At 64.5% G+C, this 49,918-nt stretch carries 38 protein-coding genes; 29 read left to right on the top strand and 9 right to left on the bottom strand.

The window, feature by feature from the left end:
• Positions 1 to 672, top strand: a 672-nt coding sequence (locus tag AC1P6P_RS12810) for a GNAT family N-acetyltransferase (RefSeq protein ID WP_481402832.1), incomplete at its 5' end; no start/stop codon positions are given.
• Here AC1P6P_RS12810 and AC1P6P_RS12815 read toward each other — a convergent pair.
• Positions 626 to 1,594 (bottom strand): glycosyltransferase family 2 protein, encoded by a 969-nt coding sequence (locus AC1P6P_RS12815; protein ID WP_481402833.1) that lies wholly within the window; start codon positions 1,592 to 1,594, stop codon positions 626 to 628. The two genes, AC1P6P_RS12810 and AC1P6P_RS12815, sit on opposite strands and share 47 nt — an antisense overlap.
• Before the next feature lies 1 nt (position 1,595).
• A complete protein-coding gene (locus tag AC1P6P_RS12820) occupies positions 1,596 to 2,567 on the bottom strand; it encodes a glycosyltransferase family 2 protein (protein WP_481402834.1) in 972 nt (323 codons plus the stop codon).
• 208 nt (positions 2,568 to 2,775) lie between these two features.
• Between AC1P6P_RS12820 and AC1P6P_RS12825 the strand changes: the two genes are divergently transcribed.
• The 4 genes from AC1P6P_RS12825 to AC1P6P_RS12840 are packed head-to-tail and all read left to right on the top strand — an operon-like array spanning position 2,776 to position 6,628.
• Positions 2,776 to 3,651: a glycosyltransferase family 2 protein gene (locus tag AC1P6P_RS12825; RefSeq protein ID WP_481402835.1), complete on the top strand. Its 876-nt coding sequence runs from the start codon at positions 2,776 to 2,778 to the stop codon at positions 3,649 to 3,651.
• A gap of 9 nt (positions 3,652 to 3,660) precedes the next feature.
• Positions 3,661 to 4,944 (top strand): putative O-glycosylation ligase, exosortase A system-associated, encoded by a 1,284-nt coding sequence (locus AC1P6P_RS12830; protein ID WP_481402836.1) that lies wholly within the window; start codon positions 3,661 to 3,663, stop codon positions 4,942 to 4,944.
• Positions 4,945 to 4,949: 5 nt separating this feature from the next.
• Positions 4,950 to 6,017: a GNAT family N-acetyltransferase gene (locus AC1P6P_RS12835; protein ID WP_481402837.1), complete on the top strand. Its 1,068-nt coding sequence runs from the start codon at positions 4,950 to 4,952 to the stop codon at positions 6,015 to 6,017.
• On the top strand, positions 6,017 to 6,628 hold the full coding sequence (locus AC1P6P_RS12840; RefSeq protein ID WP_481402838.1) for a hypothetical protein: 612 nt from the start codon (positions 6,017 to 6,019) through the stop codon (positions 6,626 to 6,628). Before AC1P6P_RS12835 ends, AC1P6P_RS12840 begins: the two co-directional genes overlap by 1 nt.
• Here the strand turns inward: AC1P6P_RS12840 and prsT are convergent.
• The 4 genes from prsT to AC1P6P_RS12860 all read right to left on the bottom strand — a co-directional run bounded on the left by prsT (position 6,625) and on the right by AC1P6P_RS12860 (position 14,186).
• Positions 6,625 to 9,423: an XrtA/PEP-CTERM system TPR-repeat protein PrsT gene (prsT, locus tag AC1P6P_RS12845; RefSeq protein ID WP_481402839.1), complete on the bottom strand. Its 2,799-nt coding sequence runs from the start codon at positions 9,421 to 9,423 to the stop codon at positions 6,625 to 6,627. The genes AC1P6P_RS12840 and prsT overlap by 4 nt on opposite strands.
• A gap of 15 nt (positions 9,424 to 9,438) precedes the next feature.
• Positions 9,439 to 10,812 carry a PEP-CTERM-box response regulator transcription factor gene (prsR, locus tag AC1P6P_RS12850; RefSeq protein WP_481402840.1) on the bottom strand — a complete coding sequence of 458 codons (1,374 nt, stop codon included), beginning with the start codon at positions 10,810 to 10,812 and terminating at the stop codon, positions 9,439 to 9,441.
• Complete coding sequence (gene prsK, locus AC1P6P_RS12855; protein WP_481402841.1) at positions 10,809 to 12,836, bottom strand: XrtA/PEP-CTERM system histidine kinase PrsK; 2,028 nt, start codon at positions 12,834 to 12,836, stop codon at positions 10,809 to 10,811. The genes prsR and prsK overlap by 4 nt, the downstream gene beginning before the upstream one ends.
• 120 nt (positions 12,837 to 12,956) lie before the next feature.
• Entirely contained in the window at positions 12,957 to 14,186 is a 1,230-nt protein-coding gene (locus tag AC1P6P_RS12860; RefSeq protein WP_481402842.1) for a glycosyltransferase family 4 protein, read from the bottom strand.
• A gap of 117 nt (positions 14,187 to 14,303) precedes the next feature.
• On the opposite strand from AC1P6P_RS12860, the gene AC1P6P_RS12865 reads away from it, so the two are divergent.
• Together AC1P6P_RS12865 and AC1P6P_RS12870 are read left to right on the top strand one after the other, a co-directional pair.
• Entirely contained in the window at positions 14,304 to 15,614 is a 1,311-nt protein-coding gene (locus tag AC1P6P_RS12865) for a nucleotide sugar dehydrogenase (RefSeq protein WP_481402843.1), read from the top strand.
• Positions 15,611 to 16,840, top strand: coding sequence for a glycosyltransferase (locus AC1P6P_RS12870; RefSeq protein ID WP_481402844.1), 1,230 nt, complete (start codon positions 15,611 to 15,613; stop codon positions 16,838 to 16,840). The genes AC1P6P_RS12865 and AC1P6P_RS12870 overlap by 4 nt, the downstream gene beginning before the upstream one ends.
• On the opposite strand, the gene AC1P6P_RS12875 is transcribed toward AC1P6P_RS12870, so the two are convergent.
• Positions 16,791 to 18,203, bottom strand: a complete 1,413-nt coding sequence (locus tag AC1P6P_RS12875; protein ID WP_481402845.1) for a TIGR03013 family XrtA/PEP-CTERM system glycosyltransferase — start codon at positions 18,201 to 18,203, stop codon at positions 16,791 to 16,793. The genes AC1P6P_RS12870 and AC1P6P_RS12875 overlap by 50 nt on opposite strands.
• A gap of 484 nt (positions 18,204 to 18,687) precedes the next feature.
• Here AC1P6P_RS12875 and AC1P6P_RS12880 point away from each other — a divergent pair, with 484 nt between their 5' ends.
• From AC1P6P_RS12880 to AC1P6P_RS12890, 3 genes are read left to right on the top strand one after another with little or no spacing between them, the layout of a single operon-like run.
• Positions 18,688 to 19,314 carry an XrtA/PEP-CTERM system exopolysaccharide export protein gene (locus tag AC1P6P_RS12880; protein ID WP_481402846.1) on the top strand — a complete coding sequence of 209 codons (627 nt, stop codon included), beginning with the start codon at positions 18,688 to 18,690 and terminating at the stop codon, positions 19,312 to 19,314.
• Positions 19,315 to 19,339: 25 nt separating this feature from the next.
• A complete protein-coding gene (locus AC1P6P_RS12885) occupies positions 19,340 to 20,950 on the top strand; it encodes a porin family protein (protein ID WP_481402847.1) in 1,611 nt (536 codons plus the stop codon).
• A gap of 7 nt (positions 20,951 to 20,957) precedes the next feature.
• Complete coding sequence (locus tag AC1P6P_RS12890; RefSeq protein ID WP_481402848.1) at positions 20,958 to 22,028, top strand: FemAB family XrtA/PEP-CTERM system-associated protein; 1,071 nt, start codon at positions 20,958 to 20,960, stop codon at positions 22,026 to 22,028.
• On the opposite strand, the gene AC1P6P_RS12895 is transcribed toward AC1P6P_RS12890, so the two are convergent.
• A complete protein-coding gene (locus AC1P6P_RS12895; RefSeq protein WP_481402849.1) occupies positions 22,008 to 23,531 on the bottom strand; it encodes a lipopolysaccharide biosynthesis protein in 1,524 nt (507 codons plus the stop codon). The two genes, AC1P6P_RS12890 and AC1P6P_RS12895, sit on opposite strands and share 21 nt — an antisense overlap.
• A 369-nt stretch (positions 23,532 to 23,900) precedes the next feature.
• Here AC1P6P_RS12895 and AC1P6P_RS12900 point away from each other — a divergent pair, with 369 nt between their 5' ends.
• From AC1P6P_RS12900 to AC1P6P_RS12990, 19 genes are all read left to right on the top strand, one after another.
• Positions 23,901 to 25,451, top strand: a complete 1,551-nt coding sequence (locus tag AC1P6P_RS12900) for an XrtA system polysaccharide chain length determinant (RefSeq protein WP_481402850.1) — start codon at positions 23,901 to 23,903, stop codon at positions 25,449 to 25,451.
• Positions 25,448 to 26,431, top strand: coding sequence for a P-loop NTPase family protein (locus AC1P6P_RS12905; RefSeq protein WP_481402851.1), 984 nt, complete (start codon positions 25,448 to 25,450; stop codon positions 26,429 to 26,431). The genes AC1P6P_RS12900 and AC1P6P_RS12905 overlap by 4 nt, the downstream gene beginning before the upstream one ends.
• Positions 26,432 to 26,436: 5 nt before the next feature.
• Entirely contained in the window at positions 26,437 to 27,438 is a 1,002-nt protein-coding gene (locus AC1P6P_RS12910; RefSeq protein WP_481402852.1) for an XrtA/PEP-CTERM system-associated ATPase, read from the top strand.
• Between the two features lie 4 nt (positions 27,439 to 27,442).
• Positions 27,443 to 28,360: an XrtA system polysaccharide deacetylase gene (locus AC1P6P_RS12915; RefSeq protein ID WP_481402853.1), complete on the top strand. Its 918-nt coding sequence runs from the start codon at positions 27,443 to 27,445 to the stop codon at positions 28,358 to 28,360.
• The gene (locus AC1P6P_RS12920; protein WP_481402854.1) at positions 28,357 to 29,577 is read left to right on the top strand and encodes a TIGR03087 family PEP-CTERM/XrtA system glycosyltransferase; all 1,221 of its coding nucleotides are present in this window, start codon (positions 28,357 to 28,359) and stop codon (positions 29,575 to 29,577) included. The genes AC1P6P_RS12915 and AC1P6P_RS12920 overlap by 4 nt, the downstream gene beginning before the upstream one ends.
• Positions 29,574 to 31,082 (top strand): exosortase A, encoded by a 1,509-nt coding sequence (gene xrtA, locus AC1P6P_RS12925; protein ID WP_481402855.1) that lies wholly within the window; start codon positions 29,574 to 29,576, stop codon positions 31,080 to 31,082. Before AC1P6P_RS12920 ends, xrtA begins: the two co-directional genes overlap by 4 nt.
• A 3-nt stretch (positions 31,083 to 31,085) precedes the next feature.
• Complete coding sequence (locus AC1P6P_RS12930) at positions 31,086 to 32,999, top strand: XrtA/PEP-CTERM system amidotransferase (protein ID WP_481402856.1); 1,914 nt, start codon at positions 31,086 to 31,088, stop codon at positions 32,997 to 32,999.
• Between the two features lie 223 nt (positions 33,000 to 33,222).
• Entirely contained in the window at positions 33,223 to 36,606 is a 3,384-nt protein-coding gene (locus AC1P6P_RS12935; protein WP_481402857.1) for an autotransporter domain-containing protein, read from the top strand.
• A 219-nt stretch (positions 36,607 to 36,825) separates the two neighbouring features.
• Positions 36,826 to 37,437 carry a ribonuclease D gene (locus tag AC1P6P_RS12940; protein WP_481402858.1) on the top strand — a complete coding sequence of 204 codons (612 nt, stop codon included), beginning with the start codon at positions 36,826 to 36,828 and terminating at the stop codon, positions 37,435 to 37,437.
• 171 nt (positions 37,438 to 37,608) lie between these two features.
• A complete protein-coding gene (locus AC1P6P_RS12945; protein ID WP_481402859.1) occupies positions 37,609 to 38,607 on the top strand; it encodes a KpsF/GutQ family sugar-phosphate isomerase in 999 nt (332 codons plus the stop codon).
• A complete protein-coding gene (lptC, locus tag AC1P6P_RS12950; RefSeq protein ID WP_481402860.1) occupies positions 38,604 to 39,305 on the top strand; it encodes an LPS export ABC transporter periplasmic protein LptC in 702 nt (233 codons plus the stop codon). The genes AC1P6P_RS12945 and lptC overlap by 4 nt, the downstream gene beginning before the upstream one ends.
• A complete protein-coding gene (gene lptA, locus AC1P6P_RS12955) occupies positions 39,302 to 39,811 on the top strand; it encodes a lipopolysaccharide transport periplasmic protein LptA (RefSeq protein WP_481402861.1) in 510 nt (169 codons plus the stop codon). Before lptC ends, lptA begins: the two co-directional genes overlap by 4 nt.
• Positions 39,812 to 39,851: 40 nt before the next feature.
• Complete coding sequence (lptB, locus tag AC1P6P_RS12960; RefSeq protein ID WP_481402862.1) at positions 39,852 to 40,631, top strand: LPS export ABC transporter ATP-binding protein; 780 nt, start codon at positions 39,852 to 39,854, stop codon at positions 40,629 to 40,631.
• A gap of 38 nt (positions 40,632 to 40,669) precedes the next feature.
• Entirely contained in the window at positions 40,670 to 42,187 is a 1,518-nt protein-coding gene (rpoN, locus tag AC1P6P_RS12965; protein WP_481402863.1) for an RNA polymerase factor sigma-54, read from the top strand.
• A 196-nt stretch (positions 42,188 to 42,383) separates the two neighbouring features.
• Positions 42,384 to 42,857 (top strand): PTS IIA-like nitrogen regulatory protein PtsN, encoded by a 474-nt coding sequence (gene ptsN / locus AC1P6P_RS12970; RefSeq protein ID WP_481402864.1) that lies wholly within the window; start codon positions 42,384 to 42,386, stop codon positions 42,855 to 42,857.
• Positions 42,858 to 43,037: 180 nt separating this feature from the next.
• Positions 43,038 to 44,219, top strand: coding sequence for a hypothetical protein (locus tag AC1P6P_RS12975; RefSeq protein ID WP_481402865.1), 1,182 nt, complete (start codon positions 43,038 to 43,040; stop codon positions 44,217 to 44,219).
• 80 nt (positions 44,220 to 44,299) lie between these two features.
• Positions 44,300 to 47,077 (top strand): UPF0182 family membrane protein, encoded by a 2,778-nt coding sequence (locus tag AC1P6P_RS12980; protein ID WP_481402866.1) that lies wholly within the window; start codon positions 44,300 to 44,302, stop codon positions 47,075 to 47,077.
• 66 nt (positions 47,078 to 47,143) lie between these two features.
• The gene (locus tag AC1P6P_RS12985) at positions 47,144 to 48,004 is read left to right on the top strand and encodes a tetratricopeptide repeat protein (protein ID WP_481402867.1); all 861 of its coding nucleotides are present in this window, start codon (positions 47,144 to 47,146) and stop codon (positions 48,002 to 48,004) included.
• A 5-nt stretch (positions 48,005 to 48,009) separates the two neighbouring features.
• A complete protein-coding gene (locus AC1P6P_RS12990) occupies positions 48,010 to 48,924 on the top strand; it encodes an aspartyl protease family protein (protein ID WP_481402868.1) in 915 nt (304 codons plus the stop codon).
• Here the strand turns inward: AC1P6P_RS12990 and AC1P6P_RS12995 are convergent.
• The gene (locus AC1P6P_RS12995; RefSeq protein WP_481402869.1) at positions 48,921 to 49,673 is read right to left on the bottom strand and encodes an acyl-[acyl-carrier-protein] thioesterase; all 753 of its coding nucleotides are present in this window, start codon (positions 49,671 to 49,673) and stop codon (positions 48,921 to 48,923) included. The genes AC1P6P_RS12990 and AC1P6P_RS12995 overlap by 4 nt on opposite strands.
• Between the last annotated feature and the right edge of the window lie 245 nt (positions 49,674 to 49,918).

Consider the following 49,918-nt stretch of genomic DNA (forward strand, 5'->3'; position numbering starts at 1 on the left):
GAATTGATCGTTCCGGGGATCGCGGCGCGCCGCGTGGCGGCGGACAACATCATCGTGGTGGAAGATTGCCGCCCGGCCTTCCGCACGCCGCTGGTCGGATTGGGGGCGGAGGGCATCGCGCCGAAACTGTCGCGCAACGCGCGCCAGCAGCTGCGCCGGTCATTGCGCGACTTCGGCGGCGAAGTGCGCATCGATGTGGCGGCGGACAATGCCACGGCGCAGGACTGGTTTTGCGGTCTCAAGGCGCTGCACATCCGCTCGTGGACGCGGCGGAGGCGGGCGCATGCCTTCGACAATCGCGCGTTCGAGCCGTTTCATCGTGCCCTGATCGAGACCGGCGTGCCCGGCGGTACCGTCGATCTGATGCGCGTCACCGCGGACGACCGCGTGCTCGGCTATATCTACAACTTCAAACGCAACGGCGTCGTGCATACCTATCAGAGCGGATTTTCCGACGACGATCAGGCGCTGAGGCCGGGTTATGTCTGCCACGCGCTGGCGATCGGTCATTACGCGCGCCAGGGCATGGCGGTGTATGATTTTCTCGCCGGCACCAACCGGCTGAAGCAATCGTTCGGGCTCGAAACCTATGAGATGTGCTGGCGCCGTTATCGTCGTCCGACGCTCACGTTCCGGCTGGAGCGCTATTTGCGCGACCGTTTCGCGCGCTAGAGAACAGCAGGCGAAGCGCACTCCAGGTCGGATGCAGCAGCAGCGATTGCAGCGCGAATTCGCGCGCCTGCCGCCGCCGCCCGCCATCGAGCGCGGCGCGGGTGAGGTCGAGCAAATCCCAGGCGCGATTGGCGCGCGCCAAGCGCCGCAATTTGGGATGACGCACCGCCAGCTCGCTGTGCAGCGTCGCGAGATAGGCGAACAGCGCCTTCTCCTCGTGGGCGTAGGTGCGATAAAGACTGGCGTGCTGCGACACATCGAGCTCGCCGACGATGTCGGGGCGGAACAGAATCTTCTTGGCTCTATCGGCGAGGCGGAAGGACAAATCGCGATCCTCGGCGAGGCTGGTCTTCTCCCAATAAAGGCCGGCATCGTGCAGCAGTGCGCGGCTGGCGACGATGGTGTCGGTGTGCAGCGTGCGATGGCGAATGAGGCCGATCATGCCGTCGACATCGACCTGATATAGGCCGGGCTCGATCGCGTGGCGTTGCAACGCGGTTCGCGCCGGAGCATAGAGATCGGTGTCCTTGACCTCGCCTTGCGCTGCGGTCTGCATCGCCGCGAAAAACAAATCGGCGTTGTGCGCTTCCAGCGCGCGCACGGCAGTGGAAAGGTGATCGCGGCGGACCCAGCGGTCGTCGTCATCGCAAAACGCCACGTATTTGCCGCGCGCCAATGCAATACCGCGGTTGCGCATCGATGACGGGCCGCCGGACTGTCGGTCGACGCGCGGGTGCAGCGAGAAGCGGGCATCGAGCACACGCCAAATCGCGTCGTAAGCGGACCAGGTATCTGTGGTGGAGGCATCATCGAGCACAATGCATTCGAAATCGGCGAAATCCTGCTCACGCACGCAGGCGAGCAGGCGCTGAAGCGCAGTCGCGCGGTTCCTGGTCGCGATGACGACCGACACCATCGGCATTTTATCGCGTCTCCGTGATTTCCGTCAGTGCTCCGCCCGTCCGCGCTGAAAGCAGAAGGCGTCCAGCGGCGAGGGTCGGCCGCAGCAGCAGCGATTGCCACGCCAGTTCGCGCGCCTCTCGCAGGCGTCCCTCGTTGCGCGCGCTTTCGGCGAGCTCGTACAGCATCCAGGCGCGATAGCCGCGGGCGACGCGGCGAAGGGCGTGGGTGCGCAGCCGCGTTTCCGCATGCAGCATGGCGACGATGACGAACTGGCGGATTTCATCCTCGGTGTGCGATTTGCAGATACCTGTGTGCGCGGTGCGATCGTAGTCGGCCACCACCACGTCGCGATAAAGGACGCGGCTTGCGCGGTCGAGCAGGCGCAAGGCAAGATCGCGATCCTCGGCCATCGACAGTTTTTCCCAGAACAGGCCCGCGTCATCGAGCAGCGCCTTCGACGCCACCAGGCTGTCGCAGTGCAAAAACATGTGTTGCATCGCCCGGGCACGTTCGGCCGGTGCAACGTCGTAGAGGTCGCTCGCCACTGCGCGGCGCATCAGGATCGGGCGGATGGCGCCGTAGAAATCGCCGCCGAGGACGGCGCCGCCGCGCGAGGTCTGCATGTTGGCGAAATAGAGATCGGCGCCGTGCTGGCGCATCGCTTCCACCGCCACCGCAAGATGATCGTCGCGCACCCAGCGATCGTCATCGTCGCAGAACGCGATCAACGGCGCCGCCGCCGCCGCGATACCGCGATTGCGAGCATGCGAGGGCCCTTGCGCTAACGGTCCGGTCGCGGTCAGCAGTCGGAAACGGCTGTCGAGCCCGCGCCAGAGTGGTTCGTAGGCGGCGAGCGTTGCATCGTCGGAGGCGTCGTCGACGACGATGCATTCGAAAGCGGAATGGGCCTGCGATTTGACGCAATCGAGCAGGCGCGCCAGGCTGGAGGGGCGGTCACGGGTGGCGATCACGACGGATACGTCTGGGGTCATGCGTCTTCCGGCCGAAGCGTTTGCACCGCCATCTGTACAGGTGCGCCGTTCGAGTAGCACGGGTGTGCGGCGGCGGTCACGGCTTTTCCATGATTGTGATGCGCGTACACATGCCCCAGGCGTAGCGTCACTGCCTTGAAGGTCTGCGGTCTATACAAAACGGCGCGCGTTTGTATTGTGCGGATCGGGAAGGGGAGCGAGAATGCACATGGCGTCAACAACCGTCAGCGTCGTCGTACCCGCGCGCAACGCAGCGGCAACCTTGAAGCGCGCGCTGGAGTCGGTTGCGGCGCAGACGTGGCCGGCCGATGAAATCATCGTCGTCGACGACGCCAGCAACGACGCAACGGCGGTTGTCGCCTTGTCATGCCCCAATGTGCGGCTGGTGCGCCTTTGCGAGCATCGTGGTGCGGCGGCGGCGCGCAATGCGGCCATTGCGGCGGCGAAAGGCGCGTGGATGGCGTTTCTCGATGCTGACGATGTCTGGCGACCGGAGAAGCTGGAGCGCCAGCTTGTCCGCATTCGCGACGACGTCAGCCTGATCAGCTGCGGCTCGGAGGAATTCGCGCCCGATGGCCGCTCGCTCGGCGATACCTTCCGCGGACGCCCCGCTACGGACGGTACGGGAGCGTGGAAAGCCCTGCTGCGGCGCAATTTCATCGCCACACCGACCGTGCTGGCGCCGCGGGCGCTGTTGGCGCGTCTTGGCGGGTTCGACGAAGACCTTGCGGTGGGCGAAGATCAGGACATGTGGATCCGGCTGGCGCTGAAGGGTACGCTGGTTTTCGTACCGGAAACGCTGGTGGAAATTCATCTGCAGCCGGCCTCACTGTCGCGCTATCGCGCCGGCGATCAAAGCCGCCACGTCCTGCCGATGGTGCGCCGGCATGTGGAGGCGTTGCGTCATCGCCTGTCGCGACGCGAAGCGCGAGCGATCCTGGCGGAGCGCTACGCCAACGCCGGTCATATCGCGCTCGCCAACGGCGATGCACTGCGTGCGGGCGCCTTCCTGTCGCGCGCCTTGATCGCCGGCTACCGGCCGTCATCATGGCCGCTGCTTCGTCCGGCGCGGCAAGCCAGCTAGGGGGACTCTTTGCGCGAAATCCTGCTCCTCATCGCGATTTTCGCCGGCCTTGGCATGACGTTGCGCTGGCCGTTCGCGGGGGTGCTGATCTGGGAATGGTTCACGCTGCAGAACCCGCACCGCGAGACCTACGGCTTCGTCAGTTCCGCCAATCTGGTGATCGCGGCGGTGACGCTGCTCGCCTGGGTGATGTCGAAGGAACGGCGCGCGCCGGCCAACGGTTTCATTCTTTGGGCGATCGTGATCTTCCTCGCCTGGACAACGATCGGCACCTTCTTCGCTTACGATCCCGCGTGGTCGTTCGGCTATTGGGACCGCACCTGGAAGACCTTTGCGCTCGGCATTCTGCTGGCGGCGACGGTGACCAATCGCGTGCGCGTGCAGGCCGTGGTGTGGGTGGCGGTGGTGTCGCTGTTCTATTACGGCGTCAAGGGCGGGCTGTTCACCATCGCCACCGGCGGCCATAACCATGTGCTCGGGCCGGCGGGCACGATGATCAACGACAACAACCAGCTGGCGGTGGCGATGTTGATGACGCTGCCGCTGGCGCATTATCTGCGCGGCCAGACGGTCGACAAATGGATGCGGCTGGCGCTGCTCGGCGGCATGATCCTGACGGTGATCGCGGTGATCGGCACCTATTCGCGCGGCGCCTTGATCGGATTGGCGGCACTTGGGTTCCTTGGATTGCTCCGCATGAAGCGTCGGCTCACCTACATCGCGGTTGCAGTGGTGCTGATCGCCTTCACCGTGCACTTCATGCCGGAACAGTATTTCGATCGCATGAGCACGATGAATTCGGTGGAGTCGGTGCAGCAGGATGAATCCATGCACGGGCGGTTGGTGGCGTGGAAGGTAGCGGTTTATGCGGCGCGTGACCGCTTTCCGTTCGGCGCCGGCTTTTATGGTCCGCAGTTGGGGCCGTTCTTTCATGCCTATTTCCCCACCGAAAAGAACCACGCCGCGCATTCGATCTATTTCCAGGTGCTGGGCGAGCACGGGTTTATCGGGCTTTTCATTTATCTCACGCTGATTGCCGGCGCGTTCCTGCGCGCCTCGCGCATCATTCGCGTCGCGCGACGGCAGGCGGAAAAGCGCTGGATTGCGGAATTGGGCGTGGCGCTGCAAGCCAGCCTGGTGGTGTTCTGCGTTTCCGGCGCGGCACTCAGCCTGGCGTATTACGACCTGTTCGTGATCGCGATCTGTCTGATGTTGCCGTTGTGGGAAATGGCGCGGCCGTTGGCATTGCGCCCCGCGTTCCGGCCGACGGTGATCACCGCCAAAGTGGCGTAGTTCGCATGGTTGAGCTGGTTCCCTGGTTACAACGCGCTGAGGTGGAACCGCTGTTCGCCGCCGCCAGCCACAGCGAAGGCTTGCCGGGGTGGTTCGATGCGGTGGCGGCGACCACGTTGGCTGAGGGCGAATCCGCGATGATGGCCGTGCATGGTCGCGCGGCATTGCCGGTCGCGATCGGGCGGGGCGGGTTGCGAGCGCTGACGGCGCCATATACGACCTGCTACGTACCGGCGCTGCAGGATGTATCGGACGCATACGACCTTGGGCGAGGGTTGCGCGCGGTGGCGGGCGGAGCCGTTCGGCTCGATGCCATGGATGCGGCCGAGCCCGGCATGACGGCGCTGTTGCAAGGTCTCGGTACGGGCATGACAGTCGCCCCCTATCAGCACTTCGCCAATTGGTCGGAGCCGGTCGGCAGCTTCGAACGCTATTGGCAGGCGCGCCCGTCGCGGCTGAAGGCCACCGTGCGGCGCAAAGCGGCGACCGCTCATGCTGAATTTGAATACATCCGCAGCGGTTTCGGTGCCGCTTTGGCGGCCTATGACACCATTCAGCGAGCGTCGTGGAAAGCCGCCGAGCCGCATCCCGAATTTCTCGCAGCGCTGGTGCAGCGCCTGCCGCACGCGGCGCGGATGGGGGTGTTGACGGTCGATGGCACGGCCGTCGCAGCGCAGATATGGCTTGTCTGGTCGGCGCGCGCGACCATCTTCAAGCTGGTGCATCGCGAGACGGCGACGGCATTGTCGCCCGGCACGCTGCTGACGCATCGGATGATCGAAACCTGCCTCAGCGAGGAGGCGGTGTCGGTGCTCGATTTCGGCCGCGGCGACGATGCTTATAAGCGCGACTGGATGGGCACGCGCGCGATGCGGCAGGGCGCGATTGCCGCCGATTGGCGTTGCGGCAACGGCCTTCGCACCATGGCGGCGGCGGTGCTGCCGACTCTGGCGGGGCATGCATGGCGGCGACACCTGCTCGACAATCGTTCGCGTGACGTAGCGATACCCGCGCGCGTGGCGTTGGCGTCGGAAGCGGAACGGAGCAGAGTGATCGCGGCTGAGGCGTCCTGATGATCGTGTCGCAACAAGTGCCCGTATCCGGGTTTGAATTCATCGTGTTCACCGTCATTCCGGTGGCGTTCCGCGAACTGCTGCATTGGCTCTACGACTGGCAGATCTTGATTTGCGGTGTGCTGGCGCTGGCGGCGGCGCGTTATTGGGGGCAGTCGGTGGTCCGTGCCGCCCGCATCAGTGCGCGCAACAAAGCCGTCGCCGGAACGCGCCGCCCTGCCGCGGAGCCGGTGGTGGTGCCGACACCACTCGCCGCCACGCCGGAACCTGTTGCCAAGGTGCCGGTGCGGGCGGCGGAGTTGACCGAGCGGCTGTTTACCCTGCGCGAGCATATCCGCAACACGCTGGGTCGGATGCCGTGTACGGACGATGTTCTCTCCGACGAACGGCTTGCCGATTGCCGCGCCATCGCCGACTTCCCACTCGGAGAACCGCCCGCCGGGGCGCTGCACGCCCGTTTCGAGGCGCTGAAGAGCAAACTTCAGGCGCTGCAAGGCGTGCGCGAAACCGACACTTGCCGTAACGCCTGGGAGGCGCTGGTATCGATCAGCATGGACGCCCGCGACGTGATGGGCGACGAGCCCGCCAAGCCGACCAGCAAAGCGAGTTAGCGCAACGCTCCGCTGAGCGCCATCGCCTCGCGCCGTTCGGAGAAATCCTGGTTCGACGCGATCACGGCGGCCAGCGTTTTCTTGGCTTCGGCGCGCTGGCCGGTGCCGTTGAGCACGGCGGCGAGGTGATAAGCGATTTCAGCATTGTCGGGTGCGGCGGCGTGCGCGCGCTGCAACAGCGGCAGAGCCCCCTTCGCATCCTTGGCGCGCCACTTCACCCACCCGAGTGTGTCGAGCACGGCTGGCGAATTCGGCGCCAGCTTGGCGGCCAGTTCGGCAAAGCCGAGCGCCTCCTTGGTGTTGGTCTTCTGCAACAGCCACGACAGGTTGTTCAGCGCGATCATGCTCTGCGGCTGAATTTTCAGCACCGCGCGGAATTCGCGTTCGGCGACGTCGGGCTTTGCCTGCATCTGCTGCTGCGCCAATTCGAGCCGCGCCCCGATATCGTTCGGATGCTTGGCCGACCAGTCCGTCAGCACCACGTCGGCCTGCTTGGCCTTTTTGCCTTGGCGCAAGAGCTGGCTCATCATGATGGCGCCGTTCTCGCTCGGATGCTGCGCTTGAGCCTGCCGCAGCACCGCGATCGCTTGATCGGAACGCTTCAGAGTCGTCAGCGTGGAAGCGTACAGCATGTCGGAAGCGGCACCGGGGTCAGCTTTCACGCCTTCCTGGGCCGCGGCGAGTGCGATGTCGGGTTTGTTGAGCGCCAGGGCATAGCGCACCAGCGCGGTGCGGGCGAGGGTGAATGTCGGCGCCAATTTCAGCGTTTTCTTGTACGCGTCGAGGGCACCTGCGGCGTCCTTTTTCGCCACCAGCGCGCTCGCCAGCATCAGTTGGATCTGCGGCGAGTCCGGGCGTTGCGTCGCCAGTCGGCGGAAAGTCGCCAGCGCCGGATCGGGCTGGTTGGTGGCAAGCTGGATTTCGCCCAGCATCAACTGCGCGTTGAGATCGCCCGGCACGGCCTTCAAGTAAGTGTCGAGCACGCCGCCGGCCTCCTTCATCTTGTCGTGACCGAGATAGAAGCTCGCCAGCGCCAGATTGGGCGTCGCGTTCTTGGGATCGGTGGCGACGGCGCGCTGCAACAGTGCTTGCGCCTTGTCGGTTTGGCCCATGCGGATCTGCAATTCGGCGCTGCGGATCATTGCCGTGACGTTTTTCGGATCGGCCGCGATCAGCGCATTGAGATCGCCGTTGGCACCATTGAGGTCGCCGCGTGCGGCTTTGGCGACGGCACGGTTATAAAGCCCGAGCGCGAATTTCGGATCGATCGCCAGCGAGCGCCCGAACGCCGCGATGGCACCGTCGAAATTCTGCCGCGCCAGCAGGATCTGGCCCTGGTACAGCGGTCCGAACGGGTTCTTCGGCGCGGCGGAGGCGAACTTGTCGGCGACGGAGGAGGCGCCAGCGACATCGCCGGCGCGCATCATGGCCGCGATCAGCATGCCGGCAGTGACGGGATCGTTCGGCTGCTTGGCGGCGAGTTCTCGCAACTCGCGAATGGCTTCGTCGAAATTGCCTTTCTGCATTGCCGAGGCCGCCAGACGCCGGCGCAGCAGATCGCCGCCGAAACCGCCGGAATTGGCGCGTTCGAGATATTCGGTCGCCTTGGCGGTGTCCTTGCGCATCGCATAGGTCTGGCCGAGAACCGCCATCACCCGCGGCTCGCCGGAATCCTTCAGCGGCAGCAGAATGTCGAGCGCGCGTTGGGTGTTGTTCATCTTGAGATAGAGCGTCGCCAGCACCAAGCGCGGCTCGACCGCGTCGGGACTGCGCGACACCGTGCCGGAGAGAATGGTGATGGCCACATCGTTGTGACTGTCGGCCGCCGCCATCTGCGCCACCATGACGCCGATTTCCGGGCGCGAATTGACGAATTCCGGCGGCAACGCCTGCGCCACCGCCCACGCCGCTTTCGAATCCTTGGCGCGTTCGAGCAGCAGGGCGCGGAAATAGGCCGCCTGCGGAAGGTTTTTCCAGCGATTCAACACCGCATCCACGTCGCCCTTGGCGCGGCCATCCTGTTTTAGCTGCAGCAAAACGCCGGCACGCGCGAGATAGGAGGCGGGCATGTCGGGGAAGCGTTTCACCATCATATCGGCGACGCCCAGCGCCTGATCGGCATGTCCGGTGGTCTGCAGCAGCGTGATGCGCAGCAACAGCACGCTCTGATCGCCCGGGGCCTTGGCGTAGGCTTCATCGCTGAGCTTGAGCGCCGCCGCGGTGTCGTTCTTCTCGCGCGCGAGGCGGGCGCGTACGACGAGACTGGGCGCATCGCGATTGATGGCGAGCGCGGCGTCGATGCTGGCGATAGCGTCGTCGGCATGACCGGTCGCGACCTGCGCGAGGCTGCGGGCACGCAAGGTGATGGCGGCCAATTGCGAGCGATCGCCGGCAGCGGGCGCAGGGAACTGGTCGAGCAGCGCCTGGCCTTCGCCGCGCGCCAGCATGGCGTCAAACAGGAGCGGCAGCACGCGGCCATCGGGCGCTCCGGCTTGACGTGCGGCACGCAGCTCGCGCACCGCTGAGGCGGCATCGCCGGCGCGAAGATAGGCATAACCGAGCTCCATCCTGACGTCGTTGTTGCCCGGCGCCAGCGCCGCCGCGTTTTTCAGGTAGAGCACGGCGACGTTGGGATGGCCCTGGCTCATCGCCTGTCGCGCCTGCCTCAGCAGATCGCCGAGGCCCGACGGGTTCTGCGTGTTAGAAGGCGCGCCGGTATTGATCGCGGCATCAGCGGCCTGGCCGGCCAGCGCGGCGACGGCGGCGGCAATCATCAGCGTACGGCGGAAAGTCATGATGGTCCTCCCGGATCAGGCGCGCCGTCTATGGGCGCTCAAAAGGTTGTAGACTTGCGGCCGGCTGATCCCCATCAGCTTGGCGGCCTTGGAGACATTGCCGTCGGACACCGCCAGCGCTTCGCGCAGCAGGGCGCCCTCGAGTTCGCGCATGTGATCGCGCAGATTGAGATTGCGCGGCTTGCCTTCGGAAATCAGTTCGAGATCGTCGGGCGTGATCAGCGGCCCGTCCGACATGATGACGGCGCGTTTGACGCGGTTTTCCAGCTCGCGCACATTGCCCGGCCATTTGTGCGACTGCAGCGCGACCAGCGCTTCTTTGGTGAAGCCGCGCAAATTGCGGGAATGTTCGCGGTTGTAGAGGTTGCGGAAATGCTGCGCCAGCACCACCGCATCGCCATCGCGATCGCGCAGCGGCGGCAGCTCGATGCGTATTTCGTTGAGGCGATAATAGAGGTCTTCGCGGAAACGGCCGTCCTTGACCAGCGAGGCGAGCGGCTGGTTGGTTGCCGAAATCACGCGCACATTCACCGACAGCGTCTGCCGTCCGCCGACACGTTCGAACTGGCGCGATTGCAGGAAACGCAACAATTTGGCCTGCAGCGGCGTCGGCATGTCGCCGATTTCGTCGAGGAACAGCGTGCCCTTGTCGGCAATCTCGAACTTGCCCAGCGTCTGCTTGACCGCGCCGGTGAAGGCGCCGCGTTCGTGTCCGAACAATTCGCTTTCGAGCAGGTTTTCCGGGATCGACGCGCAGTTGATGGCGACGAGCTTGGCGTTGGCGCGCGGCGATGCCTCGTGCAATGCCCGCGCGATCAGCTCCTTGCCGGTGCCGCTTTCGCCGAGCACGAGCACGCTGGCATCGGTGCGCGCCACCCGCTCGATGGTCTGCGCGATCTGCTGCATCTGCGACGAACCGAACACGAATCCGGGCAGTCGCTTGTCGGTGGTGGCCTTGAGGGCGCGATTTTCCTCCTCCAATTCGAACACGCGCACCGCGCGTTGCACGATCAACTTCAACACCTCGCCGTCGATCGGCTGGGCGATGAAATCGAAGGCCCCGCGGCCGACCGCATTGACCGCTATTTCGCGATCGGCATTGCCCGACAGGATGATGACCTTGGTCTGCGGCGCGTTGGAGAGAATGGTATCGAGCACTTTCAGTCCCTCGGTGGCGCCGTCTGGATCGGGCGGCAGGCCGAGGTCGAGGATCACGATGCGGATGTCGCCGGCATCCTCGAAGGCGCGCAATGCCTCGGCCCGCGTGCCGGCGGCGGTCACCGGATGGGGATCGAGCGTCCATTGCATCTGGCGCTGCAGCCCGACGTCGTCTTCGACCAGCAGGATGTGCTTCACTGCGCTTTCTTTCTTGTCTGCCGCTCGGGTCATGAGGCTTCCTTGAGTTGCATGTCGGCGGCGGCGAGGACCAGCGTCACCGTCGTGCCGCCGCCGACCACGCTCTCCACTTCGATATCGCCGCCGAGGTCGCGCATCATCGCGCGCGCCTGATAGGCGCCGATGCCGAGACCCTTCGCTTTGGTCGTGCGCAAGGGGCGGAACAGGTCGCGGGCGATGAAATCCGCACTCATGCCGGGGCCGCGATCGCGCACCACGACGCGAATGCGCCCGCCGGCGCCCTCGACGCGCAAGTGCACGCTGCCCGGTTCCGGGCTGGCCTCGATCGCGTTGGTGACGATATGTTCCAGCGCGCTTTCGAACGCCGCCGGCTGCGCGATTTCAGCGAACAGATGCGCGTGCGACGGATCGCGCCCGAGCACGACGCCGGCCGCGGCTTTCTTCAGCGCGCAACGGGCGACGATATCGGCGACATTGATGCGGGTGCGGGTCGTGGACGCAGAAGACGTCGAACCGTCGCGCAATTTTGCGATCAGTCCCTGCAGATTTTCCACCGCGTGGCGAATGGTCTGCAGCATGTCGGCACGGAAGGCGGCGTTGTCGCCGAATTTCTCCGCGTTCTGCAGCAGCAGGCTGAGCTGGCCGGCAGTGTTCTTGAGATCGTGCAGCGCGAACGTCACGCGGTTGTTGAATTCGGCGATTTGTTGCGAATCCGCCAGCGCCTGCGCGGTTTGCTCATGCACGAGGAATGCGGCCAGTTGCGACGCGATCAGGGCGACAAGGTTCCTGTCCTCCCAATCGAGAGTCTTGGGCGCGCGCGGCCGGTGCAGCAGGGCAAAGCCGACGAGATCGGCGCGAAACCGCAGCGGCACGACCAGCCAGGCATCGGGAAAGCGCAGTTTCCAATCGCCATCGGTCTCGAGGAACGCAATGCGCTCGTCGGCGATGCTCGCCAGGATCGGATCGGTTTCCTGCATCGGCCCAAGATTCTCACCGAATGCGGAATAGGCCAGGCGCGCGTATTGCTTCCACCCCGCACGCCGCACGAACAGAACGCCGCCGGGGCTGTCGAGCAGGTCGGACAACGTCAACAACACGCGTTCCGGTCCGCCACGATCCTCGTAGCGCGACAGCGCCTGATTGAACTTGGTCCATTCGAGGCGGTAATCGTATTTGTAGTTGTAGAAATTCTCGTTGATGAAGGTGCGGATCTGCGAACGCACCGAAGCGGTCGCCAGCGCGGTGATCACTGCCACCAGGCTGCCGAAGCCGAGCACGATCGACAGCACCACCGCGGGCGTGCCGCCGAAATGGCGCACATACAGCGCCGCCGCCGCGGTGCCCTGCAGGATCACGCCGGCCACGATCAGCGTGGCAGAATGAAACACCACGCGGCGGGAGGAGTGGACCTTCAGGCGCAATGAATCGTTGCGCACCGCGGTGACGACGAACAGCGGCAGCGCCAGCAGATAAAGCAGCGGTTCGGCGATCGTCATCGCCGTCGGCGTGGCGGCGCCGAGCAGTTCCGGAATGCGGCCGAGAATGTGATAGGTGTAGAGCGCCGTCAGCGCAATCAGCATCAGCTTCATCGACCACAGCCGCGCCGCGGCGACGTTGCGCGCCAGGTTCTCGGTCAGGATCAGGCCCATGATGGCGATCGCGAACGCGACCAGCGGCTGGTTGAGACGGACGCCAAGGCCGCTGTCGATGTTCGCCGCCGTCGCCGCGAAGAAAATATTGACGGCGGTGAGAAACGCCGCCGCGAGCGCGAGCTGCCGCCACAACGGATGGCGGTCGGCATCCTGGCGCAGCACGCTGACGAGCAGCGCGAACCAGGCGCCTTCGCGCAACGCCGCCGCGACGCGCGCGGTCCACGGCGCGGTCCATCCCGCTTCGCTTATGACGCAGGCAAACGCCCATAGCGCTGTCAGCGCCGCGGCGAAGGCGAAAACAAGATTGAGGCGCGAGCGTTTGCCCCACGCCGGCAGGATCGCCGCCAACGCCGAATAGGCGAGCGCTGCGGCACCTGCGGCGAAAAGAGAAATCCCCGATCCCATCCGGCCTCTTTGTTTTTTGGGCGCAACGCCGCGAAATCACGGGCCGACCGCGCGACCTGGAACAGTTAGCAACAACGCGCGCGGCTCACAATCAACGGCGCGTCAGATCGTAAGAAATAATTACAGATGTGGACCTGGCGCACGTACCGCAACGGTAGCGTCCCGATGTTGACGCGCGCGCCGTTCCGCGACGATGCGTTGGAACAATTGCAGCTGGCCTGCCGTGGTGGCGTCCCAATCGAACTGTTCCGCATACGCACGGGTGGCGGCGCGCTCGGGTGGTGCTGCAAGCAGGCGCGCCAGTCCGCTCACCACACCGCCGGCATCGATCGAACGCATCAACACGCCGGCGGCGGAATCGGCCACCACTTCGGGCGTGCCCCAGACCGCCGAGGCGACCACCGGCGTGCCCGACGCCATCGCTTCGAGCAGCACGTTGGCCCAGCCTTCGCGCGACGAGGCCAGCACCAGCGCGTCAAGGGCGCGATAGACTTCGGCGAGCCGCATCTGATCGAGCGAGCCGAGAAAGCGCACGCGATCGGAAACTCCGAGCGATACCGAAAGCCTTTCCAGCCGCGCGCGCTCCGGTCCATCGCCGACGATGACGAGATCGGTATCGGCGAGCTTTGGCAGCGCCGCGATGACGTGGTGGTGGCCTTTGCGTTCGATCAACCAACCGACCGAGCCGATGGTACGGCGGCGAAAATCCAGCTTGCGTCGCGCCGCGTCGCGGCCGTGCGGATGAAACAATGCCAGATCGACGCCATTGCGCAGCACGGCGATGCGGTCGGCCGCCACGCCGAGCTCGACCATGCGATCTTTCAGCGCCCGGCACACGGTCACAAGCCCATCCGCTTGGGCCGCGGCCTTCAGGATCATGCGGCGCGGCGTGGCGTAATCGGGAATGAGATTGATGTCGGTGCCGCGCGCGGTGACGACTACCGGCAGGCCGAAATCGCGCCCCAACCGCACCGCTGCAACGCCATCGGGATAGAAATAGTGCGCATCGATCAGGTCGAAGCGCCTGCCTTGCGCGATCAGGCGGCCGAGGGTGTGACGCATCGTGAGGTAGAGCGTGTGCGGTGTGACCGTCATGCCGATCTTGGGGACGACGAGATAACGCGGATGCCACACGGTCCAGCCACCGCGATGGGTCTGGTGCGGGACGCGGTCAAGGCGGCCGGCATCGGGATAGCGCACGAACGGCGGCAGCCACGGCACCGGTGCCAATACCTCCGCGGAAACCTCGCGGCTGTCGCACAGCTTGGCCAGACGTGTCGCAACGAAAGCGCCCTGGGTCGGTTTGGCGTCGTTGGGGAAGAGTGTCGTCGCCGTCAAAATCGAGAGCATGCCGTGCTGTTCTCGCATCAGGTGGGCGGAACGATCAAATCCTTTTTGCGAAAACGTATTGGCAGCAGACAAACGTTCTGAAATGAGTGGGGACGCGATCACAGTGCGGAGAACGAGATGAACGTGTCCATTTTCGGCATGGGGTATGTCGGCGTTGTTTCCGCGGCGTGCCTGGCTAAGCTCGGACACAATGTGATCGGTGTTGACGTCAACCCGGCCAAAGTGGCGCTGATCAATGCCGGCCAGTCGCCGATCGTCGAGCCGGGCATGTCCGACCTCATCTGCGATGCGGTTTCGCGCGCGATGATCGCGGCCACCAGCGATGCCGCCGCTGCCGTTGCGGCAAGCGAGGTTTCCATCATTTCTGTCGGCACGCCGAGCGGCAAGACCGGCGCCGCTTCGCTCGAAGCCATCGATCACGTCGCGCTGCAGATCGGCGAGGCGATTGCGCGCAAACAGACGCCGCACACCGTGATCGTGCGGTCCACCGTGCCGCCGGGGACGGTGCGCGAACGGATTGCGCCGGCGCTGATGCGCGCCTCGGGGCGCCGGCTCGGCGAGGGGCTGGAGATCGCCGATAATCCGGAGTTCCTGCGCGAGGGTCGCGCCGTCGCCGATTTCGAGAAGCCGCCGTTTACCCTGGTCGGCGCCTCGAACGAGAAGGCCGTGGCGGTGGCGCGCGAACTCTACAAGAGCATCGAGGCGCCGTTCATCGTCACCGACGAGCGCACGGCGGAAAGCATCAAATACCTCTGCAACATTTTCCACGCGGTCAAGATCGGGTTCGCCAACGAAGCCGGCGCGGTGCTGAAGAGTCTCGGCATCGACGCGCGCGCGGCGATGGAGGTGTTCTGCCGCGATCCCGTGCTCAACATCTCGCCGGCCTATCTGCGGCCCGGTTTCGCGTTCGGCGGTTCGTGCCTGCCCAAGGATCTGCGCGGGTTTCTGGCGCTGGCGGCGGGAGAACAGGTGGAGACGCCGTTTCTCGGCAGCCTGCTCGGTGCCAACGCGCGCCACGTCGATCGCGCGTTCGACATGATCGTGAAGGGTGGGCGGCGGCGGGTGGCATTCTTCGGCCTGTCGTTCAAACCGGGTACGGACGATATGCGCGAATCTCCGCTGGTGACGCTGGCGGAAAAGCTGATCGGCAAGGGCTATGAACTGGCGATCTACGACCGCGACGTCGAACTGGCGCGGCTCACCGGCGCCAACAAGGCGTTCATCGATCACGAAATCCCGCATCTGGCGCGGCTGTTGAAAACCAGTGTCGAGGAGACCCTCGACGGCGCCGGCGTGATCGTGATCGGCCATGTCGGCAAAGCCGAAGCGGACCTTATCGCAGCGGCGCACGACAGCCGCACCATCGTCGATCTGCAAGGCGTCGAAGGGCTGGAGCGGGCGCCGGATTATCAAGGCATCTGCTGGTGAAGCCGCGCCTCGTCTTTGTTTCGCCGCGTTACCTGCTGCCGGCCGACATGGGCGGAAAAATCCGTACGGCACATGTGCTGAAGGGCCTGAAAGGCGGGCGCTTTCATGTCACGCTGGTGTCGCCGGCGCCACGCGAACTGCCGCCTGGACACGCGGCCGAACTGGCGGCGCTGTGCGATGCATTCGTGTCGTGGCCGGAATCATCACGCGGGGCGTTGTTCGCGGCGACGCGACTGCGGCATCTGGCGTCGGCGTTGCCGGTGTCGGTGGCGACGGATCGCTCGGCCGCAGCCCATGCCGTGGTGGCGGCGGCGCTGGTCGGGGTCGATGTACTGGTCGCCGATTTTCTGCATTCGGCGGTGCTGCTACCCGCGGCGTGCGACATGGCATCGGTGCTGTTCACGCACAATGTCGAAGCGGAGATTTTCGCGCGCCATCACCAACTCGCGCGCGGGCTGAAGCGCTTAGTGTGGAAAGACCAGCTGCGCAAGATGCGCGCGTTCGAACAGAAGACGCTGCAGGCGTTCGATGCCGTCGTCGCAGTGTCGGAGCGCGACCGGGAGGTGTTCCGGCGCGACTACGGTGTCGCGGCGTCGGTGATCCCGACCGGCGTCGATCTCGACTATTTCCGCTACGCGCCGGTCGCTGCGGACGCGCCGCCGGTGTTTTCCTTCACCGCCTCGATGGATTCGCTCGCCAATATCGACGGCGTGCGCTGGTTCATGGAGGAGGTGTGGCCACTGATCGTCGCTGCGGTGCCGAATGCCGAAATGCGGGTGATCGGGCGCAATCCCGAGCCCGGCCTGGTGGCGGAAGCGGCGCGGCGGCGGTTGAATTGGATGTTCACCGGCACGGTGGACGATGTCCGTCCACATCTGCGCGGATCATCCGTCTACGTCATTCCGCTGCGGGTCGGCGGCGGCACGCGCATCAAGGCGTTCGAGGCGATGGCGTTCGGCCTGCCGACGGTTTCCACCGCCATCGGCATCGAAGGGCTCGGCGTCACGCCGGAGCGGCATTTCCTCGAAGCCGACCGCGCCGTCGATTTCGCCGCGGCTTGCGTGCGGCTTGCCGGCGATGCGGCCGAGCGCCAGCGGTTGGCGGAAGCGGCGCGCGAGTTCGTTGAAAATCACTGCTCGGCGCGCAGCGTCGGCGTCGTGTTCGAAGCGATCTGCGTCAGCGCGAGCCTTGTGCGAACACCAGCACCCGGAAGGTCTGCAGCATGATGGAGAGATCGCGCAGCACCGAGAAGTGCTTGAGGTAGAACAGGTCGTATTCGAGCTTGCGCATCGCGTCTTCCACCGAGGCGCCGTAGGGGAAGTTGATCTGCGCCCAGCCGGTGACGCCGGCTTTGACGCAATGGCGCAGGTGATAGAGGCGAATCTGCTCGGACAGCTGGTTGACGAAGATGGGGCGTTCGGGACGCGGGCCCACCATCGACATCTGGCCGATCAGCACGTTGAGAAGCTGCGGGATTTCATCCATGCGGGTGCGGCGCAGGATGCGGCCGACGCGGGTGACGCGCGGATCATTGTGGCTGGCCCACTGCGCGCCCATTTTCTCGGCGTCGATCCGCATGGTGCGGAACTTGATGATCTTGAAGGTCGCGCCGCCGCGCGAAACCCGCTCCTGGCGATAAAACACCGGCCCAAAATCTTCGAATACGATGGCGATCGCCACCACCGCCAGGGTCGGCAGGGTGATGAGCAGCAGCGTCGCCGACACGATGACGTCGAGCACGCGCTTCAAGGCACGATCGAGCCAGCCGAAGCGGAAGCCGTCGGAATACAGCAGCCAGTGCGATTCCGTCCATTTGAGATCGACCCGCCCGGTCTCGCGCTCGATGAAGGTGTTGAAATCGAACACCGGCACGCCGTTGGCCTTCCACGGCAACAGATGATCGAACTGCAGGTCGGCGGGATTATCGACGGCGATCACCACCTGATCGATGTGCAGCCGCGCTTCCAGTTCTTCGACCGATTGCACTTTCGGCAACGGGTGGATGGGATCGTTGGTGCCGTGGTCGGGCGCCAAACCGCCGAGATAATCCTCGGAAAGAAAATTCAGCTCGGCAAGGCGGCGATCGGAACGGCGGAAGAGGTCGCGCAGGTGGCGCGCGCGCACGCCGGTGCCGATGACCAGGATGTGGCGGCGGAACCAATGGCGCCGCGCCATGGCGAGAAACAGCGGGCGTGCCAGCATGCCGCCGAACAGTTCGGCGCCGGTGCCGACCAGAACGATCGTCAGCGCGCGACTGGCGCTCTTGAAGGCGAGGGTGTGGAACAACAGACCGAAACCGAAATGGATGATCGCAAGTGCCAGAACCGCACTGACGCCAAGCGCCACCACCAGTCGGGTGATCGAGGTGGAAAAGTTGATCAGCGCATCGAAGCGATAGCAGCCGGCGGCATAGGCGAAGAAGAACGACGCGGCCGCCAGCGTGGCGATGACGGCGGCGGTCTCGGTGGCGGTGAGGAGCCCGAGGCGGTCATGCACTGCAGAGATCAGCGCCGCCATGAAGCCGAGCATGAAGGCAACATCGAGAACGGCGAGGGTGAGGCGCGACCCGGGGACGAATCGCCGGCGCATTTGCGAATTGGTGGCGGAAGAGGCGGGCAGCTCGACATTTCGCGGGCTGCGGACGGGGCCTTCCCAAGGGACGGAGCTGAACATGGAGGTTGCCGCCTGCGAATGGGAAGCGCCGCGAACGTCTCTCATTGTCATTAGTCCCGCCGTTTGCGCTGAGCATCCATAACGAATTCGTGCGTCTATAAAAAGTACATTTTAATAAGAATGAGTGTGACATGCATGGAACAACTGTAAGGGCACTTACCGGTAATGCGTCGCCCTCGCACTAATCTGCGGCCACCGCAGAGGCGAGCTCAATCAGGGGAATCCCAATCCGCACCGATCCGGAACGGAAGAGCGGGACGCCTGTTCCAACGAGTCTCGCGCCGGAATGAGAATTGGTGCGCGGAAAGCACAGGTTCCGTTGCGTACATGCGAACTGCTATTGGAAATGTTCCAGAATAGCCGCTAAGTTGAGTCCCTCGAACACATTCAGGGGCATTCCATGATCGGATTGGCACGCGCCGGCGTATCGCGTTCGTTTGCGTTGATGATTATCGCGTTGGGGGCACTCCTGGCGGGTTGTGCGAACCATCTACCGCCGCCGCCGCAAGTGCCCGAGAACTCGACCGCCTATCGCATCGGCGCCGGCGACTCCTTGAACATCTTCATCTGGCAGAACCGCGAACTGTCGACCGAAGTGCCGGTCCGGCCCGATGGCAAGATTTCGCTGCCGCTGGTCAACGACATGGTTGCGGCGGGCAAGACGCCTACCGAACTGTCGACCGACATCCAGGAGCAGCTCAAGAAATACGTCAACAACCCGCTGGTCACGGTGATCGTGCATTCGTTCGTCGGGCCGTATTCGCAGCAGGTGCGCGTCGTCGGCGAAGCACAACGGCCGCAATCCTTGGCCTATCGCGATCGCATGACGGTGCTCGACGCCTTGATCGCAGTGGGCGGGCTGACCCCGCTGGCGGCCGGCGATCGCGCCACCTTGGTGCGCACCGTGGCGGGCAAGCAGACCAGCTATGGCCTCAGGCTCGACGATCTCATCAAGGACGGCGACATGTCGGCCAACGCGCCGCTGGCGCCGGGCGACGTCATCATCATTCCGCAAAGCTACTTCTGACGCGGATTTTTGGGGGACGGGGCAAGTGACGATTCTAACGGACACGGCAAACGTGACGGCTCATTCGGCACGAACGACGATTGCGACATGCTGGCTGGCGCTGGCCTGCCTGTTCCCGGCAGCGGCCCAGGACAGTGAAACGCCCTCGGCGGATGTACCGGCCGTCTCGCCTTTGGATGCGGACGCATTCGCGTTGCTGCCGCCGCTGACATGGAACGTCTTCGCCGACCTTGCCGAGGGCTATTCCACCAGCGCCCGCGGCAGCGGCAATGATGATACCTTCAGCCGCGGCAGCATCGGCGGCGCGCTGCATTACGCCCATCCGCGGCTGGGGGCGGACCTGTCATATGCGCTGACCGGGCAGTATTGGGCGAGGTATCACCGCCTCAACAACATCACCCAGCGGCTCAATCTCGCGTCGCATCTGACCGCCATTCCCGAGACGCTGTTCGTCACTGCCAATGCGTTCGCGGCGCCGGCCGATCTCAGTCGCGTCGGCGATCTGTCGGCGGGCGGCGAGCCGCTGTCGCGCTACAATACCCGCGACACCTACGGCTATGTCGTGCAGCCGCAGTTGAGCCTGCGTTTCGAGGATTACATCGTGTCGCGCACCAGCGCGTCGCATGGCGGTGTGTTTTTCGTGCAGCCGTCGACCGACGCGACCGGCACGGTGCCGCCGATCGATCCGGCACGCGACAGCCTGTCGACCTCGATCAGCCAGGAATTTTCCAGCGGCTCGTGGTTCGACCGGCTGAAATGGAGCGCGGTCGGCAGCTATTCGCAGTACTCGCAGACCGTGCGCAGCCAGCACCAGGCCGAAGCCCTCGGCACGCTGAACTATGCGGTGCTGCGCGAACTGAAAGTGTTCGTCGTCGGCGGCTACAGCGATTTCAAGTCGACGACGATTTTGGCGCGCGATGTTTCGGGACCGACCGCGATGGCAGGTGTGACGTACGATCCCAGCCCCAATCTCACCGCCACGGTGGAAGCGGGCTCGCAGCACAATTTCGCCACTTACATGGGCTCGGTGCGCTGGTCGCTGTCGCCGCTGACCCAGTTCATCGCCGATGCCACCGATGGTATCAACACGCCGCAAGGCGACATTCTCGGCCGCCTCAGCGGCATGGGAGCGACCGGCTTCGGCCAATTCGGCGATCTCGGGACTTCGCTCGGCGCCAATCCGGTCGGCGGCTATTCCCCGATCGGGCCGGGCGGGCTTGCGCTCGACAACTCGATCAACCGCAGCCGCTCGGTCAATGCTTCGCTGGTCCACAGCGACGGACGGATGCACTACACCCTGTCGGTGTTCGCTTCCGAGCGCGATCGCCTTGATGTGGCGCCGGGCACGCCGGAGCTGCCGCGCACCTCCGTTTACGGCGTCAGGGCAACAGTGTCGCGCACCTTCAATCCCGATTTCACCGGCAATTTGTCGGCGAGCTATTCGCGCGGCAACGAATTCGGCGGCCGCGACGACATCTATTCCGCCAATCTGCAGCTGAACTATCACCTGTCGCAGCACATCGACCTGTATCTGTCGAACAACGTCGTCCATCGCGATTCCGTCAGCCTCGTCGGCGTGCCGAATACGCCGCTGACGGAAGAGCAGGTACTGATCGGCATCCGCGCCCGCATCTAGGAGTCGCATGACGGACAAAACCACCGCGGTCGAATTCCTTGGCACGGAAACGCGCGTCAACGTGCGCCCGGCCGGCGATGGCGATCGCGAGGCGTGGGATGCGTTCGTGCTTGCCCATCCCGAGGGCAGCTTCTTTCATCGCTTCGCCTGGCGCGACCTGTTGCGCGACGTGTTCGGGCTCAAGCCGCGCTATCTCGTCGCCGAGCGCGATGGCGAGATCGCCGGCGTGCTGCCGCTGGTGCATCAGAACAGCCGGTTGTTCGGCGATGCGTTGCTGTCGGTGCCGTTCGGCGTCGAAGGCGGGCCGATCGGTGACGCCGCCGCCGTCAAGGCGCTCGACTCCGCGGCGCTGGCACTGATGGCCGAAATCCGCGCGCCGTTCGTCGAATACCGCACGCGGATTGCGACGCGCCCTGGCTGGATCGCCAAGAAGGATCTTTACGCCGGTTTCGCGCGGCCGCTCGAACCCGATGACGACGCCAATCTGAAGGCGATCCCGCGCAAGCAACGCGCCGTCGTGCGCAAGGCGATGGCGGGACCGTTGACCGCGGCACCGGAAGCCGGCGTCGAAGCGCTGTATCGCGTTTACGCCGAAAGCGTACGCAATCTCGGCACGCCGGTGTTTCCGAAGCGCTGGTTTTCGGCCTTGCGCGCCGCGTTCGGCAAGGATTGCGACGTGATGGTGATCCGCGACGGCGGCGAGCCGGTCAGCGCGGTGATGAATTTCTATCATCGCGGTACGGTGATGCCGTACTACGGCGGCGGCACGGCGAAGGCGCGCGCGAACGGCGCCAACGATCTTCTCTATTGGGAAACCATGCGCCATGCTGCCCGTCGCGGCTGCACGGCGTTCGATTTCGGCCGCTCGAAAGCGGGCACCGGCGCCTTCGCCTTCAAGAAGAACTGGGGCTTCGAGCCGGCGTGGCTGGAATACGAATATTACCTGTCGCCGGGTTCGGCGTTGCCTGAGAAGAACCCCAGCAACCCGAAATACGCGCTGTTCATTGCGGCGTGGAAAAAGTTGCCGCTGCCGCTGGCGAATCTGCTCGGACCGTTGCTAATCCGCGGGTTGGGCTAACGTCCGCAGGCGGAGCCTCGTCAGCCGCGCCTCGAACCGCCGCCACAGCGTCAGGATGTCGGCCTCGGCTCCCTCCGGCCGCCCGCTCATGTGCCACAGCACCAGCACCGCGCCGATATAGACGGCCGCACCGAGTGCCATATCAAGCACCAGCCGTCCCGCACCGGCGAACGGCAGCACCGTGTTGAGGAGGAAGATCGCCAGTGCCATCGCCGCCGCCGCGCCGCATGGCCGCCACATCGCTTTCAGGTAATCGCGGGCGGGAACGCCGGTTTGGCGCTGGACCGCGAAGATCACCGAAGGGATGAACAGCGCCGATACCACCAGCCGCGTTTCCACGACCGCCATCACGCTGTGGGTCGTCCACGCCACCACGAAGATCACGGCGGTGAAGACCGCGAACCGCGACCACTGAATGCGCGCGCCCACCGCCGGCATGCCTTTGACGTCGAGCAGCGTCGGCGTGCCGGAAAGGATGGCGGCGGTGGCGGCGTTGAGCGCCATCCACACCACCAGCGGCGTCGCGTCGGTCCATTTGGCGCCGAGCACCACCGCGACGAGATCGGTCGCAATCATGGCGACGCCGACGCCGGTCGACAGGCAGATGATCGCCGACCAGCCGAGCATGCGCATGTACAGCCGCTTCAGTTCGACCGGATCCTGGCGGCATCTGCTCATCACCGGGAAGAGGGCGGCGACCATCGGGTTGATCACCTCCTGCGTCGGACTGGCGGCGACGTCCTTCGCCACCGTATAGCGCCCCATCATGGCCGATCCGGCGATGCCGCCGATGGCGATGTTGTCGACCTGGGTCTGCAGATACATCGCCACCGAGCGCGCGAAGGTCCAGATCGAGAAGCCCCAGATTTCGCCGGTGCGGGCGAACGACAGCCGCGGCCGGAACGGGCTCATCACATAGGAGAGGATGGTGCGCGACACTTGTCCGGCAAGAATGCCCGCCACCAGCGCCCAGTAGTTGCGCAAGACGAACGCCAGCACCACCGTCAGCACGAACTGCAACAGCTTGGTGCAGACGTTGTAGACGAAGAAGCGGTCGAAGCGCAGGTCGCGCGAGAAATCGACCGTGCCGATGTTTTCGAGCCCGCCGAGCACGGCGCGCACGGCGAGGCATTGCATCACAGGAATAGCGCGCGGCTCGTGGAAATAGAGTTCGGTGAATGGCGCTGCGATCAGGATGCATACCGCGATGGCGATGCCGATCAGCAACGTGACCGTCCAGGCGCTGTCGTAATGCTCGCGTGTGGGGGCTTCATGGCGGACGATCGCCGCCGATTGGCCGGTGAGATTCAGCATCTCGAACAGCCCAACCAGAATCATCGCAACGGCCACGATGCCGAAGTCCTGCGGGCTCAACAGGCGGGCCAGAATGATGGTGCTGATAACGCCAATCAGGCGCATTGCCCAGCGTAAGCTAACCATCCAGATGGAGCCGCGCAGCAGGTGCGATCCCATTCCCTTGGGGCTGGTGGGCCGGGTGTTCATGGCGCTTCCAATCCTTAGCGCCTAAGGCGGCGACGACCGCTACCCGCAGCGGCGCGCAGCCTCGCGAACGATTTCGCGCGCGGCCTATAAACGTCTGCACCGAGTGTCAAATTCGTAACAGCGGTCGAGACAAAGATGGGCGACGCGGGTGACGGATTTGTTGGGTAACGATACGGCCGCCGAGCAAACTCCGAAGTTTTCCGTATGGAACAGAGGCGCATTTCGATCTCTTCCGCGGCGGCGCACAAGGCTGCGCGCCTTGAGGCTCTTCTGTAACTAGTATAAGGATCGTTCGCGCTTTGCTACCGAATTGGCGCTCCCATTCGGAGCGGTGGAGCGTACTGCGGCAAACGGAACACAAGGAACGAAATGCAGAGCTGGAAGCTTCAGCTGCTCGGCCTCCTGGGGGGCGGTTGGCAGTTCCGCTGGGTGGGGCTGGGCATCGCTTGGCTCGTGTGCTTGGCCGGCTGGATCAGCGTGGCGCTGATCCCTGACGCCTTCCAATCGTCAGCCAAGGTCTATATCGACACCGACACGCTGATGCGCCCGCTTTTGCGCGGCATCGTGGTGTCGACCGATACCCAGCAGCAGATCGACGTCATGCTGCGCACCCTGCTCACCGCGCCCAACATGGAGCGGGTGGTGCGTGCCACCAATCCGAAATCGGCCGACTGGAGCGTCCCGAAGATGCAGGACGCCGTTGCGCAGCTTACGGACAACGTCAAGCTCAAGGCGCTCGGCACCAAGAACCTCTATCAGATCGGCTTCACCGATCCCAATCCCGCTTATGCCCAGTCGGTGGCGCAGACGCTGCTGTCGGTGATGGTGGATTCGAATGTCGGCGACCAGCGTCGGGAATCCGACGATGCGCGCCAGTTCCTCGATCAGCAGATCACCGCCTATGAAAAGAAGATCCAGGACGCCGACAAGCGCAAGGCCGATTTTCGCGCCTCCCATCTCGACGTCTTCTTCGGCGGCAACGACATCGACGAAGCCAAGGGTGACATCGTCAAGGCGCAACAGACCGTCGACGAGGTTTCGGCGCGGCGCAATTCCTTGCGCGCCCAGCTCGGCGCGACGCCGGCGACACTCGACATCAACGGCCCCGCGCCGATCCAGGTCGGCGGTGCCGGCACCATCGAGAACAAGCGCCAGGCGCTCGGTCAGGCCCGCGCCAAGCTCGACGAATTGCGCTCCCGCTTCACCGAGGACTATCCCGACGTGGTGGCGCAGAAGCAGCTCGTCGACCGGCTGAAGAAGCAGATCGCCGAGAAGGGCAACTCCGACGAGGAATCCGGTCTGCAGTCGGTCGCCAACCCGGCTTATCTGATGCTGCGTACCAAGCTCGCCGACGAAGAGGTCAATCTCGCGGTGGCCCGCGACCGGGTGACCGAGGCGCAGAAGCGGCTCGACGAGGCCGGCAAAAACGTCGGCGCGTCGATCGCGATCCGGCGCCAGTATGAAAACCTCGACCGCGATTATCAGGCGCTGAAGAAGAACTACGAGGCGCTGGTGGAGCGGCGCGAGTCCGCCAACATTTCGCAGGCGGCGGGCGATCAGCAATCGAGCATGGTGTTCCGCGTCATCGAACCGCCGACGCTGGCGAACCGTCCGGCTTCGCCCAATCGCATCGTGCTCAATCTGCTGGTGCTGCTCGGCGGCTTCGGCATCGGGCTGGCGTCGGCGATGGCGCTCGGCGCGGTGTCGGGGCGCTTCCTCACCATGGAGCAGCTCGGACAGGCGTTCGCGCTGCCGGTGCTGGGGGCGGTCACCATCGCGCGCACCGCTGCCGACATGGTGCGCATGCGCCGCTCGGCATCGTTCTTCGCCGCCGGGGCGGGCGCATTGGTGGGCGGCTATCTGATCGTCCTCGTGTTCTTCCACACCAACGTGTCATCGATCGGCGGGAGCCTATTATGAACGAACCGACGCCGCGTCTGAATCTGATTCAGCGGGCGATGCGGCAGGCCAAGCCGCCCGCCACCGATGGCGAGTATCGCCACGAGCCCGCCATCGATCCGCTCGATCCGGTGATGGAAGCCCCGCACGTTCGCGTGCCCGAACCCGAGCCCGTCAAGGCGCCCGAAATCGCGCGCGCCGAACCGCGGCCGATCAACGGCTCTGTCAACGGCGTGCATGCGACGCCTCCGCATCCGGTCGAACCGGCGCTGCGTCTCAACATGGGCCGCCTGCGCGAGGGCCGCATGGTGACGCCCGACAATCGCGCCTCGGTGACCTACAACGAATTCCGGTCGATCAAGCGCAAGCTCTTGCCCTTGACGCGTGATCCGGAAACCCACGCCACCACCAAGAACATCGTGATGATCACCTCGGCGCTGGCCGGCGAGGGCAAGACCTATACGGCGATGAATCTCGCCATCTGCCTTGCCGCCGAGCGCAATCTCGACGTCATCCTGGTAGACGGCGACGTAGTGCGTGCTTCGATTGCGCAGTATTTCGAAGGCGCGCCGGCGGAAGGCCTGCTCGATCTTCTCACCGGGCGGCGCCAGCAGATCGACGAAGTGCTGACGCGCTGCGCCGACGTGCCCAACCTGCATGTGCTGTTTGCCGGCCGTCGCGACGACACCTCGCCCGAACTGCTCGCCTCCCATCGCATGGCCGATGTGTGCCAGGCGCTGTCGCGGCGCTTCCGGGAGAGCGTGGTGGTGATCGATGCGCCGCCGGTCTTGGCTGCTGCCGAGCCCGCCGCGCTCGCCATGCATGTCCATCACCTGTTGATGGTGGTGGCGGCGGGGCAATCGGCGCGCCATCACGTCGAAGAAGCGCTGGCGGGCGTGGCGGCGTGTCCGTCGCTCAATCTCGTCTTCAACAAATCGCCCGAGTGGCAGCGCTCGACGCCCTATTCCTATTACTACGGCTACGGAGAAAAAACCGGCTGACGACGATGTATACCGAGTTCTACGGCCTCAAAGTCGAACCGTTCCTGCTGACGCCGGACCATCGCTTCTATTTCGAAAGCCAGGTCCACGAGCAGGCGATGGCGCATCTGATGTATGGGCTTTCGCGCGGCGAGGGCTTCATCGTCATCACCGGCGAGGTCGGTGCCGGCAAGACCACGATCGTGCAGCATTTGTGCGCCACCGTCGATCGCAACGAGGTCGTCGCCGCCCATGTCGTCACCACGCTGCTGTCCGGCGCCGAGCTGCTGCGCATGGTGTGTTCCGCCTTCAAGATGCGCGACGTGCCGGAAAAGAAGGACGGTGTGCTCCTCTGCCTGCAGGACTATTTCGAATCCCTGCAGCGCGCCGGCCGCAAGGCGCTGCTGGTCGTCGATGAGGCCCAGAATCTGTCGGCGTCGGCGCTGGAAGAATTGCGCATGCTGTCGAATTTCCAGGTCGGGGCCTCGGCGCCGTGCCAGATCTTCCTCGTCGGTCAGCCGCAGTTTCGCGAGACGCTGTCCAATCCCAATCTCGAACAGCTGCGCCAGCGCGTCATCGCGTCGTATCATTTGGGGCCGATGAGCCACGACGAGGTTTCGCAATATCTGGCGCATCGTTTGAGACATGCCGGTTGGAGCGGCGACCCCGATTTCGACGAGGGCGCGGTGGAAGCGATCTATGCCGCGACCGGGGGCGTGCCGCGCCAGATCAACACGCTGTGTTCGCGCCTGCTGCTGCTCGGTTTCCTCGACAACATGCATGCCTTCACCGCCGGCGATGTCGAACGCGTCGCCGCCGATCTGCGCGAGGAATACGGCGGGCGCTCGCTGCAGCCGGTCGCGAACGGCAACATGGATGAGACCTATCTCACGCGCATGGACAAGCAGCATCTGGCCGAGCGCGTCGATACCTTGGAAACCCGCGTCAATCATCAGGAGCAATCGCTGCGCCGGCTGGCGGTGGGGCTGGCCGACATGATCGATCCCGTCCGCCCGGTCCGCGGGTGAGGCCATGGACTGCGGTGTCCTCGAACGCGCCGATCCCGACAGCATCATTGCTTCCTGGCGCGCCCATCCGGCGGCGGATACGGGCGCGACGCAGAATGCGCTCACCGTCGATGTCGAAGACTGGTTTCAGGTGGAAGCGTTCGCCGGCGTTATTGACCCCGCCTCGTGGCCGTCACGCGAATGCCGCATTGAGGCCAACGTGCATCGCATCCTCGATTTGTTCGACGCGGCGGGCGTTCGCGGCACCTTCTTCACGCTGGCCTGGATCGCCGAGCGCTATCCGCGGCTGGTGCGCGCCATCGTCAAGCGCGGCCACGAGCTCGCCTCGCATGGTTCCGAGCACCGCCGCGTCGATCGCCAGTCGGCGGCCGAGTTTTTCGCCGACATCGATCACGCGCGCCATGTGCTGGAAGACATTGCCGGCGCTGCAGTGAAGGGCTATCGCGCCCCGAGTTTTTCGCTGACCCGCAACAGCCTGTGGGCGCATGAAACCCTGGCGCGCGCCGGTTATCGCTATTCCTCGAGCGTCAATCCGATCACGCATGACACCTATGGCATTCCCGAGGCGCCGCGGTTTGCATTTCATCCCTTCGACGGCTTTCTCGAAATTCCGGTGAGTTCGGTGCGGGCCCTGGGGCGCAACTGGCCGTGCGGCGGCGGCGGCTATTTCCGCCTGTTGCCCTATGCCATCAGCCGCGCCTCGCTCCAAACCGTGGCGCGCCGCGACCGGCGGCCGTTCGTATTCTATTTCCATCCCTGGGAGATCGATCCCGCCCAGCCGCGCGTGACCGTGGCGCCGTTAAAATCGCGCCTGCGCCATTACGTCAATCTCGGCGCGATGGAGCACAAGATCGTCCGCTTGCTGAAGGATTTCCGCTGGGGGCGGATGGACGAGATTTTCCTCCGGGCGTCGGCGCCATGAATGTGCTGTTCCTCTGCCACCGCATTCCATTCCCGCCCGACAAAGGCGAGAAAATCCGCGCCTTTCACATATTGAAGCATCTGGCCCAGCGCCACACCGTGCATCTGGCCGCCTTCGTTGACGATCCCGCCGATCTTGGGCATCGCGAAGCGCTGCGCCCATTCGTCAAAGGCGAGATGGCGCTGCTGCCGCTGTCGCGCACGGTGGCACGAGCCCGCATGGCTTTCGCGCTTGTTGCCGGCGCCCCGCTGACGACATCCTACTTCGCCTCGGCGGCGCTGGAACGCTGGATTGGTGCAGTATTGGCGCGCGGCATCGACCGGACCGTTGTCTTCAGCTCGGCGATGGCGCCGTTCCTGATGCGGAGCGGATTCGATCCGGCCAAGGTCGTTCTCGACATGGTCGATGTCGATTCCGACAAGTGGCGGCAATACGCGTCCACTGCGCGCGGCCCCAAGAAATGGATTTACGCCCGCGAGGCTTCGGCGTTGTTCGCGCTGGAGCAGCGGGCGGCGTCGGCGTTCGGCGCGACGGTGCTGGTGTCGCCGTTCGAAGCGCGCACCTTCGCCGAGTTGGTGCCCGAGGTGCGCAATCGCATCCACAGCGTTGCCAACGGGGTCGATCTTGCGCCCACGGGACCGCTGGCCAATCCCTATCCGGCGGACGAAATCCCGCTGGCGATGGTCGGCACCATGGATTACTGGCCGAATGTAGAGGGCGCGATCTGGTTCGCGGACACCGTCTTGCCGCGCGTGCGCCAAGCGCTGCCACAAGCCCGTTTCTATGTCGTCGGTGCCAAGCCGGCCGCCGCGTTGCGCGTGCCCCGTGACGGGGTGATCGTGACCGGCAAGGTCGCCGACGTTCGCCCCTATGTCGCGCACGCGGCCGCCGTGGTGGCACCGCTGCGTCTGGCGCGGGGCGTGCAGAACAAGGTGCTCGAGGGTCTGGCGCTGCAGCGCCCGGTGGTGGCGACGAACGCGGCGAGCCGCGGTTTGGCGGTCGTGCCCGGGCGCGATCTGTGGGTCGCCGATCGTCCCGAGGCGTTCGCGAGCGCGGTCATTGCTGCGGCCACCGGTCCCGACAGCGCCCGCATCGCCGCCAACGGCCGCGCCCTGGTCGAACGCGAATACGATTGGGATGCCACGTTGCGCTCGCTCGACCGCCTGCTGGAAACCGCACCGCATCACGCCGACACCGTGCGGCTGGAGGCATCATGAGCAGCGCCACGCGGCCACAGACTCTCAGCCTGCCGACATGGACCGTGCATCTGGCGGTGCTCGGCGGATTGCTTGCGGTGCTCGGCGGGCTTTACGCGCGCACCATCGCCGCGGCCGTCACGGTGTGGTGGGTGTCGCCGACGTTTTCGCATTGTTTCCTCATCATTCCGGTGTCGGCCTATCTGATCTGGGGCAGCCGCAAAGAGCTTGCAGCGCTGACGCCGACGGCCTTCCCCAAAGCGCTGTGGCTGATGCTGCCGGTGGCGGCGGCGGCATTCGTCGGTGCGCTCGCCTCCATCAATGAAGTGGAGCAACTGGCGCTGGTCGCGTTCGCGCAAGTGCTGGCGCTGGCGGTGCTCGGCCCGGCGGTCTATCGCGTCATCCTGTTTCCGGCGCTGTTCCTGTTTTTCCTGGTGCCGATGGGCGGGTATCTGATCGGCCCGCTGCAGCACTTTACGACCTGGTTCATCGATCATGGCCTGACGCTGCTCGGCATCCTGCATTTCACCGAAGGCAACATGGTGGAACTGGCCAATGGCACCTTCCAGGTCGCCGAGGCGTGCGCAGGCTTGCGGTTTCTGATCGCCACCGTCGCGGTCGGCGCCCTGTTCGCCTACATGAGCTATCGCAGGTGGAACAAGATCGCCCTGTTCATGCTGGCGTGCGTGATCGTGCCGATCCTCGGCAACGGCCTTCGTGCGCTGGGCATCGTGCTGCTGGCGCATTTTTCCGACAACAGGGTCGCCGTCGGTGCCGATCATCTCGTTTATGGCTGGGGCTTTTCGGTCGCCATCCTGGCGGCGCTGATGTGGGTGGGCGCGAAATTTTCCGACGACATCAGGCCGGCGGCGCCGCCCGCGATGCCGGCCACTGCGCCGCGCCCGCAGTTGTTGCCGCTGACCGTGCTGCTCGGCCTCATCGCCATTGCCGCGGTGCCGGCGTTCGCGGCGTGGCAATCGGGACGCGCGCGCGCCGTCGATGCGGAGGCCTTCGCTTCGCCGCCGACGTTGCCCGGTTTCACGACCGCGGCGGTATCGCACGACTGGGCTCCGGGATTTCAGGCGCCCGATGCCATGCTGGCGTTCGCGCTGCGCCGCGACGGCGCGCCGGTGGATGTGTTCGTCGATTACTACGACCGCGCCGGTGGCAACCTGATCTCGTCGGCCAACAAGTTCTGGGATGAAGAGGCGTGGCATCCGATCAGCGAAACCAATGCGGCGGCAAAAATCGGCGCTGAGCCGGTTTCCTTCCGCGAATTGCAGATCGGCTCGGCCGGCGGCACGCGGCTGGTGTGGTGGACGTACGTCAGCAATGGCGCCTTCACCCAAAGCGGCCTCACCGTCAAACTTGATCGCGTCACGGCGGCGCTCATCGGCGGGCGCGGGGCGGCGCTGCTGGCGCTGTCGACGCCGATCGATGGTGAACCCGAAGCGGCGCGGGCGCGTTTGCGCCAAGCGGCGGCAGCGCTTTCCCCGATCAAGGACCGCCTCGCCAGGATGGAGTAAAGCATGTGCGGCATCAGCGGGTGGTTTGACGCGGGCGGGCTGAGGGCTCCCGACCGGCTGGTGGCCAAGGCGATGAACGACGCCATCGCCCATCGCGGTCCCGACGGGGAAGGTTTTCATTTCGAGCCCGGCATCGCGCTCGGCCACCGCCGGCTGGCGATCATCGATCTGGCGACCGGCGAGCAGCCGATGTTCACGGAAGGCAATCGCATCGCCATCGTCTTCAACGGCGAGATTTTCAATTACCGCGACCTCAGGCGCGTGCTCGAGCGGCGCGGCCATCTGTTCCGCACCCGCTCCGACACCGAAGTGATCCTGCGCGGCTGGGTCGAGTGGGGCAGCGACGTCGTCGACCAGATTCACGGCCAGTTCGCGTTCGCGCTATGGGACCGCAGCGAGCAGACGCTGTTCCTGGCCCGCGACCGTCTCGGCGAGAAGCCGCTTTATTATGCCATGCTGCCCGATAGGACCTTGCTGTTCGGTTCGGAACTGAAGGCGCTGATGGCGAGCCCGTCGCTGCCGCGCACCATCGATCCGCAGGCGGTGGAGGATTTTTTCGCCTTCGGCTACATCACCGATCCGCGCACGATCTATACCGGCGTCAAGAAACTCGGTGCCGGCCAGACGCTGCTGCTGCAGCGCGGCCAATCGCCGAAAATTCGCACCTATTGGGAGCCGCGGCCGGCCGGTATCGGCGAACAGAATCTCGATCGCGCCGCCTCGGCGTTGCGCGACCGGCTGTCGGGGGCGGTGCGCTCGCAACTTGTTGCCGACGTGCCGGTTGGGGCGTTCCTCTCCGGCGGCGTCGATTCCAGCGCCGTCACGGCCCTGATGGCCGAAGCGGTGCCGCACGCGCTGTCGTGCTTCACCATCGGTTTCGACGATCCCAAATTCGACGAGCGCCGCTACGCCGAGGAAGTCGCCAGCCGCTACGAAGCCCGCCATCATGTGGAGGTCGTGTCGCCCGACGACATGGACACGGTGGACGCGCTGCCCGGCATTTTCGACGAGCCATTCGGCGATTCCTCGGCGCTGCCGACGTTCCGCCTGGCGCGGCTGGCGCGCCGCCATGTCACGGTGGCGCTGTCGGGCGATGGCGGCGACGAGTTGTTCGCGGGCTACCGCCGCTATCTTTTCCACGGCCGCGAAGAGGCGATGCGCGGGATGTTGCCGTCGGGCGTGCGCCGCTCGCTGTTCGGCACCCTTGGCCGGCTCTATCCGCAGCTCGACTGGGCGCCGCGGTTCATGCGGGCGCGCCAGACCTTCCGCGAACTGGCGGTGTCGGCGGCGGAAGGCTATTTCCACAACGTCGCGGTGCTCTCCGACGAACAGCGGGCGGCGCTGTTCTCGCCCGATCTCGCCCGCGCCATTTCCGGCTACCGCGCCGCCGACGTCATCGCCGCCCACATGGCCAACGCCCCGACCGACGATCCGGTCGGCGCCGCGCAATATGTCGATCTTAAGACCTGGCTGGTCGGCGACATCCTGACCAAGGTCGATCGCACCGCGATGGCGAACAGCCTGGAAGTGCGCGTGCCGATGCTTGATCCGACCTTCGTCGAATGGGCGATGGGGTTGCCGCGGTCGCTGAAGCTGGCAGGCGGCGAGGGCAAGCTGGTGCTGAAGCGGGCGCTGGAGCCGCTGGTGCCGAACGATCTGCTCTATCGCAAGAAGCAGGGCTTCTCGGTACCGCTGGCAAAGTGGTTCCGTGGGCCGTTCGGTCAGGGGTTCGCCGGCAAACTCGGTCGCGGCACGTTGCTGGCCGAGCATTTTGACATGACGACCGTGCACCGGCTGGTGGACGCCCATCGCCAAGGCTGGTCGGACAACAGCCGCACCTTATGGCTGCTGTGGATGTTCAACGGCTTCCTGGAACGCCACGGCCGCAGCGCCCGGCTGCCCGAAACCGCGGCGTAGTTTGGGATTCTTAAAAGCACTCTACTAAGACGTGTGATAATTGCGCCATTACACGCGTAAATTTAATTTTCCAGACACCGTTAACATTGACGTTTTCCCTAAGGAAGGGAACTCTGGTCCATCGCACCCGTAAAAGTTGGGTGGTTCTTTCAGCATGCCTCCCAAATTTGTGGTGCATCTCGGCGGCCGCAATGCGGCCTCGGTATTTGGCTGGGGGGTCCTTATGGCGCAATTCTCACATGTCTCGAAATCCATGCTGCGGTCGAGCACGGCGGCGTTGGCGCTTGCAGCCGGATGTCTTGCGTTTTCACCGTCGCATGCGATCGTCGGCAACGATAACTACACGCCGGCCCAGCTGGTCGACACCACGCCCGTGACCGGCATCGGTCAGATGGTCATTGATGAGCAGAACGGCTTCGTCGGCCTCTGCACTGCCACGCTGATCAACCCGCGCACGGTGATTTTCGCATCGCATTGCGTCAACGAGGGCGATACCACGTTCGTGCCGGGATCGGCCTACGGCGCCGCCAACGACGGAATACCGATCGCCTTCTTCTTTAATGCCAACAATAACGCTTCGGGCAACTCCGCTATCGCGCACTGGCTGTATGGCGTGAACGGCAATGGGGTCTACCAGACCCGCACCAGCGAATACGCCTACAACTCGAATTACGTGGTCTACAACACGCAGAGCACGCAGCTTGGCCTCGGCGGCAACTTCCTGCAGGCCGATATCGCGATGGCGGCGCTCGATACGCCCGCGACCAACCTGCCGACGTGGACGCTGCTGTTCTCGCCGCTGACGCAGCCGACGCACGCCACGATCGCCGGCTACGGCGCCAACGGCACCGGCACGGACGGCTCGGTCAACGGCATCGATTTCCGCCGGCGGGTGGCTGAGAACACCCTCAGCCTCCTCGGTTCCCTGGACGATGTCGATTCATCCCTGTTCGGTTCACCCGACGGACTGCCGCAGAATTTGTACCAGATCGATTTCAACGACCCGAAATACGGAACCGCAGCCGCCAACCAGTACGACTTCAACATCTTCCACGATGCAGCCCTGCTGAAGGAAGCCATCACCGCAGGCGGCGATTCCGGCGGTCCGCTGATCGTCGACCAGATGTTCTCGACCCAGGTCATCGCGGCCGTGCTGTCGGGCGGTACGCGCTATTTCAACAGTCAGCCTTCGGCCAGTTACGGCACCACGTCGTTCTACCAGCCGCTTTATCTGTATTGGGATTGGATCGTCGCCAACAATCCCTACAAGTACGTCTCGGCGAAGGCGGGCGACGGCAGCTGGACCGATCCGAGCCATTGGGTGATGGATCTCGATCCCAATTACGTCACCATTTCTGCCAACGGAACGCTGGTGAATGCGCTGCCGACGACGCCGGCACAAGGCCTGCCGGATATCGACGGAGTCAACACGCCGAAGTTCGGGCAGGTCTGCTATTTGAATGATTGCTTCGACATCGGCACCAACACGCCCATCACATATTCCGGCATGGGTTCGGCTCCGGACTCCGCGATTTCGGCGGATACTTCAGCAACCGCTCCTTTGACCGATCTGGTCAAGACGTGGTTTGCCACGGGAGGAGGCTCGCCCAACGCGAATCCCGCGACTCTTCCGGCACCAACGCCGGCGAACGGTTTGCCCGGCTCGACCAATTTCGTTCCCGATGATAACGACGGTGATCCTGTCGCCGGCACTCCGGCGCGGTATTACGACGTGACGCTGTCGGCGGATGGTACGACGACGCTCGCCAACGCCCAAATCATAATCGACAGGTTGACCATCAACGGCGCCAAGACGGGGCTGACCGTCGCATCGTCGGGCGCCCTGGGTGTGTGGATCGATGCCACCATGTACGCCGGCAATCTGCGGGTCGACGGCATGCTGGTCAGCAACGGCGATCTGGCGCTGATGGGCGGCGTCCTGTCGGGCACCGGCATCGTGGTGGCGCCCTACACGACGGCGATTCTGGGTGCCATCGCGCCGGGAACGATCGGAACAACCGGTACGCTTTCGATCTTCGGCAACGTGGTGCTGTCAAGCCATGCGGGGCTGCTGATCGATCTGGGTGCCACCGACAATGACAGACTGGATGTCTACCAGGGCACACTTTCGCTCGGTGGCACGCTGCTCTTGAATCCGGTCAGTGGCTTTAAGCCAAAATGGCATCAGGCATTGGTCGTCGCCACCGCCGACGTTATCAGCGGCAGCTTCGCCTCGGTGCCCGATCCTTTTGCAGGCGTATTGTACCCGGCGGTCTCGAAGCTGACGGCGAACGGCTACGACTCGGAAGTGGTAACTATCGAGGCGGCGTCATTCGGGACCGTACTGACCAATCCGAGCAATGATCAGCGCTCCATCGGCTGGCTTTTGGACGGCGACCGGGCCGGCTCTTACACCGCCATGGCCCCCCTTTACGACGGCATCGACATGCTGTCCGACGGGCCGTTAGGCAGTGCCTTCAATCAACTGGTACCCGACGCGGCGCGCTCCATTCCACAGGTGTCGCTCCTGCTCGCCGATGCTCAGACATCGTTCATGTGGCAGTACCTCGGCGCGATGAGCCCGTCCGAAGACAGCAAAGTCGCCATCCAGACCGGTGCCCTGAAACTGGCGCAGAATTTCAATGTCGGTTCGTATGAAATGCGTGGCTTGCTGGCCAATCTCGGCTCAACAGGGCAGTGCGGCGCCGGTATCGTCTGCGCCACCGACGGGAGTTCGGGTGGTGGTGCGGGCGCCGTGGACCTGCCGAAGGGCGTCGGAGCGTTCCTCTCCGGCCAAAGAATCGAGGGCAACGTCAACCTTGGCGGCTCCGGGGGCAAGGCCGATGTCGACGGCTATCTGATCGTGGTTGGAGCCGACCTCGCGATCAGGAATACCGTCCGGCTCGGTCTGTCGTTTGGCTTTGGCGAGGCTGATGCCACGCTGCGCACCCAGCCGGCCCACACCAAGACGAGCGCCAAGCAATGGCTCGCTTACGGCATGTACTTGGACGAGAACGGTTATTTCCTCGACGGGTACGCTGGTGTCGGCTTGGACGCGGTCCACACCAGCCGTCAGGTTTCGCTCGGCGGCACCGCTTTCCAGTTGGACGGGCGCACCAGCGGGTTGACGCCGCTGTTCGGTATCCAGGCGGGCAAGGTGTTTACCGACGTGATGGGCGGCACGTTCAAGCCGGCAATCGGGCTCCAGTATGGCATCACGCATATCAGCCATTACGCGGAAACCGGTGGTGCACCGGCGTTGATGTTCAACGACTACAGCCGGGAGAACGCCGCCGTGCGCATCGGTTTTGACTCCGATTGGGCAGTGGACGTCGGCGGCATCGTGGTGAAGCCGCAGGTACACGCGTTCTTGGTCGGCAAGATCGATTCCAACGACGCCAATGTGACGACGGCGTTTGCGGCGGCTCCGGGTATGACGGCGCAGTTCGATATCGCGGGTGATTCGTCGGTGTGGGCGGACATCGGTCTGAAGATCGAGACGGCAATCTGCGACAACGCGGCACTCGCGGTGACCTTCAACGCCAATCCCGGCAATGCGGGCGGGACCTATACCTCGGTGGGCGGCTCGCTGCGGATCAAATTCTGAGCAATTGGATCAGCTTGACGATGGGCCCGAGAACGACATCCTCGGGCCCATTTTGCGGAAAATACCCGCGATTTCAAAACGTTGGCTGTTACGATCCCTGCGGTCTCGTGGCCTCGCCACGGAGCGGGCGGGTTGTCACGGCGTGTCCCCGTTTGTTCGCGTTGAAGGTTGGGTTTATGACTGCCCGGACTGCAATTCGCGCGCAACACAGGTGTCAATTTGAAGATCAAACTGCACAAGAACGACCTGCCGGATGGCCTCGATCTCGGCCCGGTGGTGGCAATCGATACCGAGACCCTTGGCCTCAACCCGATCCGCGATCGGCTATGCCTCGCGCAGATGTCGTCGGGCGATGGCATCTGCCACGCGGTGCAGTTCGAGCTTGGCACCTATAACGCGCCCAACCTGACGCGCATGCTGGCCGATCCGAACACGCTGAAGCTGTTCCACTACGGCCGTTTCGACATCGGCATGTTCCGGCAGGCGCTGGGCGTGGTGACGGCGCCCGTCTACTGCACCAAGATCGCCTCCAAGCTGGTGCGCACCTACACCGACAAGCACGGCCTCAAGGATCTGGTGCGCGAGCTGCTCGGCGTCGATCTCAACAAGGAGCAGCAGAGTTCCGACTGGGGCGCTCCGGAGTTGACGGTGCGGCAGCTCGCCTATGCCGCCAACGATGTCGCGTTCTTGCACCGGTTGCGCGAGGTGCTCGACACCATGCTGGCGCGAGAGGGTCGCACCGCGCTGGCCCAATCGTGCTTTGACTTCCTACCGACCCGGGTGGAACTCGACCTGGCGGGCTGGCCGGAGGTCGATATTTTCGCCCACTGAAACAAATTTAAGTTTGCGGTTCAGATATTTACTGCGATGGAAGAAGCCGCCTTGAACCGAGCCTTGGATTTGGCCACATTTGGCATGAATTTCGCTTAGCGGTCGCCCCTCGGCGGTCGCGACAAAGACAAAGGGCCTCCCGGCCGTGCCGGAGGCCGTCATGGGTGTTGCATGGGGTCCGTCGTCATCAACGAGGGTGTGCCGGCTGAAGGCGATCTGGCTGTCGCTCGCCGGGTGATCGAGTCCGCCGGCGAGGCGGTGCATCTGTTGGCCGACAGTTTGGGGCCGGAATTCACCAAGGCCGTCGACATCCTGCTGGCCGCGACCGGGCGGGTCATCGTCAGCGGCATCGGCAAGTCGGGCCACATCGCCCGCAAGATCGCCGCCACCATGGCCTCCACCGGCACGCCGGCGCATTTCGTCCACCCGTCTGAGGCGAGCCACGGCGATCTCGGCGAAATCACCCTGGGCGACGCGCTGCTGATCCTGTCGTGGCGCGGCGAAACCAGCGAACTGTCCGACCTCATTGTTTACGCCAAGCGCTTCCGCATTCCGCTGATCGGCATGGCCTGGAACCCGGACTCGACGCTGTTGAAGGCCGCCGACGTGGCGTTGAAGCTGCCGCATGTGCGCGAGGCCTGTCCGCACGGGCTGGCGCCGACCACCTCCACCACGCTGATGATCGTGCTCGGCGATGCCCTCGCCATGGCGATGATGCAGCGGCGTGATTTCTCGATGGACGCCTATCGCAATCTGCACCCCGGCGGTTCGCTCGGGCGGGCGCTCATCCGGGTGCAGGATCTGATGCACGGCGCCGCCGACCTGCCGCTGGCGCCCGAAAGCGTGCCGCTGCGCGAAGCGATTGCGGTGATGGAGAAGCACAATTTCGGCTGCGTCGCGCTGACCGGGGCGGGCGGCGAGATGACCGGCATCATCACCGATGGCGATTTGCGCCGCCGCTTCGACCAGAACCTCACCGACGCCAAGGCCGGCGACGTGATGACCAGGGACCCCAAGGTGGTGCGCAGCGATCAGCTTGCCGCCGAGGCGCTGGCCTTGATGAACGACAAGAAGATCACCCAGCTTTTCGTGCTCGATCCCAAGGCCAAGTCCAAAACGCCGGTCGGCATCCTGCACATCCACGACCTCTTGAAGGCGGGGCTCAGATGACCAGGCGCGAGCAGAGCCGCAGCGCCGTCGCCCAGGAGATGCCGCCGCCGCCGGCCGTCGCCGCGCGCGACTGGTCGGCGCGCCAGCGCCTCAGGGCCGGCGATGCGCTGCGCTACTCGCGCTTCGTCAGCGTGATGAAGAAGATCCTGCCGATCGGCGCCATCGTGCTGATGGCCTCGGTAGTGGCCTATTCGGTGATGCCGCGCCACAACGACAAATACCTGACCGCGACGCAGAGCGGCAATCTCGCGCGCGATCTGACGATGACCAAGACCAGCTTCACCGGCACCGACGAGAAGGGCAATCCCTTCAAGGTCACGGCGTCCGAGGTGATCCAGGACCCGAAGTCGAAGAACATGCGCGCCGAGCTCAAGCAGATCGACGCCGACATGCAGTTCGAGGGCAAGAGCTGGGTCAATGCCACCGCCGGCCACGGGTTCATCGACGGCGACAGCGGCATCCTGAAGCTCGACGGCGGCATCGCGGTGTTCACCGACAACGGCTACGAGATGCACACCAAGAGCGCCACCGCCCTGATCAAGGCGAACGTCCTGGAAGGCTTCGAAGGCGTCACGGGGCACGGCCCCACCGGGGAATTCAGCGCCGACCGCTTCCATTTCGACCGGGCCAACAAACAAGTGAAATTATCGGGTCATGTTCACATGATCCTGTATCCGCAGAAGGCGAAGAAACGATGAGGGGACTAGTCGCGATTTTGCTGGCGGGCACCGTCGTGGTCGGTGCCGGTCTGGCCGAGCAGAATTCGGTCACCAAGGGGATGGACAATCCCAATGCACCGATCGATCTGTCGGCCAACGACATGTTCGCCGACCAGAACACCGGCATGGTGGTCTACACCGGCAATGTCATCGTCCATCAGGGCGACATGAAACTTCGGGCCGACAAGATGCGGGCCAAGCTGGTCGGCAACAATCCGACCCATATCTATGCCGACGGGCGGGTGGTGATCGATGCGCCGTCCGGGATCGCCACCGGCGACAACGCCGTCTACGAGGTTACGCCGCGGCTGATCACCATGACCGGCAACGTCGTCCTCACCAAGGACAAGAACGTGCTGCGCGGCCACAAGCTGGTGGTCAACCTGATCAATGGTCAGGCGACGCTTGACGGCGGTCAGGGCAAGGGCGGCAGAGTGCAGGCTTTGTTTACCCCAAAGAGCAGTGACGGCACGCAGAATCCGTAGGTTTCACAATTCCTTAAGCACGAACAGGCACAGTTCTCGCATGGACCCAACAGATACCACCGCAACCGATGGCCAACGCCCCCGCGTGATCGAGGGTGGCAAAGGTCTGGTCGCGACCCGGATTGCCAAGGCCTACAATCAACGTCCCGTCGTGCGCTCGGTGAGCGTGTCGGTGAAGCGGGGCGAGGTGGTGGGCCTGCTCGGTCCCAACGGAGCCGGCAAGACGACCTGCTTCTACATGATCACCGGTCTGATCCCGGTCGACGCCGGCACCATCGAGGTCGACGGCTATGACGTGACGCGGCTGCCGATGTATCGGCGCTCCCGTCTCGGCATCGGCTACCTGCCGCAGGAAGCCTCGATCTTCCGCGGCCTGACGGCGGAAGAGAACATCCGCGCCACCGCCGAACTGGTCGAGCCGGAGCCGGGGCTGCTGGAGGCCGCAGTGGAAGAACTGCTGGCCGAATTCGGCGTCACCCATGTCCGCAACACCCCTTCGATCGCGCTTTCGGGCGGCGAGCGCCGTCGCGTCGAAATCGCCCGGGCGCTGGCGACCCATCCGTCCTACATCCTGCTCGACGAGCCGCTGGCCGGCATCGACCCGATCGCGGTTGGCGAAATCCGCACCCTGGTGAAGCACCTGAAGGATCGCGGCGTTGGCGTCCTGATCACCGACCATAATGTCCGCGACGCCCTCGACATCATCGATCGCGCCTACATCCTGCATGACGGCGTCGTGCTGAAGGAAGGCTCGCCCGGCGACATCGTCGAAGACCGCGACGTCCGGCGCGTCTACCTGGGGGAACGGTTCTCGCTATGAGGCCAGTCGGACCCGCGTTGCGCGAGGAGGGGACCTAGATGGCCGTCTCCCAGCGCCTGGAACTCCGGCAAGGCCAAAGCCTTGTGATGACTCCGCAATTGCAGCAAGCCATCAAGCTGCTGCAGTTGTCGAACATCGAACTGACGGAGTTCTGCGAGCAGGAGCTGGAGAAGAACCCCCTTCTGGAACGCGACGAGAGCGCTCCATCTCTCGAAAACGAGCCGTCGCCTGAAGCGCCGGCCGCGACCGAAACGCTTGACCGCGAGCTGTCGCGCGAAGATTTCTCCAAATGCGCCGACATCGACGCGACCGGCGAAGACCGCTATTCCGACGGCGAGGAACGTCAGGCCACGACGCCCGCCGACAGCGCGCCGCTCGCAGACTGGTCGACGGTGCGCAACAGCCAGCGCTACGAGGGCGACGAGGACCTGCTCGAATCCACCGTCGCCGACGGCGGCACGCTGAAGGATCATCTGCTCGAGCAACTCGCCATCGCCGCGCTGAACCATGATCAGCGACTGATCTGCGTCGCCCTGATCGATGCGGTCGACGAAGCCGGCTATATGCGCGCCGATCTCGACGACATGGCCGTCCGCCTCGGCTGCGACAAGGCCTTGATCGAGAAGACGCTGGCCGTGCTGCAGGGCTTCGATCCGGTCGGCGTTGCCGCGCGCGACCTTGCCGAATGCCTGGCATTGCAGCTCAAGGAAAAGGACCGTTTCGATCCGGCGATGGAAGCGATGGTCGCCCATCTCGATCTGGTCGCCCGCCGCGACATGGGCCAGCTGGCGCAGATTTGCGGCGTCGATACGGCCGACATCGCCGACATGCTGGCGGAAATCCGCGCCCTGTCGCCGAAGCCCGGGCTGCAGTTCACCTCCGATACGGTGCAGCCGGTGGTGCCCGACGTGATCGTGCGCGAAGGCCCCGACGGTGGCTGGCTGATCGAACTCAATTCCGAAACGCTGCCGCGCCTTCTCGTCAATGCCCGCTATTTCTCGCGCGTCTCGGCCAGCGCCCGCGACAAGGATTCCAAGACCTATCTCACCGAGTGCCTCAACAACGCCAACTGGCTGGTCAAGAGCCTCGACCAGCGGGCGCGTACCATTCTCAAGGTGGCGACCGAGATCGTGCGCCAGCAGGACGGGTTCCTCACTTATGGTGTACGGCATCTTCGCCCGCTCAACCTGAGGACCATCGCCGACGCCATCGGGATGCACGAATCGACAGTCAGCCGGGTGACCTCGAACAAATATGTCGCCACGCCGCGCGGACTGTTCGAGCTGAAATACTTCTTCACCGCCGCGATCCAGTCGCTCGACGGTTCCGAATCCCACTCGGCGGAAGCGGTTCGCGATCGCATCCGCGAGATGATCGAGCGCGAAGAGCCGCGCGAGATTTTGTCCGATGATCGGATTGTCGCGATGCTTACCGCCGACGGCGTGCACATCGCGCGGCGGACCGTGGCCAAGTACCGCGAATCGATGCGTATCCCGTCGTCGGTGGAACGGCGGCGCCTCAAAACGGGAGAATCCTTGAATTCCGGGCTTCGCTGATTTCAAGCGTTGACTTTAAAAAATCAGCGGACTAATGGTCCGCGCCCTTCGGACGGGACCCCTGTTCTAGGTTAAGGAAACAGGCCGCAAAAGGCCTTGAAAACGGACAAGACAGTTTCGCAACAAGCAACCGGGTAGCGCGTTCGGATAGGTGTTTTCACTTCTTCGTCGCAGAGTAGGTTACCGTAGGGCCGTCATGCAAATCTCCGACTTGCTCAGTCCTGAAGGTGTGCTTCCGTCTCTGAAAGCGAAAGACAAGAAGCAGCTTCTGCATCATCTTGCCGAAAGGGCGTCGCAGATCACCCGGGTGCCGCAAGCGCGCATCCTCGAGACGCTGGTCGAGCGCGAACGCCTCGGGACCACCGGCGTCGGGCAGGGCATCGCCATCCCGCACGGGCGTCTTTCCGAGATCAAAAAGATCACCGGCATTTTTGCCAAACTTGATACGCCGATCGAATTCGAGGCGGTGGACAACCAGCCGGTCGAACTGGTGTTCATGCTGCTCGCGCCGGAAGGGGCGGGGGCGGATCATTTGAAGGCGCTGGCGCGCGTGTCGCGGCTGCTCCGCAATCAGGCGGCCTGCGAAAAGCTGCGCAAGGCCGGCTCGGCGGAAGCCTTGTATGCGATCCTGACAGAACCCGCCGGCGGCGCCAGCTCGGTCGCGGCCTGATCGTTTTTGCAATAGGTACTTTTCCGCTCCCGCGGCACTGCTAACGATGATCGTGCCGCATCGCAGCGGATTTTTGTGTGCGGGCGTTAACCGGGAAGCCTCGCTGCACTCCACCATCGCTTAAGCCGTCGGCAACGGGCGCGGCGTAGCGTCGGACCCGTAATGCGTGTTGAGGCGTTCATGGAACCTTCGGACCGCAGCGCCAGTTGGGTCACCGCGTCGGCGAAACTGGCACGCAATGGCAGCGCCAATGTCATCGGCATCGAGGGCTTGCGCAAGGCGCTCGGCGAGCGCTGGGCCAAGACGCGCGAAGACGTCGGCCGCAGCCTCGAAACGCTGCTGCGCCAGAAATTGCGGCCGGCCGATTTCTTCCTGGCGCTCGACGATCGGCACACGCTCGTGATCATGCCGAAGACCGCCGCCGAGGACGGCGAGATCGCCTGCCTCAGCATCGCCTATGAACTGAGCCGTACGTTTCTCGGCGCCTGCGGCATCGGCGATCTCGACGTCACGCCGGCGCGCGCGGTCGGCGATACCATCATCGAAGTGGACGCCTTCGATCGCGCCGCGCTGGTGGATCTGGCCGGCAAGGCCGGACTGCAGCTGGCGCCCGACGGCGAGACCGTCGCTCCGGCGCCGTTCGGCGAAGCGGAGATCGCGGTGGCGTATGCGCCGGTGTGGGATGCCCAGTTCCAGGTCATCCGCGCCTATCGCTGCTTGGCGTGCGACGGCCATCGCCCCTATGGCCCGGAAAATTCCGGCCAGCGCCTCCGCGAGCTGTCGCACCTGACCTTGACGCTTCTCGAACGCGGCGGCGCCGAATTGGAACGCCATTTGCGGCGCGGCGAGCGCTTCGTGCTCGGCATTCCGGTGTCGTACGAAGTCCTGACCAGCCCGCTGGCGCGCATGGCATTCCTCGGGCGCTGCCGGGCGCTGTCCGCCGACCTGCGGCCGTATCTTGCCTACACCGTGAAGGACCTGCCGCTCGGCATGCCGCAGCCGCGCGTCGCCGAGGTCGTGACCATCCTGAAGGCATTCTGCGGTGCGGTGCTGATCCGGGCGCCGCGACGGGCCGGGCCGCGGCTCGACGTCTTCGGCGCCTCCGGCGTCAAGGCGGTGGGCGTGTCGCTGCGTGGCCTCGACCCCGCCGACTACAACGTCGAGCTTGGCAACCTGGCGGCCGAGGCGCGCCGCGCCGGACTGATCTCCTTCGCCGAACACGTCGACAGCGAAGACGCATTGCGCGCCGCGCTCGACCGTCAGGTCAAATGGCTCTCGGGAACAGCGGTGGCACCGGCGGTGAGCGAGCCGGGACCCTTGAAAAGCCTGCCGCGCGCGCAGCTCTTCCATCACGCTGCCTGAGCCGCGATCGCTTGCCCCGCTTCCGGCCCACGGTGTAACCTTACGGTTCTCCGTGTCCGCGATTCTCAGGCAGGACTACCGTGACCCCCAGAAATAGACTTTTCCTCATCGTCCTCGGTGTGATCTTTCTCGCGCTCATCACGCTCCGGCTGGCCGCCAGCTTCCTGGTCGACTGGGCGTGGTTCGACTCGCTCGGCTTCGGCGGCGTGTTCTGGACCACGGTCAACGCAAAGATCGCGCTGTTCCTGGCGGTGTTCGTGCCGACGGCGGTCATCCTGTGGGTCAATGCGGCGCTGGCACAGCGGCTGTCGGGATTCCGTCCGACCTTGCGCGCCGTCGTCTCGCCATGGAATTCTATCCCCGGCCTGACGCCGCCGGTGCTGCTGGAGCGGCTCTATCGCTCGTTCCCGTGGCGCGGCGTGATCCTGGCGGTGGCGCTGTTCGTGGCGATGCTGATTGCCGCCTCCGAGATCGGCAACTGGAGCGTGGTGCTGCGCTACATCTATCAGGTGCCCTATGGCCTGAACGATCCGCAGTTCGGCATGGACATCGGCTTCTATCTGTTCTCGCTGCCGGCGCTGACTGCGATCAAGGATTGGATCCTGTTCACCTTGAGTGTCGCGGCGATCATGGCGGCGGTGCTGTACTGGGTGCATGGCGCCATCGTGGTCGATCAGCAGCGCCGTTTCATCGCCCCCGCGGCGGTGGCGCACGCGTCGGTGCTGCTCGGGCTGTGGCTTCTGGTCAAGGCATGGGATTACTGGCTGCAGCGCTTCCAGCTCGTCTACGGCGACAACGGCGCGGTGGTCGGCGCCAGCTATACCGACGTGCACCTGCAGATTCCGATCTTGTGGGCGCTGACCGTGCTGGCGATCGCCGGTGCGGTGGTGTCGTTTGCCGGCGTGCGCGGCCGTTCGCTGAAGCATCCGGCGATGGCGGCGCTGGCGCTGGTGGCGGTGTCGGTGGTGATCGCGCCGGTGATCGCCGGGGTCTACGAGCGCATTTACGTCAAGCCGAACCAGCTGCAGCTGGAAGGGCCCTACATCGCCCGCAACATCCAGATGACGCGCGAGGCCTATGCCCTCGGCAACATCGTGGAGACGCCGTTCGTCGCCGACGAAAAGCTGGACGCGACGGCGCTGGCGGCCAACCGCGCCACGATCGACAACATCCGGCTGTGGGACTACAAGCCGCTGCTGGCGAGCTATTCGCAGCTCCAGGAAATCCGCACCTACTATCGCTTCACCGACGCCGACGTCGACCGCTATATGCTGAACGGCACCTATCAGCAGGTGATGACCAGCGCGCGCGAATTCGATTCCACCCAGCTGCAGCAGAACGCCCAGACCTGGGTGAACCTGCATGTGCTCTACACCCACGGCAACGGCGTGGTGATGAGCCCGGTGACCAAGACCGAAGTCGGCGGCCTGCCGTCCCTGTACATCAAGGACATTCCGCCGGTGTCGTCGGGCGGTCCCGTCATCAAGGAGCCGCGCATCTATTTCGGCGAGAGCGTCGACACCTATGTCGTCGTCAAGGGTTCCACCGACGAATTCGATTATCCCAAGGGCGACAACAACGTCTACACCCGCTACAGCGGCCGCGACGGCGTCGCCATCGGCGGGCTCGGCAACCGGCTGTTGTTCTCGTGGTACTTCGGCGACGTCAATCTGTTGCTGTCGAAATACGTCACCGACGAGAGCCGTATCCTGTTTCGCCGCAACATCCAGCAGCGTGTCAGGGAAATTGCGCCGTTCCTGAGCCTCGACAAGGACCCCTACATCGTCGTTTCCGGCGGCAAGCTTTACTGGCTGCAGGACGCCTACACCACTTCGGACGCCTTCCCCTATTCCAAGGCGACCGAAACCGGCATGGGCAATTACGTCCGCAACGCGGTGAAGATCGTGATCGATGCCTATGACGGCACCGTCTCGTTCTACATCGCCGATCAGACCGATCCGCTGGTCAAGACCTATGCCCGCATCTTCCACGGCTTGTTCCAGCCGCTCCAGGCGATGCCGGCCGACCTCAAGCGCCACATCCGCTATCCCGAGGATTTCTTCGCCATCCAGGCGCAGATGTATGCCTCCTATCACATGGATGCGCCGGAAGTGTTCTTCAGCCGCGAAGATCTCTGGCAGTTCCCCAAGAAGCCGTCGGCCGACGACGACACCGGCGAGTCCCGGATGGAGCCGTACTACATCAACATGCGGCTGCCCGGCGCCAAACAGACCGAGTTCGTGCTGATGCTGCCGATGGTGCCGCGCCAGAAGGAGAACATGATCGCGTGGCTGGCGGCGCGCTGCGATCCCGAGCACTACGGCAAGCTGATCGTGTACACCTTCCCGAAAGACAAAATGGTCTACGGGCCCTATCAGATCAACGCGCTGATCAACCAGAACACCGAGGTTTCGCAGCAGATCACGCTGTGGAACCAGTCGGGCAGCCGGGTGATCCACGGCAACCTGTTGGTGGTGCCGATCGACAATTCGGTGCTCTATGTGATGCCGCTCTACCTGCGGGCCGCATCGGGGCAATTGCCGGAGCTGAAGCGCGTCATCGCCGTCTACAACAACAACGTGGCGATGGAAGAAACCCTCGGACAGGCGCTGGCGAAGCTGTTCAAGGCGCCCGACGGCTCGCTCGACATCGACACCCCGCAGCCGACGGCGACGGCCCAGGCCGTGGCCGGAGCGGTGTTGGCGACGGTCCCGGCGGGATCGGCCAAGGCGGCGCTTGAGCACTACAACAAGGCGATTGCCAAGCTGAAAGCGGGCGATTGGGCCGGTTTCGGCGTCGAGTTCGATGCCATGAAGCCGTCGCTGGAGGACCTCAACCGGCCGGCCGCCAAGAAATAGCCGCCGCATTGCCAGTGTGGTGGGCTCCTCGCTATGATCCTTCCCGGCAGGTTCGGGGGGATGGCCGTGAGGCGTTTTCTGGCGGCTGCCGCGGTTGCGGTCGCGAGTTTGGGCATAGCGTGTGCTGCAGGGTATGACGATTTCACCCGCGGCTTGACCCAGGCGCTGCGCGATGAGCCCGAGGCCGCGATCAATTCCTTCACCGCGGCGATTGCTGCGCCCGACCTGGTGCCCGCCTATAAGCCGGCGGCCTATCGCGGCCGGGCGCTCGCCTACCTTCAGCTCGACCGCTGCCAGGAGGCGCTGACCGATCTCAAATCCTACGAGACGCTGAAGGGCCGCGACACGCCGGTGCTGGTCTATCGCATCTGGGCCGAGCTGTGCCTCAAGGACGTCGCCGCCGCGCACCAGGACCTCGATGAAATCGCCAAGGGCCATATCGGCCTCGCCGACATGTGGGAGTTCCAGCGCCTGGAATGGCGCTACGGCATGTTCGAGGATTCGATGAAGGCGGGCACCGACGCGTTCAAACTCGCCGACAAGTCGAGCGTGATGGCGTCCTACATCCTCTTGTGGCAGGCGATGGCCGCCCATCGCGCCGGCAAGCTCGATCCGGTAGCCCTGGCCGCGTCGGTGGCCGAGCTCAAGGCATCCGACTGGCCGAAGCCGCTGCTCGATCTCTACCTCGGCAAGCAGACGCCCGAAGGCGTGCTGCGCGAGGCCAAAAGCTGGCGCGAGTCGAAGGAAGACGCGCAGATGTGCGAAGCCAATTTCTACACCGGCGAATGGCATCTCGGGCGCGGCGAGAAGGACGCCGCCGTGGCGATGCTGCTGGCCGTCACCAAACGTTGCCCGGTTGATTTCATCGAATTGCCCGCCGCGCGGTCCGAGTTGAAGCGCCTGGGCATCCCGGTCCCCAAGGAGTAGCCCCCATGCGCGGGTTGGCGGGTGTGTTCCTGTTGCTGGCGGCCGCCGCCTCTGCCGACGACGCCAAGCCGCCGCCCGCCGCCACGCCGCCGACGGCGCCAGCCTCGGCGCCAGATTGCCGGCTGCGCCGCAATGCGCTGCTCGACATGGAAATGGACGACACCGGCCGCATCACCGTGCCGGTCACGATCAACGGCCTGGCCAAGCGGATGATGGTCGATACCGGCGCGGCATCGACCTTGATCGCGGCGGAGACGGTCAAGGAACTGCATCTGAGCTCGAAGCGATCGGGTGTGACGATGCAGGGCGTCGGTCGCGTGCTCGCCACCGATTTCACGACGATCGACGAATTTGAAGTCGGTCCGATGAAAGGCACCAAGCTCAGTTTCCTGGTACTCGAGGAGCCGTTCGAGGCTGCTGGACTGCTGGGGGCCGATATCCTGTCGCGCTTCGACGCCGATTACGATTTCGCCGGCGCCAAGCTCAGCCTGTTCGCGCCCGCCGCGTGTCCCGGCCATGTCATGTACTGGACCACCGGCAATTTCGGCGTCGTGCCGTTCGAGGTCGACGAGAACCACATCATGGTCAAGGTCACGCTCGACGGACAGGAGGTCAGGGCGGCTCTCGACACCGGCGCGGCCGACACGATCATGAGCCTCGACCGCGCCTCCGACGCCTTCGACCTCGACGAAAAGAAGCTGAAGAAGTCGCGCCATTATCCCTTCAAGACGCTGACGTTTGGCGAAGTCAGCGTCGGCAATCCGGCAATCGAACTGGTGCCCGACGACGAAAGCGGCGTCATGGGCCACCATTCCTCCGACCTGCAGATGATCATCGGCATGGGTGTGCTGCGGCGTTTGCACCTCTACATCAGCTACAAGGAAAAGAAGATTTACGTTACGCCGGCAACGCAGTATTAGCGCGGCCGCAGCTTCAGCCGGGCGGTGAACGCTGGTTTTTCGTCCGTCGTCTTGCGGCCCTGGAAGTGGCGGACAATCGTGCCGTCTTCGGCCGGCGTGCCGGGCTCGCTTTCGATCACCACGGTATCGCCGACGCCGGTTTCGGCGAGGAAATTCACCTCGTATTCCTCGATGGCGCAGCGTTTCAGTTCGTCGAGCGTCAGGGTGTCGGTCACCCATTGGGCGTAGCGGGTGTTGTTGACGTGGCCGTTGACGTCGAGATCGCTGTTGCGCACCTCGAAGCGGGCGATTTCACCGAGATCGCTGCGCGGCGGTACGCGATCGGCGGTGATGTCGAGCACGCCCTCGGTCCGCGCCGGAATGCCGGACATGATGCGGTCGAGCTTCTGGACCTTGCGCGTATTCCAGTCGAGCACCAGCCAGCTGGTGGAACACTCGCCGACGCGCTTGCCGTCGACCACGATCTCGAATTCGCGCAGCGCCATGATGGCGCCGGAGCGGCGCGGCCAGGTGTTGATGACCACCTTGTCCTGCCACATCGGCCATTCCGTCATCACGACTTTCTGGCGCGACAGCACCCAGATGGTGCCTTTTTCGACCAGCGCCTCGTAACCCCAGCCGAGATGTTCGGCGTGAATCCAGGCGGTGTCCTGCAACAGATTCAACAGGCCGACCAGGCTGAGGCGCTTTTGGTGGTCGAGGATGATGGTGTTGACGTCGAAGGACTGGGTCCAGATCGGATCGGTCATTGTGTACCTCTTACGAGGGTACATGGACCCAAAGCGCGCGGTCGAACAAGAGCGCGGATTAGCTCACGCAAACGAAAAGCCGGAGGGGAGAGGGGCCCTCCGGCTTCCGCTGACGCACGGCGACTGCAAGGGGGGATTAGTGCAGCGAGACCGGCGTGAATTCGTTTTGGATGGCGGCTCCCCAGGCGCTTTAGTAATCGTCGGTGACGCCGATCACGCTGCCGTCTTCGGCATGGAGCACGAAC

The sequence above is a fragment of the Rhizomicrobium sp. genome (assembly GCF_056722145.1).

What these genes read in the sequence shown, in the direction of transcription:
- AC1P6P_RS12990 (WP_481402868.1), top strand. Translation starts at nt 48,010, where the DNA reads ATGCGCGGGTTGGCGGGTGTGTTCCTGTTGCTGGCGGCCGCCGCCTCT.
- AC1P6P_RS12975 (WP_481402865.1), top strand. Translation starts at nt 43,038, where the DNA reads ATGGAACCTTCGGACCGCAGCGCCAGTTGGGTCACCGCGTCGGCGAAA.
- AC1P6P_RS12910 (WP_481402852.1), top strand. Translation starts at nt 26,437, where the DNA reads ATGTATACCGAGTTCTACGGCCTCAAAGTCGAACCGTTCCTGCTGACG.
- AC1P6P_RS12890 (WP_481402848.1), top strand. Translation starts at nt 20,958, where the DNA reads ATGACGGACAAAACCACCGCGGTCGAATTCCTTGGCACGGAAACGCGC.
- AC1P6P_RS12860 (WP_481402842.1), bottom strand. Translation starts at nt 14,186, where the DNA reads ATGCTCTCGATTTTGACGGCGACGACACTCTTCCCCAACGACGCCAAA.
- lptC (WP_481402860.1), top strand. Translation starts at nt 38,604, where the DNA reads ATGACCAGGCGCGAGCAGAGCCGCAGCGCCGTCGCCCAGGAGATGCCG.
- rpoN (WP_481402863.1), top strand. Translation starts at nt 40,670, where the DNA reads ATGGCCGTCTCCCAGCGCCTGGAACTCCGGCAAGGCCAAAGCCTTGTG.
- AC1P6P_RS12905 (WP_481402851.1), top strand. Translation starts at nt 25,448, where the DNA reads ATGAACGAACCGACGCCGCGTCTGAATCTGATTCAGCGGGCGATGCGG.
- AC1P6P_RS12825 (WP_481402835.1), top strand. Translation starts at nt 2,776, where the DNA reads ATGGCGTCAACAACCGTCAGCGTCGTCGTACCCGCGCGCAACGCAGCG.
- AC1P6P_RS12880 (WP_481402846.1), top strand. Translation starts at nt 18,688, where the DNA reads ATGATCGGATTGGCACGCGCCGGCGTATCGCGTTCGTTTGCGTTGATG.
- AC1P6P_RS12915 (WP_481402853.1), top strand. Translation starts at nt 27,443, where the DNA reads ATGGACTGCGGTGTCCTCGAACGCGCCGATCCCGACAGCATCATTGCT.
- ptsN (WP_481402864.1), top strand. Translation starts at nt 42,384, where the DNA reads ATGCAAATCTCCGACTTGCTCAGTCCTGAAGGTGTGCTTCCGTCTCTG.
- lptA (WP_481402861.1), top strand. Translation starts at nt 39,302, where the DNA reads ATGAGGGGACTAGTCGCGATTTTGCTGGCGGGCACCGTCGTGGTCGGT.
- AC1P6P_RS12815 (WP_481402833.1), bottom strand. Translation starts at nt 1,594, where the DNA reads ATGCCGATGGTGTCGGTCGTCATCGCGACCAGGAACCGCGCGACTGCG.
- AC1P6P_RS12945 (WP_481402859.1), top strand. Translation starts at nt 37,609, where the DNA reads ATGGGGTCCGTCGTCATCAACGAGGGTGTGCCGGCTGAAGGCGATCTG.
- AC1P6P_RS12835 (WP_481402837.1), top strand. Translation starts at nt 4,950, where the DNA reads ATGGTTGAGCTGGTTCCCTGGTTACAACGCGCTGAGGTGGAACCGCTG.
- AC1P6P_RS12865 (WP_481402843.1), top strand. Translation starts at nt 14,304, where the DNA reads ATGAACGTGTCCATTTTCGGCATGGGGTATGTCGGCGTTGTTTCCGCG.
- AC1P6P_RS12840 (WP_481402838.1), top strand. Translation starts at nt 6,017, where the DNA reads ATGATCGTGTCGCAACAAGTGCCCGTATCCGGGTTTGAATTCATCGTG.
- AC1P6P_RS12895 (WP_481402849.1), bottom strand. Translation starts at nt 23,531, where the DNA reads ATGAACACCCGGCCCACCAGCCCCAAGGGAATGGGATCGCACCTGCTG.
- AC1P6P_RS12920 (WP_481402854.1), top strand. Translation starts at nt 28,357, where the DNA reads ATGAATGTGCTGTTCCTCTGCCACCGCATTCCATTCCCGCCCGACAAA.
- AC1P6P_RS12935 (WP_481402857.1), top strand. Translation starts at nt 33,223, where the DNA reads ATGGCGCAATTCTCACATGTCTCGAAATCCATGCTGCGGTCGAGCACG.
- AC1P6P_RS12900 (WP_481402850.1), top strand. Translation starts at nt 23,901, where the DNA reads ATGCAGAGCTGGAAGCTTCAGCTGCTCGGCCTCCTGGGGGGCGGTTGG.
- xrtA (WP_481402855.1), top strand. Translation starts at nt 29,574, where the DNA reads ATGAGCAGCGCCACGCGGCCACAGACTCTCAGCCTGCCGACATGGACC.
- prsT (WP_481402839.1), bottom strand. Translation starts at nt 9,423, where the DNA reads ATGACTTTCCGCCGTACGCTGATGATTGCCGCCGCCGTCGCCGCGCTG.
- AC1P6P_RS12930 (WP_481402856.1), top strand. Translation starts at nt 31,086, where the DNA reads ATGTGCGGCATCAGCGGGTGGTTTGACGCGGGCGGGCTGAGGGCTCCC.
- prsK (WP_481402841.1), bottom strand. Translation starts at nt 12,836, where the DNA reads ATGGGATCGGGGATTTCTCTTTTCGCCGCAGGTGCCGCAGCGCTCGCC.
- prsR (WP_481402840.1), bottom strand. Translation starts at nt 10,812, where the DNA reads ATGACCCGAGCGGCAGACAAGAAAGAAAGCGCAGTGAAGCACATCCTG.
- lptB (WP_481402862.1), top strand. Translation starts at nt 39,852, where the DNA reads ATGGACCCAACAGATACCACCGCAACCGATGGCCAACGCCCCCGCGTG.
- AC1P6P_RS12995 (WP_481402869.1), bottom strand. Translation starts at nt 49,673, where the DNA reads ATGACCGATCCGATCTGGACCCAGTCCTTCGACGTCAACACCATCATC.
- AC1P6P_RS12820 (WP_481402834.1), bottom strand. Translation starts at nt 2,567, where the DNA reads ATGACCCCAGACGTATCCGTCGTGATCGCCACCCGTGACCGCCCCTCC.
- AC1P6P_RS12875 (WP_481402845.1), bottom strand. Translation starts at nt 18,203, where the DNA reads ATGCGCCGGCGATTCGTCCCCGGGTCGCGCCTCACCCTCGCCGTTCTC.